This window comes from Sphingomonas sp. BL-S-05 (genome assembly GCF_055521695.1).
Genome location: NZ_CM145499.1, coordinates 2152733 through 2205799, shown reverse-complemented (window position 1 = coordinate 2205799; position 53067 = coordinate 2152733). Strand labels below are relative to the sequence as shown.

The window sequence follows — 53067 nt, the reverse complement described above, 5'->3', positions numbered from 1 at the left end:
GGCGGACGTCTGGGCGACAATTTCCTGAAGGGCATCGCCGACACCCCCAAGCCGGGCAAGGCGGAGGCGCCGCGTGGCACGGCGGTATCGACGCAACAGGTCGCCGGCCTAGGTGCCGCGATTCGGCGGCAGGTACAGCCTTGCGCAAATCGGGTACCGAGCCCCGGTCCGGGCGCCAACCAGATCACCTCGAAGGTTGTGCTCAATATGCGCCCCGATGGTACGTTGGCCGCCAAGCCGACTATTCGGGGGCAGACGGGCGTCGATAGTGAAAACGAACGGTACGCGCAGCGTGTCGGCGAGATGGCAATCGCAGCGTTTATTCAGTGCGCTCCCTATGAGCTTCCAGACGAACTGTATGAGGGCGGCTGGAAAACGATCATCATCAACTACAAACTGCCCGGCTGACCGGAGGGGATTTATGCGGAAACTGACCCTGGCTCTTGGTGCGGCGCTCGCAAGCGTGCTGGCCGCGCCCGCCGCGTTCGCGCAGGTCGAGGTGGATATCGAGGGCGGCATCTCCGAACCGCTGCCGATCGCGGTGCCGGTGATGCCGACCCCGCAGGTTGCCTCGACCCCCGCTGGATCGACCGACGCGCTCGGCCGGCAACTGGCGGAGATCGTCGCGGGCGATCTGCGCAATTCGGGCCTGTTCAAGCCCGCCGGTCCGGCAGGGCTGCCCGCCGTCGCCATGGCGCAGGTCCAGTCCCCCGATTATGCCGTGTGGAGCGGCGCGCAGGCGCTGGTGCAGGGCTATGTCCGCGCGGAGGCGAACGGGACGCTGACCATTGGTTGCTATCTGTATGACACGTTCGGCCGTACCGAGCTGACGCGGCAGGGATTCAACGTGCCGCCCGCCGAATGGCGCCGTGCCGCCCACAAATGCGCCGATGCGGTCTATACCCGGCTGTCGGGCGAAGGGCCGTATTTCGACAGCCGCATCGTCTATGTCAGCGAGACCGGGCCGAAGGGCAAGCGGATCAAGCGGCTGGCGATCATGGATCAGGACGGGGCCAACCACCGCTTCCTGACCAACGGCCAGTCGATCGTACTGACGCCGCGTTTCGCGCCGAACCAGCAGTCGATCGTGTATATGAGCTACGTCAACGAACGGCCGGCGATCTACGTCCTCGACCTCGGCACCGGGCGGCAGCGGTTGCTGGTGCAGAATGCGTCGCTGACCTTCGCACCGCGCTTTTCGCCCGATGGCCGCTATGTGCTGTTCTCGATGGCACAGGCTGGCAACACCGATATCTACCGCGTGCCGGCAGGGGGCGGCAGCCCGCAGCGGCTGACCAACGCGCCCGGCATCGATACCGGCGGCAGCTATTCACCCGACGGGTCGAAGATCGTGTTCGAAAGCGACCGGTCGGGCACGCAGCAGCTCTATGTCATGAACGCCGACGGTTCGAACCAGCAGCGGATCAGCTTCGGCGGCGGACGCTATGCGACGCCGGTGTGGAGCCCGCGCGGCGACCTGATCGCCTTCACCCGGCAGGGCGGGGGATCGTTCCGCATCGGCATCATGTCGCCCTCGGGCGGCGGCGAGAAGTTGTTGAGCGATGCTTGGGGGGATGAGGGGCCGAGCTGGTCGCCTAATGGCCGCGTGCTGACCTTCTTCCGCAGTGCGCAGGGTTCGGGCAAGACGCAGATCTGGTCGGTCGACCTGACCGGATCGAATATTCGCCGCATTCCGACCGCGCTCGACGGGTCGGACCCGAGCTGGGGCCCGATCCGGCCCTGACGGTTTCACCAACGGGGGCAAATCCGTTACAGGGGCATTGTAGCGGGTGCGACACGACCAAGGGAGGTTTTGATGACCAAGTTTTCGACCACGCTGATCGTCGGCGCGGCATTGCTGGCGACCGCCGGCTGCGCCAAGAAGCGCCCCGAGGTGTTGCCGCCGGCACCGGGCCAGACGGTGGATCCGAACGCCGGCACCGGCGGGACCGGGACGGGCACCGGCACCACCGGCGTCGTGCCGGGATCGCGCGCCGATTTCCAGCAATCGGTGGCCAGCGACACGATCAATTTCGGGCTCGACCAATATGATATCGACGCATCGGCCCGCGCGGTGCTCGACAGCCAGGCACAGTGGTTGGCACGCTATCCCAATGTCCGCGTGACGATCGAGGGGCATTGCGACGAGCGCGGCACCCGCGAATACAACCTCGCGCTGGGCGACCGCCGCGCCAATGCGGCGGCCAGCTATCTGGCAACGCGTGGCATTTCGCCGTCGCGGATCACCACGATCAGCTATGGCAAGGAACGTCCGCTGGCGCTCGGCTCCGACGAAGGCGCCTGGGCGCAGAACCGGCGCGCGGTGACGGTCGTCCTGCAATAGGACGGACGGGCGGCGGTGCCGGCACCGCCGCCCCTCAGTCGAGTGGCCGGGCCGCCGACCATTTGCGCCGCTTCTTGACGAAGCGCGTCTCGTAACGGCGAATGACCGGATCGTCGGCCAGCATCGCATCGGCGAAGCGATTATATTCGGCCATGTCCGCGACCACGACCATCAGGGTCAGGTCGAAGGTCCCGGTGACCTCCAGGATCGCCTGTACCTGCGGCGTTGCGTCCAGCCGCCGCAGCAACGCATCGATATGCGGCAAGGCGTGGCGGTCGAGCTGGATGTCGACCAGCGCCGACAGAAAAGGTCCGACCCGATCGGACACGATCGAGACATCGGCGACGATCGTCCCGTCCTCCCGCATCCGCCGCACCCGGCGGGTGATCGCGGACGGTGAAAGGGCGACGTCGCGCGCCAGATCCTCGGCAGTGCGCAGTGCGTCGCGTTGCAGCCAATGCAGCAGTTCGCGATCATAGCGATCCAGATCGCGCATTCCCGTCCATATCCCCTGCGGCATTGCCGGTTTTCGGCGGTGGCCGCACGATGTTTGCCGAAATCGGGCAGGGGCGCCAAGCGATAACGCCGCTCGTCACCGGGAGGGAATATGCATCGCTGGATCGTCGCTCTGTCATTGTCGCTCACCATGCCGGGCATTGTCGTCGCGCAGGCGCCGGCCGACGACCCCGCCGCGGTCGTTGCCGCCACCCGCACGGCGATCGCCGAACGCTATGTCCTGCCCGATACGGCTGCGAAGCTGAGCGCGGCGCTCGCCGCGCCGGAGCGGTATCGCGGCCTGTCGGGAGACGCGCTGGCAGAGCGGATCAATGCCGATCTGCGTACGGTCACCGCCGACAAGCATCTGGGCATACGCTACGACCCGAAAATGGCGGCGATGCTGGGCAGTCAGCCGCTGCCCGACGACGACGCCGCCATGCCCCCGGCCCTGGCGCGGATGATCGCGCGGCAGAATGGCGGGGTGCGGGCGATGGAGGTGCTGCCGGGCAATGTCCGCATGATCGCCTATGACGGGTTCGCCTGGGGCACGCCGGAGGCCGAGGCGGCGATCGTCGGCGCGATGCAGTTTTTGCGGGGTGGCGACGCGTACATCATCGATCTCCGCCGCAACGGCGGCGGATCGCCGGGCGCGGTCGCGGCACTGGCCAGCTATTTCGTGGCCGAGGGCACGCCGCTGATGCGCTTCGAGATGCGCGGTCGGCCGGGCGAGGCGACCACTGCGCCCCGGGCGCCGTTCAGCCTGGCGGGCAAACCGCTCTATGTCCTGACCAGCGGCAATACCGCATCGGCGGCGGAAGAATTCGCGACCCATGTATCGGCGCTGGGCTTCGGCACGCTGGTCGGCGAACGCACCGCCGGGGCGGGGTTTCGCAACGACCTGCTGCCGGTCGGCAAGAACTATGTGCTCAGCGTGTCGAGCGGCCGGGCGATCAGCCTGAAGACCGGCAGGGACTGGGAAGCGGTCGGCGTTACCCCGGCGATTGCGGTGTCGTCCGACCGTGCGCTGCCGGCCGCGCAGGCGGCGGCGATGGCCCGGATCGCAACGACGGCCACGGCCGATGAAAAGCGCGAGGCGGAGCGGCTGGCCGTCTTCTACCGCGCACTGGCGACCGGGGTGAAATCGGGGCGGGCGTTGGGGGAGTATGCGGGAGTCTATGGCGACCGGAAACTTGTTGTCGCTGGCGAACACCTGATGTCCAGCCGGGGATCGCGGCCGGCATCCGTACTGGTTCCGGTCGGGGGGAACGTCATGGCGCCCGAAGGCGATCCGCTGTCGCGCTTCCGTTTCGTCGAACAGGGCGGGCGGATCGTCGCGCTGGAAGTGGAGCGGGTCGACGGATCGATCGAGCGCGCCGCGCGCAACGACAGGCAATAAGCGCGGTCCGCCGCCGCACAAACGAAAACCGCCCCGCAGATCGTTCTGCGGGGCGGTGTCGTCTTCAGGCTTCCGCCGTGGTCTTGCCGCGCTTGCGCGGCTTCTTCGGCGCCGCCGGGGTCATCTCGAAGGACAGGCTATTGTCCTTGAGCTTCACATTGACCTCGCCGCCATGGACCAGCTTGCCGAACAACAGTTCCTCGGCCAGCGGCTGCTTGATCTTGTCCTGGATCAGGCGGCCCATCGGACGCGCGCCGTACAGCTTGTCATAGCCCTTTTCGGTCAGCCACGTCTTTGCCGGCTCGTCGAGGCGGATATGGACGCCGCGATCGGCCAGCTGCAGTTCGAGCTGGAGGATGAACTTGTCCACCACCCGCGCGACGACTTCCGGCGGAAGATAGCCGAACGGGACGATCGCATCGAGGCGGTTGCGGAATTCAGGGGTGAAGAGCTTCTTCACCGCTTCCTCCTGCACGTCCTCGCGGTCGATCTGGCCGAAGCCGATCAATTCCTTGGCCATGTCCGACGCGCCCGCATTGGTCGTCATGATGAGAATGACGTTGCGGAAATCGACGGTCTTGCCGTGGTGGTCGGTCAGCTTGCCGTTATCCATCACCTGCAACAGGATGTTGAACAGGTCCGGATGCGCCTTCTCGATCTCGTCGAGCAGCAGGACGCAGTGCGGCTGCTGGTCGATCGCATCGGTCAGCAATCCGCCCTGATCATAACCGACATAGCCCGGCGGGGCACCGATCAGCCGGCTGACCGAATGGCGCTCCATATATTCGGACATGTCGAAGCGCTGGAGCGGAATGCCCATGATCTCCGACAACTGCCGCGCGACCTCGGTCTTGCCGACGCCGGTCGGGCCGGTGAACAGATAGTTGCCGATCGGCTTGTCGGGATCGCGCAGGCCCGCGCGCGACAGCTTGATCGCCGAGGACAGCGCCTTGATCGCGTCGTCCTGCCCGAACACCACCCGCTTCAGATCGAGTTCGAGATTGGCGAGCACACGCGTATCGTCGGTCGACACCGTCTTCGGCGGGATGCGTGCCATCGTCGCGATGACCTGTTCGATCTCCTTGGCGGTGATCGTCTTCTTCCGCTTGGGCGCAGGCACCAGCATCTGCATCGCACCGACTTCGTCGATCACGTCGATCGCCTTGTCCGGCAGCTTGCGGTCGTTGATGTAGCGCGCCGACAATTCCACCGCCGACTTGATCGAATCGGGGGTGTATTTGACCTTGTGATGCTCCTCGAACGCGCTGCGCAGGCCGGTGAGGATCTTGATCGTATCCTCGACGGTCGGCTCGTTCACGTCGATCTTCTGGAACCGGCGCAGCAGCGCGCGATCCTTTTCGAAGTGATTGCGGAACTCCTTGTAGGTCGTCGAGCCGATGCAGCGGATCTGCCCGCCCGACAGCGCGGGCTTGAGCAGGTTCGACGCGTCCATCGCCCCGCCGCTGGTCGCGCCGGCGCCGATGACGGTATGGATTTCGTCGATGAACAGCACCGCGTGCGGCAGCTTTTCCAGCTCGGTCACGACCTGCTTCAGCCGTTCCTCGAAATCGCCGCGATAGCGGGTGCCGGCAAGCAGCGCGCCCATGTCGAGCGAATAGATGACCGCGGGCAGCAGCACCTCGGGCACGTCGCCCTCGACGATCTTGCGCGCCAGCCCTTCGGCGATCGCGGTCTTGCCGACGCCCGGATCACCGACATAGAGCGGGTTGTTCTTCGAGCGGCGGCACAGGATCTGCACCGTGCGGTCGACCTCGGCCGACCGTCCGATCAGCGGATCGACCTTGCCGGTCTTCGCCTTCTCGTTGAGATCGACGCAGAACTGCTTGAGCGCGCTTTCGCCCTTGCCCTTTTCGGCGGGCTTCGGCGTTTCCTTTTCCTCGGCACCCTTGGGCGTCGGGGTTTCGGTGGCGGTCGATCCGCCCTTGCCGACGCCGTGGCTGATGAAGCTGACGGCGTCGAGCCGGCTCATATCCTGCTGCTGCAGGAAATAGACGGCATAGGTCTCGCGCTCGCTGAACATCGCGACCAGGACATTGGCGCCGGTCACCTCGTCGCGGCCCGACGACTGGACGTGCAGGATCGCGCGCTGCACGACGCGCTGGAAGCTGCTGGTCGGCGACGGATCGGTCGCGGCGTCCAGTTTGAAGGTGTCGAGTTCGGTGTCGAGATAATGGGCGACGGTCGTCCGCAGTTCGTCGAGTTCGACGCCGCAGCCGGTCATCACCTTCGCCGCGTCCGGATCGTCGGTCAGCGCGAAGAGGAGATGTTCGAGCGTGGCATATTCATGCCGGCGCGAGGATGCGGCCTCGAGCGCCTTGTGCAGCGTGGATTCCAATGCGGATGCGAAGGATGGCATTCAATTCACTCCGGTCGGCCGGCGAGAACGCGCCGGCCCTGCGTCCCGGTTGCCCGGGTCTTCCACCATGTCGGTATGCCGCCGCCCGGCATCAAGCGGGGGGCGGAACATCTCATGACCGGAACAGCGCATCGGCGCTGGCCCGGTGGCTGCGCGCGGCATCGATTCGCGCACGGCATCGCGCGATTTCGCCTTCCAGCGCGGCGATTCGCGCGGTCAGCTCCTCTTGTGACAACGGGTCGAGATCCTCGCGCAACAGCATGGCGAGCAGGTTGCCACGAACATGGTTAACATTTTCGTCGGGTTCCATTGCATGCAGCGTTGACCCTGTGGCCGACGATGTCAATAACGCCGCCGTGCAGGGGAAATACTATATGGACGTACCAGCGGCGATGCGTGCGATCGATCCGGCCGAACCCGGCGGCCCGGAGGTCCTGACGATCGTCGAGCGTCCGACGCCGCAACCGGCGCCGGGCGAGGTGCTGATCCGTGTCGCCGCCGCCGGGGTCAACCGGCCCGACGTCCTGCAACGTACCGGCGGCTATCCGCCACCGCCCGGTGCATCCTCGATCCCCGGACTGGAGATTGCCGGCGAGGTCGTGGCGCTGGGCGAGGGGGTCGAGCCGCATTGGCTGGGCCAGCCGGTCTGCGCGCTGCTGGCGGGTGGCGGCTATGCCGAATATGCCGCGGTTCCGGCCGGCCAGTGCCTGCCCGTCCCCGAAACGCTGTCCATGGTCGAGGCGGCGGCGCTGCCCGAGACGCTGTTCACCGTGTGGACAAATTTGTTCGAACGCGGCTATGCGGCGGAGGGGGACATTGTGCTGATCCATGGCGGCACCAGCGGCATCGGTACGATGGCGATCCTTCTGGGCCGCGTCTTCGGCCTCGACGTGATCGTCACCGTCGGCAGCGATGCGAAGGCGCGCGCGGCGCTCGATCTGGGCGCGGCACATGCGATCAACTACCGCACCGAGGATTTCGTCGAACGGGTCGCCGAGATCACCGGCGGCAAGGGCGTCAGCGTGGTGCTCGACATGGTCGGCGGCGACTACGTCCCCCGCAACATCAAATGTCTGGCCGAAGATGGCCGTCATGTGTCGATCGCGGTGCAGGGCGGGGCGAGCGCCACCGTGCCGCTCTGGGATATCATGCGCCGCCGCCTGACGCTGACCGGATCGACGCTGCGTGCGCGCGATGCGGCGTTCAAGGAAATGGTCGCCGACGAATTGTCGCGCACCGTATGGCCGCATGTCGAGGCGGGGCGGTTGCGCCCGGTGATCGACAAGACCTTTCCGCTCGACCGCGCCGACGAGGCGCATCGCCGGATGGAGGCGGGCGACCATGTCGGCAAGATCGTGCTGACCATCGCCGACGCGGCCTGAACCGCCGCAAACCGCCAAATCCCGCGACCGCTTGCCCTTTGCGGCGAGCGGTACTAAGTCCGTACCCAACGTGGCCGCCCGGTTTGGGCGGCCCTTTCTATTTCGGAGACCCGTCGTGGCCCAGCCGCTGATGCCGCACGCGACCGCTTCCTGGCTGGTCGACAACACCGCCTTGTCCTTTCCGCAGATCGCCGATTTCTGCGGCCTGCATGTTCTCGAGGTGCAGGCGATCGCCGACGATACCGCCGCGACCAAGCTGACCGGCCGCGATCCGGTGCGTGCGCACGAACTGACGATGGAAGAGATCGAGAAGGGGCAGAAGAACCCCGATTACCGCCTGGTCATGATGAAGGGCCCGGAACAGGTCCGCCGGACCAAGGGGCCGCGCTATACCCCGGTCAGCAAGCGGCAGGACAAGCCGGACGGCATCGCGTGGATCATCCGCAACCATCCGGAAATCAGCGACGGCGCGATCGGCAAGCTGATCGGCACCACCCGCACGACCATAGCCGCGATCCGCGACCGTACCCATTGGAACATCGGCAACATCGTGCCGAAGGACCCGGTCACGCTGGGTCTCTGCTCGCAGCGCGAACTCGACGCGCTGGTCGGCAAGGCGGCGAAGGCCGCCGGAATCGAGGCGCCGACCGATACCCGGCTGGAGGGCGATCGCGAGGCGCTGATCGAACAGTTGCGCAACGAACGGACCCAGGCGGCGCGCGACGCCGAACTGGCCGAGCGCGGCGAACTGCCGGAATCGTCGACCTCGTTCTTCGATCCGTTCAAGCGCTGAGCCGCACCCGAACGGTCCGTACGGTCCGGTCGCTCGCATCGAGCGGTCGGGCCGTTTGCGTATCGGGGTCAATCGGTTAGGCTGCTACCGTCCACCGGGAGTGAGCAGCCATGTCCGACCTTCGTGCCCGCGCGATCGCGCTCTACGACGCCTTTACCCACGACCATCGCGACCGGCGCGCCTTCATGGCGGAGATGGTGGCGCTGGCCGGATCGGCCGCCGCTGCCGAAGCGCTGATCGCGGGGATCGCCGCCTCGCCGGCCGCCGCGCAACAGATCGCACCCGCCGACCCCCGGCTCGACACCGCCAAACGCAGCGGCACCGAAGCGGGCAAGCCGGCTACCGCCTATTTCGCTGCGCCCAAGGGCATGCAGCAGCCATTGCCGGTCGTGCTGGTCATCCACGAAAATCGCGGGCTGAACGCGCATATCGAGGATGTCGCGCGCCGTGTGGCACTGGCGGGCTTCCGCGCGATCGCACCCGATTTCCTTGCGCCGCAGGGCGGTACGCCTGCCGATGAGGATCGTGCCCGCGAACTGATCGGCACGATCGACTATGACCTCGCGCTGGCGCAGGCGAAGTCGTTCCTCGCTAAGGCACGGGGCGAGCGCGGCGGTGCGCATAGCGGCGCGGTGGGGTTCTGCTGGGGCGGCGCGTTCGTCAACCGGCTGGCGGTGGCCGATCCGGCGCTGACCGCCGGGGTCAGCTATTATGGTCCGGCGCCTGATCCGGCCGAGGCGACCAAGGTCCGTGCCGCGCTGCTGCTGCAACTCGCCGAGAAGGATGCGCGGGTGAATGCGACCGCGCTGCCATGGGGGGAGGCGCTGCGCAAGGCGGGCAAGGACGCGACGACTTACGTCTATCCGGGTGTCGATCACGCCTTCAACAACGATACCTCGGCCATGCGGTACGATGCCGCCGCGGCGAAGCTGGCATGGGAGCGGACGACCGCCTTCCTCCATCGCGAACTTGACGCGAAGCGCGGCTAGGTTCCATCTTTGTTCCCGGCGAATCGTAGGGGAGATGCACCATGGCCGGACTGACGCTGTACACCAACCCGATGTCGCGCGGACGGATTGCGCGCTGGATGCTGGAGGAAGTCGGCGCCGATTATGACGTCGGAATGCTCGGCTATGGCGGGACGATGAAGGCCGACGCCTATCTGGCGATCAATCCGATGGGGAAGGTGCCGGCGATCGTCCATGACGGTCGCATCGTCACCGAATGCGCCGCGATCTGCGCCTATCTCGCCGACGCCTTTCCCGACGCCGGCCTCGCGCCGGCGGCCGACGAGCGCGCCGATTATCATCGCTGGATGTTCTTCGCCGCCGGGCCGCTCGAACAGGCGATCACCAACCGCTCGCTGGGCGTGACGCCGACCGACGATCAGCAGCGCATGGTCGGCTATGGCGATTACGACCGCGTCGTGTCGGTGCTCGAAGCCGCGGTCTCGGCGCATCCCTATATCGCGGGCGATCGCTTCACGGCGGCCGATGTCTATGTCGGATCGCATGTGATGTGGGGCACGCAGTTCGGAACGCTGCCGAAGCTCGACGGCTTCATGGCCTATATCGGACGGCTGGCCGATCGACCGGCGCATGTGCGGGCGAGCGAACTGGACGATGCGGCGATGGCGGAGATGCAGGCGGCCTGAACCGTCCTGCCGGGTCGGACCACCGCTACCGCTTGATGTCGATCAGCCACGGCTTCGGTCCGCCGGTCGGTTTCGGCGTCCCGTCCAGCCGCCTTGCGCGCACGATGCGGACCGGGTCGAGGATCATCTGCCCCTTCATCGCGTCCGACCCGCCGCCGGTCGGCTTGGCGAGGATGCGCTTGACCGTCGCCATGCCGCCGACCACCCGGCCGAACGCGGCATAGCCGGGAAAGTCGCCCTTGGCGTCCATGCTCGGCATCGCGCCGACCAGCAGCACGAAATTGCCGCCCGCCGAATTGGGCTCGGGCCGCCGCGCCATCGAGATCGCGCCGTCGACATGGCGGACGCCGGTCTTGTCGGTGCGCTCGTGCGGGAAGGGGGGCAGGATGCGCCGCGCATCAGTGCGGATGCCGCCCTGCACGAAGCCGAGCGACGGTTCGGCCTTGCGTCGCGCCGACCGGTAGAAGACCGTACCGTCGAACCGCCCGTCATCGACATAGGCGAGGAAGTTCTTCGAAGTCGCGGGCGCACGCTTCACGTCGAGCGCGACGATGATCGGTCCGGCCGAGGTGTCGAACCGGACCCGGACATAGCCGGGCGTGGCACGGGTGGCGGACTGGGCGGATGCCGGCGCGGCAAAGGCCAGCAGCAACAGGGCAAGCAGGATACGCATCGCCGCTTCCTATCGTCCGACGCCGTGCGGCGAAAGCGCCTCAGCCGGCGTGGAGCGCTGCATATTCGGCAAGCAGTGGCCCGAACGCCTCGTTCGGCGGAAAGCCAGGATAGCGGTGCGGCGCGGGCGTGCTGGCCCAGGGTAGCGCCTGGTCGGTGCAGGTTTCGACGAACGGCACGAAGGGTGCTGGATCGTCGAGCGCGCCGACGCGGGCATTGGTAAAACCCGGATCGGGATCGAACCGCGTGAACAGCCAGCTTTTGCAATGGTCGCAATGATGATGGCGGATCTGCTCGCCATGCAGGCTGCCGATCACCGTCTCTCCCGCCGTCAGCGTCAGTGCCCCGCTCGGCACCGCGACATTGGAGGAGAAGGCGCTGCCACTCATCTGCTGGCACCCGCGGCAATGGCACGCCATCGTCATCATCGGCTGCGCATCGATGCGGAAGCGGACCTGTCCGCAGCGGCAGCCGCCTTCGATCGGCAGGGCAGGGGGGGGCATCGTCTTGCTTCGGGTTGGATGGCTCCGCCCGCTGTACGCCGCGCGCCCGCTCGGGTAAATCGATCGCGCAGCATTGGGGGTGGCGATGATGATGACGCGGGCGATCCTGTGGCCGACCTTTGCGCTGGTCGCGCTGATCTTCGTCGTCAGTATCGCCCTGCTCCGTGCCCGGATCGGGCATATGCGCCGCCAGCCACCGACCGCGCGCGACTTTGCCGATGCGGAGGCGAGCCGTGCCTATTTTCGCTCGGTCGAACGGCCCGCGGCAAATCTGGCCAATCTGTTCGAACTGCCGGTCCTGTATTTCGCACTGGTGCCCCTGCTGCTGATGACCGGGCTGGCGGGGTTGGCGCAGGTCGTGCTGGCGTGGAGCTATGTCGCGCTGCGGGCCGGGCACAGTATCGCGCACATCGCCGGGCGGGTGCGGTTGCGATTCGCGTTGTTCCTCGGTTCTACCGGCATTCTGGCGGCGATGTGGATCGGCTTTGCGATCGATATCGGCTTCTCCGCGCGCTGACGGACCCAGGCGGAACGGGCGGGGGACTGTGACGTTGACCGGAAAATCTTTCCCGGAGACTGCCATGATGCGCTTCGCCGCCGCTGCCGCTCTTCCCGTCCTCGCGCTGCTCGGCGCCTGCGGGGGACAGGAGATCACGACGACCAACGACGCGAACGTCGTGTCGAACGACGTCTATGCCAATGCCGCCTTCCGCAACGATGGCGAGGCGGGCAACGAGATGATCGCGATCAACCCGATGGAGACCGAGGCCAATTCGGTGACGACCGCCGGGGACGCGATGATGGGCAATACCCCCGACGCGATGAACGCGACGATGGGCAACACCGCCAACTGATTCCCCGGCACCGGCCGGACCGGCGGGCGGCGCGGGGCATTTCCCGCGCCGCCCGTTTGCATGTCGGTCCCATTGACCGGACCCGGCAGCATCTGTATAGGCCGCGCGTCCCGCTGGGTCGGCGTCGTAGCCGTCACTGGCCTGCATGTGGGTTCAAAGAGCTGAACATTGCTGGAGACATCGGCCCCGAGGGTTTCTCGCCCGCGTGGCCTTTGCGCATTTCTGACAGGAACGGCTCCGGCAAAGTAACCGCAAGATAAGGTGAAGGGCTTCATGCCGACGATCAACCAGCTGGTCCGCAAGGGCCGCGAACCGCAGAAGGCCAAGTCGAAGGTCCCTGCGATGGACCAGAACCCGCAGAAGCGCGGTGTCTGCACCCGCGTCTACACGACGACCCCGAAGAAGCCGAACTCGGCGCTGCGCAAGGTGGCCAAGGTCCGCCTGACCAACAGCCGCGAAGTCATCAGCTACATTCCGGGTGAAGGCCACAACCTCCAGGAGCACTCGGTCGTGCTCATCCGCGGCGGTCGTGTGCGCGATCTTCCCGGCGTTCGCTACCACGTCCTGCGCGGCGTGCTCGATACGCAGGGTGTCAAGGATCGCCGCCAGTCGCGTTCGAAGTACGGCGCCAAGCGTCCGAAGTGATTTCGCGCCGCGCATGACCTGCGCGGCCTGAAGTCCACCTACCCCCAGTAAGCCCCGGACGGGTTCCGGAACCGGCTGAAGATTGAAGGAATATCTGATGGCTCGTCGTCGTCGTCCCGAAAAGCGGGAAATCCTGCCTGATCCCGTATACGGGGATGAGGTTCTGACCAAGTTCATGAATTCGGTGATGCTGGACGGCAAGAAGTCCGTCGCCGAAGGCATCGTCTATTCGGCATTCGAAACCGTCGAGAGCCGCGCGAAGCGCGATCCGCTGGGCGTGTTCCACGATGCGCTGAACAATGTGAAGCCGAACATCGAAGTGCGTTCGCGCCGCGTCGGCGGTGCGACCTACCAGGTCCCGGTCGAAGTCCGCTTCGAACGTGCCCAGGCGCTGGCGATCCGCTGGCTGATCGCTTCGGCCCGCAACCGCAGCGAGAACACCATGTCGGCCCGCCTGTCGGGCGAGCTGATGGACGCTGCCAACAACCGCGGCAACGCGGTGAAGAAGCGCGAAGACACGCACCGCATGGCGGAAGCGAACCGCGCCTTCTCGCACTACCGCTGGTAACGTCAGGCGGTGGCTTTTCACCGCTGACGCAACCGACTATATCGTGGGGAGCGGGCGTCATGCCTCGCTCCCCACATTGCTAAGGAAGCACGATCATGGCCCGCAGCCATCCGCTCGAACGGTATCGCAACATCGGCATCATGGCGCACATCGACGCCGGCAAGACGACCACCACCGAGCGTATTCTTTACTACACCGGCAAGTCCTACAAGATCGGCGAAGTGCACGAAGGCACCGCCACCATGGACTGGATGGAGCAGGAGCAGGAACGCGGCATCACCATCACCTCGGCGGCAACCACCTGCAAGTGGCGCGCCGAAGAGGGCAAGGGTGAAGAGCATCTGATCAACATCATCGACACGCCGGGCCACGTCGACTTCACCATCGAAGTCGAGCGTTCGCTGCGCGTGCTCGACGGTGCGGTCGCCTGTTTCGACGGCGTCGCCGGCGTGGAGCCGCAGTCGGAAACCGTGTGGCGTCAGGCCGACAAGTACGGCGTGCCGCGCATGTGCTTCGTCAACAAGCTCGACCGCACCGGCGCCGATTTCTATTTCTGCGTCGACTCGATCATCGAACGCCTCGGCGCGCGTCCGGCGGTCCTGTATCTCCCGATCGGTATCGAAGGCGGCTTCAAGGGCCTGGTCGACCTGGTCGAGAACCGCGCGATCATCTGGCTCGAAGAGTCGCTGGGCGCGAAGTTCGAATATCAGGACATTCCGGAAGACCTGAAGGAAAAGGCCGCGAAGTATCGCAGCGACCTGATCGAAATGGCCGTCGAGCAGGACGACGACCTGATGGAAGCCTATCTCGAAGGCAATGAACCGTCGGTCGCCGATCTGAAGAAGCTGATCCGCAAGGGGACGCTGGCGATGAACTTCGTGCCGATCGTCTGCGGTTCGGCGTTCAAGAACAAGGGCGTGCAGCCGCTGCTCGACGCGGTCGTCGACTATCTGCCTTCGCCGCTGGACATTCCGGACGTGCAGGGCGTGAAGCTCGACGGCGAGACCCCGGATTCGCGTCCGGCGTCGGACACCGCGCCGCTGTCGCTGCTGGCGTTCAAGATCATGAACGACCCGTTCGTCGGCTCGCTGACCTTCGCCCGCATCTATTCGGGGACGCTGACCAAGGGCAGCTACCTGAACTCGGTGAAGGACAAGAAGGAAAAGATCGGCCGTATGCTCCTCATGCACGCGAACTCGCGTGAGGACATCGACGAAGCGCGTGCGGGCGACATCGTCGCCATCGCGGGTCTGAAGGAAACGACGACCGGCGACACGCTGTGCGATCCGGCGAACCCGATCATCCTCGAGCGGATGGAGTTCCCGGAACCCGTCATCGAGCTGTCGGTGGAACCGAAGACCAAGGCCGACCAGGAAAAGATGGGCATCGCGCTCAACCGCCTGGCTGCCGAGGATCCCTCGTTCCGCGTGTCGACCGACCATGAATCGGGCCAGACGATCATCAAGGGCATGGGTGAACTTCACCTTGAAATCCTCGTCGATCGCATGAAGCGCGAGTTCAAGGTGGAAGCGAATGTCGGTGCGCCGCAGGTGGCGTATCGCGAATATCTCGCCAAGCCGGTCGAGCTGACCTACACCCACAAGAAGCAGTCGGGTGGTTCGGGCCAGTTCGGTGAAGTCAAGGTCAAGGTCGTCCCCGGCGAGCGTGGCTCGGGCTACCAGTTCTTCGACGAGATCAAGGGCGGCAACATCCCGCGCGAATATATCCCGTCGGTGGAAAAGGGCATGCGCGAGACGGCGCAGACCGGTTCGCTGATCGGCTTCCCGATCATCGACTTCGAAGTGCACCTGATCGACGGCAAGTACCATGACGTCGACTCGTCGGCGCTGGCGTTCGAAATCTGCGCCCGTGGCGCGATGCGCGAAGCGGCCCAGAAGGCCGGCATCAAGCTGCTCGAGCCGATCATGAAGGTCGAGGTCGTGACCCCGGAAGACTATCTGGGCGACGTCATCGGCGACATGAACAGCCGTCGTGGCCAGATCCAGGGCACCGACAGCCGCGGCAACGCGCAGACCGTCGAAGCGATGGTCCCGCTCGCCAACATGTTCGGCTATGTGAACCAGCTCCGCTCGTTCACCCAGGGCCGCGCGCAATACTCGATGCAGTTCTCGCACTATGACGAAGTGCCGCAGAACGTTGCGGATGAGGTCAAGGCGAAGATGGCCTGAGGCGCACGGAGCTAGGGCGACTTAGCTCCGAGACGCCGAAAGGCCGGCCGGCGGGGCGGTCGCAGGACCGCCCCATCCGACGACGAATTTACTTCGTCGTCCGCTCCCCGGTTCGGGGGCTGGCATTACGAAACAACACCCGCTAAAGGGCCGCGTTCGCGTGGCCCCGGCGGCACCGAATTCGAATCAGAAGGTAGGAAAATGGCTAAGGCAAAATTCGAGCGGAACAAGCCGCACCTCAACATCGGCACCATCGGTCACGTCGACCACGGCAAGACCTCGCTGACCGCCGCGATCACGAAGGTGCTGGCGGACACGATGGGCGGCGTCGCCGTCGATTTCGCCAACATCGACAAGGCCCCGGAAGAGCGCGAGCGCGGCATCACCATCTCGACCGCGCACGTCGAGTATGAGACCGCCAACCGCCACTATGCGCACGTCGATTGCCCCGGCCACGCCGACTATGTGAAGAACATGATCACCGGCGCGGCGCAGATGGACGGCGCGATCCTGGTCGTGTCGGCCACCGACGGCCCGATGCCGCAGACCAAGGAGCACATCCTGCTCGCCAAGCAGGTCGGCGTTCCCACCATGGTCGTCTTCCTGAACAAGGTCGACCTGGTCGACGACGAGGAAATCCTCGAACTCGTCGAAATGGAAATCCGCGAAGAACTGTCGAAGCGTGAATTCGACGGCGACAACATTCCGATCATCCGTGGTTCGGCCACCTGCGCCCTGTCGGGTTCGGACGCCAAGCTGGGCCAGGAAGCGATCCTGGAACTGATGAAGGCGGTCGACGAGTCGATCCCGCAGCCGGAGCGTCCGCTGGACAAGCCGTTCATGATGCCGATCGAAGACGTGTTCTCGATCTCGGGTCGCGGTACCGTGGTCACCGGTCGCGTCGAAACCGGCGTCGTGAAGGTCGGCGAAGAAGTCGAAATCGTCGGCATCCACGAATCGGTCCGCAAGACCGTCGTCACCGGCGTCGAAATGTTCCGCAAGCTGCTCGACCAGGGCCAGGCCGGCGACAACATCGGCGCGCTGATCCGCGGCGTTGCCCGTGACGAAGTGGAGCGTGGTCAGGTTCTGGCGAAGCCGGGTTCGATCACGCCGCACACCGACTTCCAGTCGTCGGTGTACGTGCTGTCGAAGGACGAAGGTGGCCGTCACACGCCGTTCTTCGCCAACTATCGTCCGCAGTTCTACTTCCGCACGACCGACGTGACCGGCACCATCGAACTGCCGGAAGGCACCGAAATGGTCATGCCGGGCGACGAAGTCGCGCTGGGCGTGAAGCTGATCGCACCGATCGCCATGGACGTCGGCCAGCGCTTCACCATCCGTGAAGGCGGTCGTACCGTCGGCGCAGGGGTTGTCAGCGGCATCGACAAGTAATATAGCGACTCGAACAGGCGGCCGCCCCGGCAACGGGGGCGGCCGTTTGCTATTTAATGAGGGCACCTCGCTTGTAGCTGGGGTATCCACTAAGCCATTCGTTGTTAATCAAGAGCCGTCCCAACGGCCCGCTCTTTCGCATCGGTAGGACCATGGACAACAATATCCGTATTCGCCTGAAGGCGTTCGACCATCGCGTGCTCGACCAGGCGGCCGGCGACATCGCCGACACCGCGCGTCGCACCGGCGCCCTGATCCGTGGACCCATTCCGCTGCCCACGCACATCGACAAGTTCACGGTCAACCGCGGCCCGCACATCGACAAGAAGTCGCGCGAGCAGTTCGAGACCCGCACCTACAAGCGTCTGCTCGACATCGTGCAGCCGACCCCCCAGACCGTCGACGCGCTCATGAAGCTCGACCTCGCGGCAGGGGTGGACGTAGAGATCAAGCTGGCGTAATAGCCGGCTTCCGCGACGTAGGGTGATTCCGCCCTGCGTCGCGCTTTCGCTTCCCGCCGGTCCGTTCTGGACAGCGGCGGTAGAGGCCGGGAAAGCAACCACAGGGATACCGAACGGCACCACGCTCTTGGGCAAGGTGCCGTTGTCCGCGTCCCCGCTATCGTCGATGCAGCCCTTCGGTGGGGGAATATCGGCGATGTCTGGCCCTGGCGGGGGCGTGCAGATCGCAAGGGCTGGGGCTTCGGAGGCGGGTGACCGCGCACCGGGGCCTTTTTCGTTAGGCAAGCTCGTCGTCAAGACGAGCCTCTGTTGGAGGAGTGGGTCATGCGCACTGGCGTGATCGCGAAGAAAATGGGAATGACCCGGTTGTTCCAGGACGATGGGCGCCACGTGCCCGTCACGGTCCTGCAACTGGAAGACGTGCAGGTCGTCGCCCGTCGTGAGAAGGATCGTGACGGTTACGTCGCGGTGCAGCTCGGCGCCGGCACCGCCAAGGCGAAGAACGTCGCCAAGCCGCAGCGTGGCCATTTCGGCAAGGCCGAAGTGGCCCCGAAGGCGCGCGTGGTCGAGTTCCGCGTAGCGGAAGACGCGCTGCTCGATGTCGGTGCCACCATCGGTGCCGATCACTATGTCGCCGGCCAGCTGGTCGACGTTTCGGGCCGTACGCAGGGCAAGGGCTTTGCGGGCGCCATGAAGCGTTGGGGCTTCGGTGGTCTGCGCGCCACGCACGGCGTGTCGGTGTCGCACCGTTCGCACGGTTCGACCGGTCAGCGTCAGGATCCGGGCAAGGTCTTCAAGAACAAGAAGATGGCCGGCCACATGGGCGACCGTAACCGCACGCAGCAGAATCTGCAGGTCGTGTCGACCGACGTCGAGCGCGGGCTGATCTTCATCAAGGGTTCGGTTCCCGGTCACAAGGGCACCTGGCTGACGGTCAAGGACGCGGTGAAGGTCGCGCGCCATGCCGACGCGCCGTATCCCGCTGGTCTGAAGAGCGCCAACAGCAACGACGCGGCCGCACCGGCAGCGACCGACGGCCAGGAGGGCTGATCATGAAGGTCAAGGTACAGACCCTCGACGCCGTCGAAAACGGCGATATCGAGCTGAACGATGAGGTGTTCGGCCTCGATCCGCGTGCGGACATTCTGCACCGGGTCGTGACCTGGCAGCTCGAAAAGCGTCGCGGCACCGCTCGCGGCACCCGCGAGCGCGCCGATGTCGCGCGTTCGGGCAAGAAGCTGGGTCGCCAGAAGGGCGGCGGTGTCGCCCGTCACGGCGATCGTCGCGCACCGGTGTTCATCGGCGGCGGTAAGGCGCACGGCGCCCGCGTCCGCGACTTCAACCCGGGCCTGAACAAGAAAGTTCGCGCGCTCGGTCTGAAGATGGCGCTGTCGAGCCATGCCAAGGCGGGTTCGCTGGTCGTCCTGGACGGTCTGGCCGTCGAGAACGGCAAGACCCAGGTCCTGCTCGGCAACCTGTCGAAGCTCGGCTTCGGCAAGACGTCGCTGGTGATCGATGGCGACGCCGTCGAGAACAGCTTCGCGCTGGCCGCCCGCAACCTGCGTCAGGTCAATGTCCTGCCCGCCGGTGGCGCGAACGTCTATGACATCCTGAAGCACGACACGCTGGTGCTGACCCGCGCCGCCGTCGAAAAGCTGGAGGCCCGCTTCAATGGCTAAGCAGCAGCAGGCGATCGACATCCGTCACTATGACGTGGTGCTCGCGCCGCACATCACCGAAAAGTCGACGATGCTCTCCGAGCATAACGCCGTCGTCTTCAAGGTCGCGAATAAGGCGTCGAAGCCGGAGATCAAGGCAGCGGTCGAAGCGCTGTTCAACGTCACCGTCACCGGCGTGAACACGATCGTGACCAAGGGCAAGACCAAGAAGTGGAAGGGCGCGCCCTACACTCGCTCGGACTTCAAGAAGGCGATCGTGACGCTGGCCGAAGGCCAGTCGATCGACATTACCGAGGGGGCCAAGTAACATGGCACTCAAGCAATATAATCCGACCACGCCGTCGCAGCGTGGCCTGGTCCTGATCGACCGTTCGGCGCTGTACAAGGGCCGTCCGGTCAAGGCGCTGACCGAAGGCAAGACCAAGACCGGCGGTCGCAACAACAAGGGCCATGTGACCTCGCGCGGTATCGCCGGCGGTCACAAGCAGCGCTACCGCATCATCGACTTCAAGCGTCGGCTGTGGGACGTCGAAGGCACCGTGGAGCGGATCGAATATGATCCCAACCGCACCGCCTTCATCGCGCTCGTCAACTATGGCGAGACCGAGGGCAAGGCCAACGTCGCCTACATCATCGCGCCGCAGCGTCTGAATGTCGGCGACAAGGTGATCGCCGGCAAGAAGACCGACGTGAAGCCGGGCAACGCGATGGAACTGGGCCAGGTGCCGGTTGGCACGATCGTCCACAATGTCGAGATGAAGCCGGGCAAGGGCGGTCAGATCGCACGTTCGGCCGGCACCTATGTGCAGGTCGTCGGTCGTGACAAGGGCATGGTCATCGTCCGTCTGAACTCGGGTGAGCAGCGCTACATCCACGCCGCCTGCATGGCGACCGTGGGTGCGGTGTCGAACCCCGACAACCAGAACCAGAATTTGGGCAAGGCCGGCCGTAACCGCTGGCTGGGCAAGCGTCCGCTGACCCGCGGCGTCGCCAAGAACCCGGTCGACCACCCGCACGGCGGCGGTGAAGGCCGGACCTCGGGCGGCCGTCATCCGGTCACCCCGTGGGGCAAGCCGACCAAGGGCGCGCGCACGCGGCACAACAAGGCGACGGACAAGATGATCATCCGTAGCCGTCACGCGAAGAAGAAGGGCTAAGCGATGGCTCGTTCCGTATGGAAGGGTCCGTTCGTGGACCTCAATCTGCTGAAGAAGGCGGAAGCGGCGCAGGACGCCGGCACCCGTGCCGGCCCGATCAAGACCTGGTCGCGCCGCTCGACGATTCTCCCGCAGTTCGTCGGCCTGACGTTCAACGTCTATAACGGCCGCAAGTTCGTGCCGGTTTCGGTCAACGAGGAAATGGTCGGCATGAAGCTCGGCGAATTCGCGCCGACGCGCTTCTTCCCCGGCCACGCCGCCGACAAGAAGGGCAAGCGCTGATGAGCAAGCAGGCAGCACCGCGCCGCGTCGGCGAGAAGGAAGCACTGGCGGTCGCGACCCAGGTCCGCGGCTCGGCCCAGAAGCTGAACCTCGTCGCAGCGTTGATCCGTAACAAGAATGCCGGCGATGCGATGAACATCCTGGCGTTCTCGAAGAAGGCGATGGCGGTCGATGTCCGCAAGTGCCTCGCTTCGGCGATCGCGAATGCGGAAAACAATCACAACCTCGACGTCGATGCGCTCGTCGTCAAGGAAGCCTCGGTCGGCAAGTCGATCACGATGAAGCGTTTCGCGACCCGCGGTCGCGGCAAGTCGACGCGCATCCTGAAGCCGTTCAGCCGCGTGCGCATCGTCGTGTCCGAGGTGGAGGAAGCGTAATGGGTCACAAGTCCAATCCCATCGGTCTGCGTCTGCAGATCAACCGCACCTGGGACAGCCGTTGGTACGCCGAAGGCGCCGACTATGGCCGTCTGCTGCTGGAGGATCTCAAGATCCGCCAGTACATCCTCAAGACGCTGCCGCAGGCCGCGATCTCGAAGGTGGTGATCGAACGTCCGGCCAAGCTGTGCCGCATCTCGATCTTCGCTGCCCGTCCGGGTGTGATCATCGGCAAGAAGGGCACCGACATCGAAAAGCTTCGCAAGAAGCTGGGTTCGATGACGTCGTCCGACGTGTCGCTGAACATCGTCGAAATCCGCAAGCCGGAAATCGACGCGAAGCTCGTCGCGCAGGGCATTGCCGACCAGCTAGAGCGTCGTATCGCCTTCCGCCGCGCCATGAAGCGTGCGGTGCAGTCGGCGATGCGCCTGGGTGCCGACGGTATCCGCGTCGCTTGCGGCGGTCGTCTGGGCGGTGCGGAAATCGCCCGTTCGGAAGGCTATCGTGAAGGTCGCGTGCCGCTGCACACGCTGCGTGCGAACCTCGACTATGCAGAGGCCGAAGCGCACACCGCGTACGGCGTCTGCGGCGTCAAGGTCTGGATCTTCAAGGGTGAGATCCTCGGCCATGACCCGATGGCGCAGGACCGGCTGATGATGGAGGCTCAGACCTCCGGCGTGCGCCCCGCGCGCGACGATCACCGCCGCTAAGGATAATTTGAGATGCTGCAACCAAAGCGCACCAAGTTCCGCAAGGCCTTCAAGGGCCGCATCCATGGCGATGCCAAGGGCGGTACGTCGCTGAACTTCGGGTCGTACGGCCTGAAGGCGATGGAGCCGGAGCGGATCACCGCCCGCCAGATCGAAGCGGCTCGCCGCGCGATCACGCGTCACATCAAGCGCCAGGGCCGCCTCTGGATCCGGATTTTCCCGGATCTGCCGGTGTCGTCGAAGCCTGCCGAAGTCCGCATGGGCTCGGGCAAGGGTTCGCCCGAATTCTGGGTCGCCCGCGTCAAGCCGGGTCGCATCCTGTTCGAACTGGACGGCGTGCCCGGTCCGCTCGCCGCGGAAGCGTTCTCGCGCGCCGCGATGAAGCTGCCGATCGCGGTCAAGGTCGTTGCCCGTCTGGGCGACACCTCGCACCTGGAGGGTTGAAAATGACGAAGGCAACCGATCTTCGCGCCAAGAGCGACGACCAGCTGGTCGAGGAACTGTCGAGCCTGAAGCGTGAGGCGTTCAACCTCCGCTTCCAGGCGGCGACCAGCCAGCTGGAAAAGCCGACCCGCGTGAAGGAAGTCCGTCGCGACATCGCGCGGATCAAGACGCTGCAGGGCGAGCGTTCGCGCTCGGCCGACAAGTAAGGACGAGAGACATGCCGAAGCGCGTGCTGACCGGGATGATCGTCTCGGACAAGACCGACAAGACGGTGGTGGTCAAGGTGGAGCGGAAGGTCAAGCACCCGCTCTATGGCAAGATCATCCGCCGTTCGAAGAAGTATCATGCCCATGACGAGGGCAATGAGTATCGCGAAGGCGAGACCGTGCGCATCGAAGAGACCGCGCCGATCTCGAAGCTGAAGACCTGGAAGGTGATCGAGCGGGTGAATACCCACGCGACGCCGGCGGAAGTCGCAGCCGAGGCGTAAGCCTTGGGGGTGGGGCAGTTGAACGCCCCATTCCCGTAGACGTCATCCCAGCGTAGGCTGGGATCTCCTTCCACGGGAGCGCGCTCTCGTGGATCGATGCCCCAGCCTACGCTGGGGCGACGGCATACGGGAATGGCAGGGACGATCACTGTCCCATCCCACCCAATTCCGGGGTCGGACCCGGATGTGACGAACATTCGCGGAGAGGCGCTTGCCTTTTCGCCATGGGGCGGTTAATGGGCCGCTCCCCCCGGCGCGGTATGCCCGCAGCCGGGGGTTCATTTTTAGCAGGCGGGGTCCGGTCGGAATCGGCCCCATAGGGTAAGGAATCGCATCCATGATTCAGATGCAATCCAATCTCGACGTCGCGGACAATAGCGGCGCGAAGCGGGTGCAGTGCATCAAGGTGCTGGGCGGCTCGAAGCGCCGCACGGCCGGCGTCGGCGATGTCATCGTCGTCAGCATCAAGGAAGCCGCTCCGCGCGGCCGCGTGAAGAAGGGTGACGTGCATCGCGCCGTCATCGTTCGCACCGCCAAGGACATCCGTCGCACCGACGGTTCGGTGATCCGCTTCGACGGCAATGCCGCGGTGCTGGTCAACAAGAACGAGGAGCCGATCGGCACCCGTATCTTTGGCCCGGTGGTCCGCGAGCTGCGCTCGAAAGGCTTCATGAAGATCATCTCGCTCGCCCCTGAGGTGCTGTAATGGCTGCTGCCAAGATCAAGAAGGGCGACACCGTGATCGTCCTGTCGGGCAAGGACAAGGGCAAGACCGGCCAGGTCACCCAGTCGATGCCGAAGGACGGCAAGGTCGTCGTTGCCGGCGTGAACATCGCCGTGCGCCACAAGAAGCCGAACCAGGCCGACCCGCAGGGCGGGCTGGTGCGCTCGGAAGCGCCGCTGCACGTCAGCAAGGTCGCGCATGTCGTCGACGGCAAGCCGAGCCGCGTGCGCTTCGAAGTGCGTGACGGCAAGAAGGTCCGGGTCGCCGTGAAGGGCGGGGAGGTCATCAATGGCTGATAAGTACACGCCGCGCATGAAGTCGATCTATGACGATCGCATCGTGAAGGCGATGACCGAGAAGTTCGGTTACAAGAACGCGCTCGAAGTGCCCCGGATCGAAAAGATCGTCCTGAACATGGGCGTGGGCGAAGCGACGCAGGACAAGAAGAAGGTCGAGCAGGCCAGTTCCGAAATGGAACTGATCGCGGGCCAGAAGCCTGTCGTCACCAAGGCGAAGAAGTCGATCGCGCAGTTCAAGCTGCGTGAAGGCATGGCGATCGGCTGCAAGGTCACGCTGCGCCGCGAGCGGATGTACGAATTCCTCGATCGCTTCATCACCATCGCGCTCCCCCGCGTCCGCGACTTCCGTGGCCTGAACCCGAAGTCGTTCGACGGCCGTGGCAACTATGCCTGCGGCATCAAGGAACAGATCGTGTTCCCCGAAATCAACTATGACCGCATCGACAAGGTGCGCGGCATGGATGTGATCGTGACCACCACCGCCAAGACCGACGACGAAGCTCGCGAGCTTCTGCGTCTGTTCGGCTTCCCCTTCCCGCAGGAAGCGGAAGTCGAAGAAAAGAAGGCGGCCTAATCCGGTCCGCCCCCGGTCACGGGGGCGGCCGTTCGCTTTAACGAAGAGAGCTTAAGTCCATGGCGAAACTGAGTTCCGTGAACAAGAACGAGCGCCGTCGCGCGCTCGTCAAGAAGTTCGCACCCAAATATGCGAAGCTGAAGGCGATCGCAGCCGACCAGTCGCTCGACGAAACCGAGCGTCTGATCGCGCGGCTGAAGATGGCCGAGATTCCCCGCAACGGGAATCCGACCCGCATCCGCAACCGTTGCGAGCTGACGGGTCGTCCCCGCGGCTATTATCGCAAGTTCCGTCTCGCCCGCGTCATGCTGCGTGAACTGGCCAATAAGGGCCTGATCCCCGGCGTCACGAAGTCGAGCTGGTAAGGAACACAGCAATGGCATTGACCGATCCCCTGGGTGACATGCTCACCCGCATCCGCAACGGCCAGCGCGCGCGCAAGGACTCGGTCCTGACGCCTGCCAGCAAGTTGCGGGCCCGTGTCCTCGACGTGCTGCAGCGCGAGGGCTATATCCGTGGCTACAGCGAAGAGCAGATGGGCCCCGCGGCCGGCATCCGCATCGAGCTGAAGTATTTCGAAGGCCAGCCGGCGATCAAGCACGTCGCGCGCGTCTCGAAGCCCGGCCGCCGCGTCTATTCGGGTTCGCAGGAACTGCCGAAGGTCCGCAACGGCCTTGGCATCACCATCGTCTCGACGCCGCGTGGCGTTCTGTCCGACGCCGAAGCGCGCGAACAGAATGTCGGTGGCGAAGTGCTCGCGGAGGTCTTCTGATGAGCCGCATCGGTAAGAAGGCAGTCCCGGTTCCGGCCGGCGTGACCGCCAACATCGCAGGGCGCGAACTGAGCGTTAAGGGCCCGAAGGGCACGTTGACGCTGCCGCTGGCCGACGACATCGCCTATGCCGTCGAAGGCGATACCATCTCGGTGCAGCCGGCCAACGACACCAAGCGTGCTCGCGCGTTCTGGGGCATGCAGCGTACGCTCGTGCAGAACCTGATCACCGGCGTGACCACCGGCTTCACCAAGAAGCTGCTGATCACCGGCGTCGGCTATCGCGCCGCGGCCCAGGGCAAGAACCTGAAGCTGCAGCTCGGCTACAGCCACGACGTCAACATCGACGTGCCGGAAGGCATCGAGATCAAGACGCCCGATCAGACCACGATCGAAATCAGCGGGATCGACAAGCAGAAGGTCGGTCAGATCGCTGCCGAGATCCGTCGTTGGCGTAAGCCCGAGCCGTACAAGGGCAAGGGCATCAAGTACGACGGCGAGTTCATCTTCCGCAAGGAAGGGAAGAAGAAGTAATGACCAAGGGTCTCTCCCTCTTCGAGAAGCGCCGTCGGCGCAATCGCACCGCGCTGAAGGCGCGTTCGGGCGGCCGTGCGCGGCTGTCGATCCATCGTTCGGGCAAGCACATCTATGCCCAGGTCATCGACGACGCGGCGGGTCACACCGTTGCGGCCGCATCGACCCTGGAAAAGGACGTGCGGGGCACCTCGGGCGCGAACATCGATGCCGCCAAGGGCGTCGGTACCCGCGTTGCGGAAGCGGCGAAGGCCGCCGGCGTGACGCAGGTCGTGTTCGACCGTGGCGGCTTCCTGTTCCACGGCCGCGTCAAGGCGCTGGCCGAGGCCGCCCGCGAAGCCGGATTGGAGTTCTAAGACATGGCTGACGAAAACAATCAGGCCGAAGCGCCCGCCGTCGAAGCGACGGGTGGCGAGCAGCCGCAGGGCCGCGGGCCCCGTGGTGGCCGTGGTCGTGGCGGCCCCGGCGGCGACAACCGTGGCCGTGGCGGCCGTGACGGCAACCGTGGCCGTCGTGACGATCGTCGCGGCGCCGAGGATGGTGGCGAAGAGCTGATCGAAAAGCTCGTGCACATCAACCGCGTGTCGAAGACCGTGAAGGGCGGCAAGCGCTTCGGTTTCGCGGCGCTGGTCGTCGTCGGCGACGGCAAGGGTCGCGTCGGTTTCGGACATGGCAAGGCGCGCGAAGTGCCGGAAGCCATTTCGAAGGCGACGGCCGCTGCCAAGAAGGCGATGGTCCGCGTTCCGCTGCGCGACGGTCGCACGCTGCACCATGACGGCAACGGCCACTTCGGTGCTGGCCGCGTGACGCTGCGTTCGGCTCCGGCCGGTACCGGCATCATCGCCGGCGGTCCGATGCGCGCCATCTTCGAATCGCTCGGCGTTGCCGATGTCGTGACGAAGTCGGTCGGCACGTCGAACCCGTACAACATGATCCGCGCGACCTTCGAGGCGCTGAACGACCAGTCGTCGCCGAAGGCGGTGGCACAGCGTCGCGGCAAGAAGATCGCCGACCTGCTGGGTCGCGGTGGATCGCAGACCGCCGAGGCTGATGCCGCGGCGATCGTGGAGTAACGAGCGATGGCAACCGTCAAGATCACCCAGACCGGGTCGCCGATCCGCCGGACCAAGGATCAGCGCGCGACGCTGATCGGTCTCGGCCTCAACAAGATGCACAAGACCGTGGAACTGACCGACACCCCCGAGGTGCGCGGCATGATCCGCAAGGTGCAGCACATGGTTTCGGTCGAAGGCTGAGGCCTTCCACCTTTACCGGTGACAAAGATGGGGAAGGGGGCTAAGCGGCCCCCTTCCTCTTTTCTCAAGCGCGAACATAGCGAAAGCGAGTGCAACACATGAAACTCAACGAAATCCGCGACAATGAAGGCGCCCGCAAGAGCAAGATGCGCGTCGGACGCGGCATCGGCTCGGGGAAGGGCAAGACCGCCGGTCGCGGCCAGAAGGGCCAGAAGAGCCGTGAAGGCGTGTCGATCGCCGGGTTCGAGGGCGGCCAGATGCCGCTCCACATGCGGATCCCGAAGCGCGGCTTCAACAACATCTTCGCCAAGGATTATGCCGAAGTGAATCTCGGCGCGATCCAGAAGGCGGTCGACGCCGGCAAGATCGAGGCCGGTGCCACGCTGGACCATGCTGCGCTGAAGGCCGCGAACCTTGCCCGTGGTGGCAAGGACGGGGTGCGTCTGCTCGGCAAGGGCGAGCTGACGGCCAAGCTGACCTTCACCGTCGCCGGTGCGTCGAAGTCGGCGATCGAAGCGGTCGAAAAGGCCGGTGGTTCGGTGTCGGTGATCGAAGTCGTGCCCGCGCACGAAAAGGCCGCTGCGAAGAAGGGCAAGACGCTCGCCGCCAAGAAGGCTGCGCACGCGTAAACCCGCTTCCGTTTGGTTCGAGTAGCGGTGGAGCCTGTCGAGAGCGCGAGTCGAGAACGCGGTTCCGCTGGGCGGGAGTTCTCGACGGACTCTTCTCGACCGCGCTCGAAGCTGCTCGAACCGAACGGTTTCCTAGGGGGTGAGCATGCTCCCCCTTAGACATCCCGGCAGCAACCCCTATATGGTCGCCCGGGGGGTGGGCTGACGGCCCGCCAGCATCATTCGGGACATATCCATGGCAGCCGCCTCAGACGGTCTTGCGACCAATCTCAATCTGTCGAAATTCGGCCAGGCGACCGAACTCAAAAAGCGCCTGTGGTTTACGCTCGGTGCGCTCATCGTGTTCCGCATGCTGAGCTATGTGCCGCTGCCGGGCATCGACCCGACCCAGCTCGGCCTGCTCGCCAACCAGACGCAGGGCGGCGTCCTCGACTTCTTCAACACCTTTTCGGGCGGTGCGCTGACGCGTATGTCGGTCGTCGCGCTGGGCGTCATGCCCTATATCACCGCGTCGATCGTCGTGCAGCTCGCCACCTCGCTCAGCCCGCAGCTCGCCGCCATCAAGAAGGAAGGCGAATCGGGCCGCAAGAAGCTGAACCAATATACCCGCTACGGCACGGTCGCACTGACCGCGATTCAGGGCTATACCATCGCCGTCGGGCTGGAGGCGTTCGGCGCTTCGGCCGGCGCGCAGGCGGTGATCGAACCGGGCATGACCTTCCGCATCGCGGCGGTCATCTCGCTGATCGGCGGCACCATGTTCCTGATGTGGCTGGGCGAACAGATCACCAGCCGCGGTATCGGCAACGGCATCTCGCTCATCATCATGGCCGGTATCGTCGCGCATCTGCCGACGACGTTGCTGCAGCTGTTCGAAGGCAGCCGTTCGGGCACGATGAATCCGCTGACGCTGATCGGCATCATCGCCGCCGTCGCTGGCCTCGTCCTGTTCATCTGCTTCATGGAGCGCGCGCAGCGCCGCATCCTGATCCAGTATCCCAAGCGTCAGACCGCGCGCGGGGTACAGGCCGATCGCAGCCACCTGCCGCTCAAGATCAACACCGCGGGCGTCATCCCGCCGATCTTCGCCTCCTCGCTGCTGCTGATGCCGGTGACGATCACCCAGTTCGCCGGGCAGGCGACGGCGGGCGAGAGCCGCTGGGGCGATTTCATCATCACGCTGAACCAGTATCTGGCGCATGGCCAGCCGCTCTACATGCTGCTGTACGGCGCGGGCATCGTGTTCTTCTCGTTCTTCTACACCGCGATCGTCTTCAATCCCGAGGAGACCGCGGACAATCTGAAGCGCTATGGCGGGTTCATTCCCGGCATTCGCCCGGGCAAGAATACCGAGAACTATTTCGACTATGTCCTGACCCGGATCACGGTGATCGGCGCGGCCTATCTGGTCATCATCTGCCTGTTGCCCGAATATCTGGTTTCGGCACTGTCGATTCCCTTCTATCTCGGCGGGACGAGCCTGCTCATCGTGGTCAACGTCACGATGGACACGGTAACGCAGATTCAGTCGCACTTGCTGGCCCACCAGTATGGCGATCTCATCAAGAAGGCGAAGCTCAAGGGCGGACGCCTGCGCGGCTGAGCGCAACAGGACTAAAGGGGCAGCAATGGACATCATCCTTCTCGGACCGCCGGGGGCAGGCAAGGGCACGCAGGCAGCGCGCCTCGAGTTGACCCGCGGCATGGTCCAGCTGTCGACCGGCGATATGCTGCGCGCGGCGGTAAAGGCCGGCAGCCCGGTCGGTCTTCAGGCGAAGGCGGTGATGGACGCCGGTGAACTGGTATCCGACGCGATCGTATCGGCGCTGATCGGCGAACGGCTCGACCAGCTGGGCGACCAGGGTGCGATTTTTGACGGCTATCCGCGTACCGCCGCGCAGGCCGACGCGCTCGACCTCCTGCTCGAACATCGCGGTCGCCAACTCACCCATGTGATCGAACTGGTCGTCGACGAGGACGCGCTGGTCGAACGCATCGTCGGACGCTTCACCTGCGCGAATTGCGGGGCGGGCTATCACGACCGGTTCAAGCAGCCGCTCGTTGCCGGGGTCTGCGACGCTTGCGGCTCGACCGAGTTCAAGCGCCGGCCCGACGACAACGAAGCCACGGTGCGGACCCGTATGGTTGAATATCGGGCCAAGACCGCGCCGATCCTGCCCCTCTACGAATCGCGCGGGATCGTCCACCGCGTCGACGGCATGGCCGATATGGACGACGTGACCGCGCAGATCGGCGCTATTCTCGGGAAATAGGGGAATGTCGGGGCTTCGGTCCCCCCGACACATTACTATCGTCACCCCCAGCGCAGGCTGGGGTCTCTCGGTTGGCAGGCGTGTCAACTGCCCCATTGAGACCCCAGCCTGCGCTGGGGTGACGCATAATGGAGCGGGTGCCCTAGTACCCCGGTCCACGCCGCAATCGGAATTTGGTTCCCGGCGCCGGTTGACACTGCCCGAATCGGTCCTTATCAGCACAACACCCCGACATACCGGTTTACGGCGGCGCTTCCGCGCGTTCGCCGCGATCGTGCGTTATGGGGCGCAACGCTACGAGATGAGGGGCCGCTGCCATGCGGTGCCTCGTGGAGCTGGGAGAATTTAGTTCATGGCACGTATCGCGGGTGTTAATATCCCGACCAACAAGCGCGTCGTCATCGCGCTGCAGTATATTCACGGCATCGGCCCGGCCAAGGCCAAGGAACTTACCGATCAGCTCGGCATCACCGCCGAACGTCGCGTGCAGGACCTGAGCGACCAGGAAGTGCTGCAGATCCGCGAAGCGATCGACGCGAACCACACCGTGGAAGGCGATCTGCGTCGCCAGACCGCGATGAACATCAAGCGTCTGATGGACCTCGCCTGCTATCGCGGCCTGCGTCACCGCAAAGGCCTGCCGGTCCGCGGCCAGCGCACGCACACCAACGCGCGCACCCGCAAGGGCAAGGCGAAGCCGATCGCGGGTAAGAAGAAGTAAAAAACAGTCCGGGGGACTGTTTTTAACTTCTTCTCCGTCGGAGACAGGTAAGAGGCAGACTGCCTCCCGATCTCCGTACCACGCACGATACTCAGGTCAGGATTACCAACAATGGCACGTGAACCGCAGCGCCTTCGCCGTCGCGAGCGCAAGAACATCACCGCCGGCGTCGCGCATGTGAACGCCAGCTTCAACAACACCATGATCACCATCACCGACGCGCAGGGCAACGCGATCTCGTGGTCGTCGGCCGGCATGATGGGCTTCAAGGGCTCGCGCAAGTCGACGCCCTATGCCGCGCAGGTCGCTGCCGAGGATGCCGGCCGCAAGGCTGCCGATCACGGCGTGCGTACGCTCGAAGTCGAAGTGAAGGGCCCGGGTTCGGGTCGTGAATCGGCGCTGCGCGCGCTGCAGGCGGTCGGTTTCCAGATCACGTCGATCCGCGACGTGACCTCGATCCCGCACAACGGCGTGCGTCCGTCGAAGCGTCGCCGCGTCTGATCCGTGCCTGCCGCCTCGCCGGGTTCGTCCGGCGGGGCCGTTCTTTCATGGCGCGGACCCGTCCTTTCCGCGCCGCCAAGCTAGGGGAAGCCCGTGTCCGTCAACGCTAAGAACTGGCAGGAACTCAAGAAGCCGAGCGGCCTCGAGAAGAAGCCGGGCGGCGATCCCAAGCGCCGTTCGACCTTCGTCGCGGAACCGCTCGAGCGTGGGTTCGGCCTGACTCTCGGCAACGCGCTGCGCCGCGTGCTGCTGTCGTCGCTGCAGGGCGCCGCCGTTACCTCGATCAAGATCGAGAATGTCCTTCACGAATTCTCCAGCCTTGCCGGCGTCCGCGAGGACGTGACCGACATGGTGCTGAACGTGAAGCAGATCGCACTGAAGATGCAGGGCGAAGGCCCGAAGCGTCTGCAGCTGTCCGTCACCGGCCCGGCCGAAGTGAAGGCCGGCGACATTGCCGTCACCGGTGATATCGAGGTGATGAACCCGGATCTGGTCCTGTGCCACCTGGACGACGGCGCGACGCTCAACATGGAACTGACCGCCGATGTCGGTAAGGGCTATGTGCCCGCCGCCGGCAACCGTCCGGCCGATGCGCCGATCGGTCTGATCCCGGTCGACGCGCTGTATTCGCCGGTCCGTCAGGTTAGCTACAAGGTCGAGAACACCCGCGTCGGGCAGGAACTCGATTACGACAAGCTGACGCTGACCGTCGAAACCGATGGCACTGTGACCCCGGAAGACGCGCTCGCCTATGCCGGTCGCATCCTTCAGGATCAGCTTGCGCTGTTCGTCCACTTCGACGATTCGGCTTTGCCGCGCGCGGCCGTCGTCGGCACGCAGGTGGCAGCGCCGCAGAGCGAAGGTCAGGGCGATACCGCGCAGATCAATCGCTATCTGCTCAAGAAGGTCGACGAGCTCGAACTGTCGGTCCGCTCGGCCAACTGCCTTAAGAACGACAACATCATCTATATCGGCGATCTGGTCCAGAAGACCGAGGCCGAGATGCTGCGCACCCCGAATTTCGGTCGCAAGTCGCTGAACGAAATCAAGGAAGTGCTGTCGTCGATGGGCCTTCGCCTCGGCATGGACATCCCCGGATGGCCGCCCGAGAACATCGAAGAGATGGCGAAGAAGCTTGAACAGGAAATAATGGGGTGAGGCCGAGCCGCACCGGAGTAGCGCAAGCTAGTCCGGAGGCGGCGACAGCCCGGCCGGCGAGCTTTCAGCTCGTCCGACGACATGGGCTTTGCCCATGTCGGGCCACCCAAACGAACACGCGGCAAGTGTGAACTTAGTGAACTTTGCCGCGAACAGGCGAACCGGTGGCGGCCTCTAACAGCCACCTGCTCTGGGGTACCGTGACACGGCCCCTTAACGAACGAAGGAACTACCCATGCGTCATCGCGTCGGCGGCCGTAAGCTGCAGCGTACCTCGGCCCATCGTGCGGCCCTGTTCCGCAACATGTCGGCCGCGCTCATCAAGCATGAGCAGATCACCACCACCGTCGCCAAGGCGAAGGAACTGCGTCCCTACGTCGAAAAGCTGATCACGCTGGCGAAGAAGGGCGGTCTCTCGAACCGTCGTCTGGCCCATGCCCGTCTGCTCGACGATGCGCAGCTGACCAAGCTGTTCGACGTGCTGGCGACCCGCTATGCCGATCGGAACGGCGGCTATACCCGCATCATCAAGGCCGGTATCCGCGCGTCGGATGCCTCGCCGATGGCGATCATCGAATTCGTCGACCGCGACGTATCGGCGAAGGGCCAGGATTCGGGTCCGGTGCTGAGCGAAGAGGATTTCGACGAAGCCGCCTGATCGGTGTTTCGGTCGAGTGACAGGGAGGGGCGGTCGTACTGCGGTACGGCCGCCCTTTTTCGTTTGCTCGCGTAACATTGTATCGCGGGGTTGCGCGGGACGAAGCAGGGCCTATCGTAGTCGGTAACACCGGATACCGGTCCGGCCGCCTGCCCATGGAGCAACGATGTACCGCCATGCCCTTGTCGCGATTGCCTGCCTGATGACCAGCACGACCGCCCTTGCCCAGAGCATCGCCTATCCGCAGACCCGCACCGTCGATCAGGTCGACGAACAATTCGGGGTGAAGGTCGCCGATCCCTATCGCTGGCTCGAAAACGACGTCCGCAACGATCCGGAGGTGGCGGCATGGGTCGCGGCGCAGAACAAGGTGACCGACGCCTATCTGGCGACGCTGCCGGGCCGCGATATCTTCAAGCAGCGGCTGACAAAGCTGTTCGACTATGAGCGGTTCGGCGTGCCGGCGCGCGAGGGCGGTCGCTATTTCTACAGCCGCAACTCGGGACTCCAGAACCAGTCGGTGCTCTACGTCCGCGACAGCCTGAACGGGCAGGGGCGGGTGTTGATCGATCCCAATGGCTGGTCGAAGGACGGCGCGACCGCGCTTGCCGAATGGGCGCCGTCGAAGGACGGCAAGCGGCTGCTCTATTCGATCCAGGATGGCGGCAGCGACTGGCGCAAGCTGCGCGTGTTGGACGTCGATACCGGCAAGACGCTCGACGATCAGATCGACTGGGTCAAATACGGCCTGACCGCGTCATGGGTGAAGGACGGATCGGGCTTCTACTATGCCCGCTTCCCGACCCCGGAAAAGGGGCAGGAATTCCAGAGCCAGAACCTGAATGCGCAGGTCTATTTCCATAAGCTCGGCACGCCGCAAAGCGCCGATCGGTTGATCTACGAACGGCCCGACCAGCCGCGCTATACCTTCTACCCGGGCATCACCGACGATGGCCGCTGGCTGGTCATCTCGACCAGCGGCCCCGGCGATCATACCGAGATCGCGGTCCTCGACCTCACCAAGCCGAACGACAAGCCGCGGACGATCGTCAATACCGACAATGTCGACTGGTCGACGATCGGATCGAAGGACAGTACGCTGTACCTGACGACCACGCAGGGCGCACCGCGGCTGCGCATCGTCACGCTCGACATGGCGGCTGCGAACCCGACGCCGAAGGAAGTGGTGGCCGAAGACAAGGCGGTGCTGAACGGTGCCTCGCTGGTCGGCGGGCGGATCATGGCCGCCTATTTGGTCGATGCGAAGACCGAGGTGAAGCGCTTCACGCTCGACGGCAAGCCCGATGGCAGCATCGCGCTCCCCGGCATCGGCACGGTCGGCGGCGTCGGTGGCGAACTCGACAACAACGAAGGCTTCTTCGCCTTTTCGAGCTTCGCCACCCCGACCACCATCTATCGCTACGACGTCGCGACCCGCGCGGTCACGCCTTGGGCCAGCCCGAAGGTCGCCTTCGATCCGGCGCAGTATGACGTCCGCCAGCGCTTCTATGCGTCGAAGGACGGGACCCGGGTCCCGATGTTCATCGTCAAGCGCAAGGACGTGAAGGGGCCGGCGCCGACGCTGCTCTATGCCTATGGCGGGTTCAACGTGCCGATCCTGCCGGGCTTCTCGGCCGGCCGCATCGCGTGGCTGGAACAGGGCGGGGTGCTCGCCGTCGCCAACATCCGTGGCGGCAGTGAATATGGCAAGGAATGGCATGACGGCGGCAAGCTGCTGAACAAGCAGAATGTGTTCGACGACTTCATCGCCGCCGGCGAAGACCTGATCGCGCAAGGGATCACGTCGAAGGGACAGTTGGCAATTCAGGGCGGTTCGAATGGCGGCTTGCTGGTCGGCGCGGTCGTCAACCAGCGGCCCGACCTCTTCGCCGCCGCCCTGCCGGCGGTCGGCGTGATGGACATGCTGCGCTTCGACCGCTTCACCGCCGGGCGCTACTGGGTCGACGATTACGGCGTGCCCGCCAAGGAAGCCGATTTCCGCAATCTGCTCAGCTACTCGCCCTATCACAACGTCAAGGCGGGCGTGACCTATCCGGCGATCCTCGCCACCACCGCCGACACCGACGACCGCGTCGTGCCGGGCCATACCTTCAAATATACCGCGATGATCCAGTCGAAGGATTTGGGACCGAAGCCGCATCTGGTGCGCATCGAAACGCGCGCCGGCCACGGATCGGGCAAGCCGACCGACAAGGTGATCGAGGAAACCGCCGATCTGTGGGCGTTCATCGCCAAATGGACCGGCATGCAAGTGAAGCCGATCGGGTAAGGTTCACGCGAAGGCGCGAAGACGCAAAGGGAAGAAGGATTGGTTCGCGCAGAGGCGCAGAGGCGCGGAGGGGTTTCGCTGGCGAAACGCTTCCGCCGCGCCAGCGGCCTTGAACGCCGGGGCAGGGGATGAAGTCGTCTCCCGATCGCGGAACGATTGCCAAGATCGCAACGCCTCTGCGCCTCCGCGCCTCTGCGCGAAAACTACCTCCTCCTTCCCTTCGCGCCTTCGCGTGAACCCGAAAGCACTACCCCCAAAGGGCTGGCACACCCCGGAACCTCTGCTATCGGGTGCGGATGAACGAGACCCCCGACTCCATCCTGATCGTCGACTTCGGCAGCCAGGTGACGCAGCTCATCGCGCGTCGCGTGCGCGAGGCCGGCGTCTATTCTGAAATCGCGCCATTCCAGAAGGCCGAGGAAGCGTTCGCGCGGATGCAGCCCAAGGGCGTGATCCTGTCGGGCGGACCCGCATCGGTGTGCGACGAAGGATCGCCCCGCGCGCCGCAGGCGATCTTCGATTCGGGCGTGCCGGTGTTCGGCATCTGCTACGGCCAGCAGGTCATGACCCAGCAATTGGGTGGCAATGTCGAGAAGGGGCATTCGGGCGAGTTCGGCGAAGCCTATATCGAAGTCGGCGACGACTGCGCGATGTTCGACGGGCTTTGGGCGAAGACCGACCGGCATCAGGTGTGGATGAGCCATGGCGACAAGGTCACCGCGCTCGCTCCCGGTTTCCGCACCGTCGCGACCAGCCCCGGCGCGCCCTATGCCGTCGTCGCCGATGACGATCGCCGCTATTATGGCGTGCAATTCCACCCGGAGGTGGTCCACACCCCCGATGGCGGAAAGCTCATTGCCAATTTCGCGCGCCATGTCTGCGGTCTGGCCGGTGACTGGACAATGGCCGAGTTCCGTCAGGCGAAGATCGCCGAGATCCGGGAACAGGTCGGCGACGGCAAGGTCATCTGCGGCCTGTCGGGCGGGGTAGACTCCTCGGTCGCGGCGCTGCTGATCCACGAAGCGATCGGCGAGCAGCTGACCTGCGTATTCGTCGATGGTGGCATTTTGCGCGCGGGCGAGGCCGAACAGGTCGTCAGCCTGTTCCGCGGCCACTACAATATCCCGCTGGTCCATGTGGATGCGCAGGACCTGTTCATGGACGGTCTGGCCGGCGTCACCGACCCGGAGGCCAAGCGCAAGTTCATCGGCAAGACCTTCATCGACGTGTTCGAGGCGGAGGCGAACAAGCTGGGCGGTGCGCAGTTCCTCGCACAGGGCACGCTCTACCCCGACGTGATCGAAAGCGTCAGCTTCACCGGCGGTCCGTCGGTGACGATCAAGAGCCACCACAATGTCGGCGGCCTTCCCGAGCGGATGAACATGGCGCTGGTCGAACCCTTGCGCGAACTGTTCAAGGACGAGGTTCGCGCGCTGGGCCGCGAACTGGGCCTGCCCGATGTGTTTGTCGGTCGCCACCCGTTCCCCGGACCCGGCCTTGCCATCCGTATTCCGGGGGAAGTTACCCGCGAGCGCTGCGACATCCTGCGCAAGGCCGACGCCATCTATCTCGAGGAAATCCGCAACGCCGGTCTGTACGACACGATCTGGCAGGCATTCGCGGTACTGTTGCCGGTACGCAGCGTTGGCGTGATGGGCGACGGCCGCACCTACGACAACGTCCTCGCGCTGCGAGCGGTCACCTCGACCGACGGCATGACCGCGCAGGCATTCCAGTTCCCCGGCGACTTCCTGCCGCGCGTCGCGACCCGCATCATCAACGAGGTGAAGGGCATCAACCGCGTCACCTACGACTATACGAGCAAGCCGCCCGGCACGATCGAATGGGAATGACACGGACTCAAATCGTCCGGGGGACGATTTGTGCCGTGTCATTCGGCCGGCGATAGCCGGTCGCTGCACAGAGAGACGATCGTCCGGGGGACGATCGGCCCCGGATCATTCGCCCCGCGCAAGCGGGGTGCTGAGGCGATGCGATAGACGCCCGGACGCTATCCGACCGCCACCGCCTCCGGCTGCATGAGCACGCTGTTCGCCGGTACGTCCTGCAACAGCCAGACATTGCCGCCGATGACCGCCCGGTCGCCGATCGTCACCCGGCCGAGGATCGTCGCCCCGGCATAGATGACGACATCGTCGCCGACGATCGGATGCCGGGCGATCCGCTCGGCGAACGGGCCGCTTCGGGTGCGCGGTTGCGAACGATGCGGCGTCCGCGCGCCCAGCGTGACATGCTGATACAACCGCACCCGCGCGCCGATGACGGCGGTCTCGCCGATCACAACGCCGGTGCCGTGATCGATGAAGAAACCCGGACCGATCGTAGCGCCCGGATGGATGTCGATCCCGGTGCGCTCGTTCGCAATCTCCGACACGATCCGCGCGACGATCGGCACGCCGAGCGAATCGAGTTCATGTGCCAGTCGGTGGTGCAGGATCGCGATCGCGCCGGGATAGCAGATCAGGATTTCATCGACGCTGCGCGCCGCCGGATCGCCGCGAAAGATCGCCGCGACATCGGTATCGATCAACGCCCGCACCCGCGACAGCGTACCTGCGAACAGCCGCAGGATCTCCGCCGGACGATCGGGTGCGAAATCGATCGCCGACACGTCCTGCCAATAGGCGAACTCCGCACGGATCGCTTCGTCCAGCAAAGCGAAGGCTGCCCTCAGCCGGTCGGCGACGAACCCGTCCTCCGCTGCCGCCCCGCCGGCAAACCCGCCGATCCGTCCCGGGAAGAGGGCATGCGACAATAGCTCCACCGCCTGCTGCAGCGTCGTCCGCGACGGAAAGATCGCCGGCTGCTGCCGGCTTGGCTGCGCCTGTCGCCAGGCCATGCGCGCGCTGGACAGGGCGCGGGTCGCGTGATCGATGATATGGCGGCGGTCGTCGTCTGCTTGGGCCACGCGGATCGCTTCGAAACAAAAAGGGCCGGGCGACATGAAGACGCCCGGCCGGAGGTTACGCTTAGGGAGCTACCAAAGCGTCACGGGCACCGCGCCGGAGCGCGGCGAAACTCAGAAGCTGTTGCCGGTGGTGTTCAGCGTCGGATCGACGGTCGATGCGTTCAGCGTCGGATCGGTCGCGAGCGTGGTATCGTTCGACAACAGGGCTTCGTTGCCAAATGCGGCATCGTTCGCCAGCGGCTCGTCCACCGAGGTCAGATTGCTTTCGAACGATGCGTTGGCGTCGCTGGTCGGCTCGTTACCCGAACATCCGGCCAGCCCGACCAGCGCGAAAGCCGCCAGCGGTGCGATGAATTTGGTCAAACCCGATCTCCCTGTTCGCCGCCCGGAAGCGACCGTTGCAACGCCTGTTGTACGCAGCGGAACCGGGGAGACTATAATCCTATTACTTTAGTAGGGTAATGTTCGACTATCATTGCGGCGCGCGCATGCGCACCGGATACTGGCCGGTACGGTGCGATCGATGTGCGGGTAATGGTGCCGGGAAATCAGCGGCCACTGGCACCACCTTATTATGACATTGGGTGGCCGCAGCGGTATTTTGCGATGGCCGAAAACATGGAAAAACTCAAGTCGAATGACAGTCCGGGGCATAATCTCGCACGCTTGTCGCCGCAGCGGAGGGAACGCGACTGTCCGTCATTCTTGATGCCGACAAGGTCGGTCGGGGAAGAATGGCCTCCGCGATCAGCGTATTACGACACCAGCCCGTCCCGAGACGCTCAATACCGCGGGCCGTCAGTTCGGCCTCCACCTTGCCGAACCGAACGCCGAGATGCCACGAGATCTCCATGTCCCAAGCGACCGCAGCGGCGATGTGCTCGACGGTGTTGCGATCGGCAGCCAGCATGCGCCCGCTGAGGGTGAATGGCAATCCGAGGCCGGGCGCGAGGTTGCTCACAACGGCCGATTTGATGTTAAGCATTTCGGCAGCGTCCGCCTGACTGATCGTGGGACTGATCCAGGGAGCGATCGCGTAATCGTCGATCCGATCGAAGGCCGCCAGATCAGCCGGTCGCACCCTGATCGTCATTGTGGTTGGCCCGTCGCCATCGAGCCAGAAGGGCGTTTCACCGCTCAGCAGAGCACCGAAGATCGACGCCCAGGGCTTCGCCCGGCCCCCGATCCTTCTGGACGCCAGCATCTCGTAGAGGAGTTCGCGGCGCACCGGCTCCACGCCGAGCTCGGCGACCTTCGCCTCGATCTCGTCGTGGCGGTGGGTCTGCCAGGCGAACCAGTCCCAGAAGCGGTCGCGCTCCCATTCGGCGCCGAAATGCAGCTTCAGGAACGGGGCGGAGAGCGGGCCGCGCCGCATCTCGACCACGGGCTTCTTCTTGTCGCCGGTGAAGTAGACGCCGATCTTGCGGTCGCGGGCGGCTTTGGCCTCCGCCTTCGCCGCCTTCTCGGCCGCCTTGATGCGCGCCGTCTCCCTGGCCTTGACGGCATTCGCGACGTGCTGGTCGACGACAGCATCGACGTTACCGGGATCGAGGACGAGAGCCGCCTCGGCGAGGAAGACGAGATCGTCACCAACGATCATCAGCCCTTCGAATGCATCCGTGGCCGCGACCTCATCCCCGGTCGAGCGCGACCATACCGGCCCGCCGGCGACGACGACCTCGCCGCAGCGCAGTTCGCGCAGGATCCAGACGCGATGCGTGCCGCCGGTCCTGACCAGTTCGGCACGCACGACCGTGATCGGGACCGTGTCGGGCGGACAGGCAGCCCACTGGCCGGGTGCGGATGCTGCGGTCGGAGGGTCGTTGCGGGCCACGGCGATGCTCCTTCTTGCGGGAGCAGTGACATGGTGCCGGATGGGGGGCGGACGCCAATGGTTCAGCGGGGCAATTGGTCTCGATTGCGGGGCAACGCCACGAACGGTTACGATCTATGGCTCGCCGGCGATTGGGAGTGGTGATCGTCCCTAGTTTGCAGAGGGTTTCGGCGCTCCTGATTTCCGGCGTCGCGGTGTGGTGCCTACCGCCGTGCGTCCATCGCCATTCGACGGCCGAGGCCGTGACCGCCTCGGCTCACGGGGTCCATCGTTGGCCTTTGCGGTCGAGAGGTCGTCCTGGCCGCGGACTTCAAGCTGTTGATCCTCGATGTGCTCGAAACTGTGTTTCAGGCCGGCGAGTTCATTCAGAAACGTCGGGTAGCGATCGATGCTCGAGGTCTCAAGGTCATCAAGGCCGAAGTCGCGGCGTAGCTGCAGCAAGCGAGTCCTGACGGCATCCGCCTCACGCGAATCGTCCAACACGTCGACTACGTCCTCAAGCATGTGGAGGGCCTGTTCGGCGGTGGCGGCATCCGGATGGTCGCGACGGAAGTTGCCTTGAATGCGATCGACAAGGGAGGAGATGCGCGCCCTGGATGCATCGCGTTCTGCAGCCCGCTGGATTTCGGTCAGCCTGCGGAACAGGGGTCGCATGCGGGCCAGGAAGGCAGCGACGTCCGGCTCGCCGGTCCCATCGTTCTCGCAGATGGTGATGACTGCCCGTGCAAAGCCGATCTTGTCGATGTGACGGCCACGATTTTCCGCCAAGGCGTTCAGCGCGTCAAAGATCGATTGATCTGCGGGGATTGGCATCGGCAGCTCTTCGACCTTGAACGGTTCGGGTCTCTCGCCGCGAAACTCCTCGATCTCCCGAAAGTATTCGTTGGCGGCCCGAACGGCGAGGGACGTTGGAACGAGATCTTCTATCTCCACAGGCGTGCGCCCGGACCCATCGGCCTCGACCGCGGTGCCTACGTCGAGGACGTATTCTGGTTTGATCAAGCGACCGATGCGCTTCTCACCGCCCCGCAGCGCCTTGGCAGCGCTCTTTCCCGCAGCATCGGAGTCGAGCAGCGCGATGACTGGCGGCTTCTCGGTGTCGCGCCCACGGACGAGGTAGACCGTGTAGGGCATCTGCCCGGCCGAACCGCACGGCACGATGACGATGCGGTTGAGGTCGAGACTGTCGCCGCGGCCCGGACCAGCCCCCGCGCGGATCAGCCGCGACGCGCCGGCGAGCAGCACCTGATCGGCGGCACCCTCGACAAGCAGGTTGCAGGAACCGATGAACGCGGTTTCGCCGACGAATGCGCCGAAAGCGGAGCGCAGGGGTTCGTAATGGTTGCGCGAAGCGTTGCGGATGACGCGAGTGCCTTCGCTAGCCCGACCCTTCTGCAGAACGCGGATACGCTCCGCCCGGTTCTTGTCGAGGAGGAAGGGCGAATGCGTGACATAGACCACTTGGACCGGCCGGGCTCCGCCCTCAGGCTGGGCGAAGCCATCAAAAATCTTGAGCAGATCTTGCTGCGCCTCGGCGGAAAGGAAGGCGTCCGGTTCGTCCATCAGGAGTATCTCGGCCCGATCGGCCGATGGCTCCCTCGTCTGTGCCTGAATGAGGTAGGATAGGAAATACTTCAGTCCGTGGCTGCGCTCCTTGAAGGTGTATTCCGTTCCGGTCCGATCCTGAATGGTGAAAACAAGGTCCACGTCGCGGGGCGACACCCTGATAGAGAAGTCCCGGTCCTGCACCCAGAATTTCGGGAAGTTCAGATGCCGGGCAAGCTGATGGTTTATTCTGGCAACCAAAGCGTTGGCGTGGCCGTCATCGCCTTCATCGATGGCCTTGGCGAGATCGGCGAGACGTTCCGGATCGACCAGCGCCAGTCTGACCAGAAGATCGCGTGCGAGCGCGAGAGCTTTGGGATCCTCGTCGGAAGTCGCTGCACGGCGTGCGCCGCGGTAACCGTTGATCTGCGTGAAAAGGCCAGACGCGATGCTGGTGAACTGTTGTGCGTCGGCGGGAAGGTTGTCCAATATGTATGCCCCCGCCTCCAGCACGGCCGCCCGTCCGCGTCTGGACGCAAGAGCTGATGTGGGCGCGATCTCGTCACGCAGCCAAGCGAGAGGCACCGCGCTCGGCAAACCCACGCCCGCCTTGATTTCGAATGGACGAGGTAGGAAGTTGCGACCGAAATTTCTTGCTTCCTCGCCAGTATATCTGATCTCGATCGGTTCACCTTTTCCGTTCGGAAAGAACAGGCGCAACACGTCTCGTCCTTCCCTAAACATATGAAAACTGGTAGTCCTCGCAGGAGCGTCCGGCACCGCTGCCCGAAGCGCCTCTACTTCCCTCTCATCCAAGGAGGACCAGCGCAGACCCAAATGCGGCCAAGAAGTTTTGCCGCGCTCGACGCTAAAGAAAGGGGAGTATCGACAAAGGTCGCGCTGCTCGATGTCCTCGGCCGTAATCGCACTCTTTATGGCTCCGAGAAGGTGGCTTTTTCCGGACTCGTTTGCGCCCACGACAGCCGTGATCCGGGGGTCGATGCTGATGACGACGTAAGGGTAGAAGTCGCCATCGATCAGATCCCATGCATCCGGCTTTGCGCCGGAGTGAGACTTGCGGACACCGTCGAAGTTGAACGACTTGTAAAATCGGGCGTAGACGGCTTCCAGGCGCATGCATGACCTCGCGGTTCGAGCGAGAAGCCAACCTATCGGGGTTCCACACGGAAAGCGAACGCAGCTGTATCGCGCCTTAGCTGAACTCGGCTCGAGCACCACGACGTGACCAGTGTTCGCCTTTCGAAGATGAAGGGATGCTAATGGCTGCCGACGACAACGACCTCGGACCACGCGCCGCGGCACGGTGGGTTCTCACCGACGCGCACGTCGTCGCGCGGAGCGAAGACGGCGAAGTGGAGGCGATCCACTGCATCGATATCGAGATCGAGGAGGGACGCGAGGAACTGATCCCCAATGCGGATGACGAGCGCTTCGCCTCATCCATGCGCTACTATTGCGCTGTTCGACCGCGCGGGGTCGCAGAGGCTGACGCATGGGTAGGGTCTGACGCCCTCGTCACGATCATCGGGCAGGCGCGGGACGGAAGCACCGTCACCCTGTCAGGTCACGGCATCTTCAGCAGAACGGGTGCCGCGACCTTCGAGGCCGAGTATGCTGCGCCGCCGGGCATGACGACGTGGCGTCCCGTCGAGGTAAAATCCGAAGATTAGGGTTTGAGTGGCAAATGGACGTCCGGATGTCGGCCCAAGCCAGTCGCGTTAATCGTTCTGGCGGAAGATCACTGATTGCTGGCCCTGTTCCTTGCATCCTCGCGTTCGGCCTTGAAAGGTAGGTTGCGCGAGCAAAGGTGGCCTTTTGGTCCGCTCGCTCAGCCTTTGGACGGCACCATCAAACCGGCCTCAGCCTCGGCCTTTGCCCGGAAGCAGTTCAAAGCCATGTTCATGGGCATCGGCGATGGCGGTGAGGCGCGCGACCGGAGAGACGTCGTCGCTCCTGATGCGAATGACAGGCGGCGGACCGAAGGTGAAAGTCGGTATCGGATCGGTCACGGTCTTGATAGAAATAAGGTGTCGCGGGGGCGTTTCGGATTGCAGCGCCAAGCGAAGTGCGGCCGACAAGGTGCCATCGCAGGGCGCCTCGTCCAAGACGCAGTATCGCGCGAGGCGGCGGTCGTCGGGATAGCCGAGCGTTATGCAAGGCGCCGACCCCCGCGTGCCCATCGCCGCCGACGCGCTCGACCAGCCGTCGTCTAGGCGGCACGCCGCCGCCAGCAGTGCCTCCGCGGCAAGGCGCCTCCGGACTTGGAAGTCCTCCATCAATCCGACTTCGTCGGGTTCCTCGACATTGGCTAGCCACTGCTGGACGCGGATGCACGCATCCTCCCGCGTTTCGCCACGCGAGGGACGGATGCCGTCGCAAGTTTCGACGATGATGCAATTCCGATGCTTTCCACCGGCCATGAACCGATGACGAAGCACGGTCCGCTCGGAGTCGATCGTGAGGCGGATGTCCTGCATCTCGGGAGGGAACCAGCGCAGATGCTCGAAATAGATGTGGCCGCGTCCGCGATCACCCCATCCGGCGTTCGACGATGCGCTGGCCGACAGCTTGCCAAGGATGAATTTCAGGGTGTCGACCATTCGAGCGCGGTCATAGGCGTCGAGATGGTTCAGGATGCTGCTTTTCATATCACCGCCTTCGCTCACTCCCGTTAGCTTGGACGGCCTGAGCTTCGGTTATCAAGTTCGCTAACAGCATGGACGTCTTACGCATCGACTATTGCTCCGCCTGCCAAGCTGACAAGGTTGGCGACTGCTCTGGAGCGCGAGCTAGGGCACGAACCTGAGAAGGGCATCGGCGCGAGATTGTGCGAACGTCTGGCTATGAAGCGTTGGCAGCCTGCTCTTCGCTCATCCGAATTCGACGGCTTATGCGCGTCTTTTCAGGGTATCGGCCGGCTCACCTGCCGACCTGTGCCGGCGGCAATGCCACCATAGAGTGGGCTAATGCCAATGCCAGGTGGTGCCAGTGGCGGCGGTTCGGGGTGGTGGAGCTGAGGGGAATCGAACCCCTGACCTCTGCAGTGCGATTGCAGCGCTCTCCCATCTGAGCTACAGCCCCGCCCCTCATCCGGCTAAGCCGGGGCCGCTCCCTTAGCTGGCCGTTTCGACCGATGCAACGGGTCTCGCGCATCGCCCCTACAAAATCTCCAACGGCGACCGATCGTGTCGAGGGCGCTCTTCGTCGTGGCGTATAATTTGAGCCGGAACCAACCGCAGGGTCGGCGCTTGTTCGCGTACGACATGGCAGCCCGCGCTGCTGCGCCGCGATAACATGAACCATCTGCAGGAGATTTTCATGGGCTATGATCGCTATTCGGGACGTGACGATTCGTCGTCGAACGACCGGTCGGGATACGAGGGACGCTGGCGGGACCGTGATGATCGGTCGCGGAGCAGCTATGGCGGATCGCAGGGCTATGGCGCGCGCGGCTACGGCTCGGGCCGGTCGCAGGCCTATGGCGAGCAGAGTTACGGCGGATCGTCGTGGCAGCGCGACGATCGCGACGACAGCCGCAACCGCGACTATTATGGCGGTTCGTCGAGCGGCAACCGGTCCTATGGCTCGACCTATGGTGCCGATCGCAATCGTGGCTATGGCAGCCGCGACTTCGATCAGAACGATCGCGGCTCGAGCGCCTACGGGTCGCAGGGCGGTCGCTACCAGGGCAGCTATGCCAGCGACGGCCATCGCTTCGCCGACTATCGCGACAATGACGATGATCGCTTCGGCGGCAACGACCGGTATCGCGAACGCAATCGCGGTGACGATCGTTATCGGGCCGACCGCAACCAGAATCATGACAATCGCGATTATGACGCCGAGGATCGCGGCTTCCTGGCACGCGCAGGCGATGAGGTTCGTTCGTGGTTCGGCGACGAGGAAGCCGAACGCCGTCGCGAGCGCGACCAGCGGTATGACGAACGCATGGCCCGCTACGACGACCGGCATAGCGACCATGCATATCGTTCGTGGCGCGACACGCAGGTCAGTGCCTTCGACCGCGATTACGACGAATATCGGCAGGAAAACGCGACCCGTTTCCAGAACGAGTTCACCGCATTCCGCACCGAGCGTCAGACGCAACGCGATAGTCTGACCAAGGTAACCGAACATATGGAAGTACTCGGCTCCGATGGCGAACATGTCGGCACGGTCGACAAGGTCCGTGGCGATCGGATCATCCTGACCAAGAATGACGTCGACGCCGGTGGCCATCATCATTCGATCCCGTCGCGTTGGGTCGAATCGGTCGAAGACAAGGTGAAGCTGCGCAAGAGCGCCAGCGAAGCCAAGAAGGCGTGGCGCGACGAAGAAGAACAGCAGGCGATGTTCGGCAACCAGTCGTCGCAGCGCAACTATGGCAGCGACCGGTTCGGCAGCGACCGGAACAGCGAAACCGGCCGCACGCAGACCGGCAGCGCATCGACCGCGACGACCGGTCAGGCACTGGGGGCGGGGACGTCTACCAGCGCGGGCACCGGCATTGGCGGGGCTAGCGCCAATGCGTCGAGCGACAGCGAGACGAACCTCAATCGCAGCTTCCCCGGAACCTATTGATCGGTTCGCAGTGGCGACAGGCGGAGGGGGTCGGGAAACCGGCCCCCTTTGCTTTGTCCGGTCTCGGCCGTAAGTTGCCCAGCGAAACCGATTTGGAGATTTGAGCATGGCAAAGGCGTGGCATCTGGTGCGGCGGCCGAACGGAATGCCGGTGGCCGAGGATTTCGCGCTGCGCGACCTGCCGGCACGCGAACTGGCCGATGGCGAGGTTCGCATCGCCAATCGCTGGCTGTCGGTCGACCCGTATATGCGGGGGCGGATGAACGATGTGAAAAGCTATGTACCGCCCTTCGCGCTGGACGCGCCGATGGACGGCGGTGCCGTAGGCGAGGTGATCGAAAGCCGGGCAGCCGAACTGCCGGTGGGCACGCGCGTCCAGCATATGGCGGGATGGCGTGACGAGGCGATCGTCCCGGCCAAAGGCGTGCAGAAGCTGCCCGACCTGGGCATTCCGGATCAGGCTTTCCTCGGCGCGCTCGGCATGCCGGGCATGACGGCGTGGTTCGGACTGCTGGCCGTTGCCGAGGCGAAGGCCGGCGACACGGTGTTCGTCTCGGCGGCGGCGGGTGCGGTCGGCTCCACGGTAGTGCAGATTGCCAAGGCGAAGGGCATGACGGTCATCGGTTCGGCCGGCGGCAGCGACAAGACAGCGTGGGTCCGCTCGCTCGGCGCCGATCACGTCATCGATTACAAGGGCGAGGTGCCGCTGGTGAAGGCACTGGGTGCCGCCGCGCCGGACGGTATCGATGTATATTTCGACAATGTCGGCGGCGACCATCTCGATGCGGCCTTGGCCCATGCCAGACAGGGCGCGCGCTTCGCGATCTGCGGGATGATCGACGGCTATAACGCGTCGGAACCGACCAGCCTGCGCTATCTGATGCGCGTCATCGCGGCGCGGATCCGCGTACAGGGCTTCATCGTCAGCGACTTTATGGGCCGGATCGGCGAGTTCCATCAGGGCATGGGCGAGATCGTCGCCAGCGGTACCTTCCAGCGCGAGGAAACGGTGGTAGAGGGGCTGGAGGCGACGCCCGACGCGTTCCTTGGTTTGTTCAGCGGCAGGAACAAGGGCAAGATGCTGGTCCGCCTCTAAAATCCTCCCCGAAACGGGGAGGGGGACCATGCGTAGCATGGTGGAGGGGGGTGGCCGGAATCACCATGGTTCCGAAACTCGGATATCCCCCTCCACCGTCCTGTGGACGGTCCCCCTCCCCGTGCCGGGGAGGATTTGTGGTTAGTGCAGCTTGGCGATCTTAAGCCCGTCTTCCTTCGCCCGCTGCTTGATCGATTCCTCGCTGCGCGTCAGCGCCTTGGCGAGCGCCTTCAACGCCATGCCCTTGCCGGCGAGTTGATGGAGCTTCTGGATTTCATCGGGCCGCCACGGTTGGCGGTGACGTTCGAATTTTTCGGCCATGCCGTCTCTCCTATCGCCCCCGTGCCAACCGGACCAGTGCAGTGTCGAGCGATTGCAGGAAGCGCGAGCGATCGGTCTTCGCAAATGGCGCCGGTCCGCCCAGTTGCTCGCCGCCCGCGCGCAGATCGGCCATGATCGCCCGCGTCGCGATCGCGCCGCCGATCGATGCGCTAGTGAAGGGCTTGCCGTTCGGCGCAATGACTGTTGTCCCGGCTTTCAGGCAGCGATCGGCGAGCAGGATATCGGCGGCCACCACCACGCAGTCCTTGTCGGCAGCCTCGGCAATCCAGTCGTCGGCGGCATCGAACCCGTCCGACACCACGACCCGTTCGACCCATGGCACCAGCGGTACGCGCATATGGCTGTTGCTGACGATCGCCACGCCGGCACCGTGCCGTTCGGCAACACGGTACACTTCGTCCTTTACCGGGCAGGCATCGGCATCGACGAGGATGCGGATCATGGCTCGATCGGGCCGGTCTCGACCACTTCGATCGCATCGGCCCGCCCGCCGAAACCGGCCGTCTCGCCCGCCATCAATCCGGTGAGCGCCACGGCGAGCGGCGCGGTGAACGGGATGCGGCCCGCCGCCGGATCGGCTTCGTCGCTGCCGACCAGTTCGATCGTCTTCACCTGCCCGTTCAGCCGATAGGTCACCCGCGATCCGAATGCGACCTCGTCCTCGGGAACCGGCGCGATCTCGGCGGTCGAATGCCGCGTCCGCCAGTAGCGCAGGTCGCGCTTGATCGCGGTCGTCCGCTCGGCATCGCCCTCGGCCGCGGTCAGTTCAGCCTCCAGCCGCGCGACTTGCCCAGCCATCGCCTCCAGCCCCCGCCGCGTAACCAGATTGGGGCCGGGCGGCAGCGGCAGTTCGAACCGCGGTTCCTTATGTTCGTCATCGTCTTCCCGGCGGAACGCAACGCTCATCAGATCGCGCCCGAGAAGGTATCGCACTGCGCCGGATCGCCGCTGTCATAGCCGCGCTTCAGCCAATAGGCGCGCTGCGCAGAAGTCCCATGGGTGAAGGTCTCCGGCGAGGCTGCGCTCCCCTGCAACGTGTCGTCGCCGATTGCTTCGGCGGCGGTCAGCCCTTCCTGAAGATCGCCCGGCTCCATCCGGCCGCTCCGCTTGCCCCATACCCCGGCATAGCAGTCCGCCTGCAACTCCAACCGGACCGACTGCGCGTTGCCTTGCGCCTTGGGCAGCGTCTGCTGCGCGCGGCTGACCGCTTCGGCCTGTCCGGTCAGATTCTGGATATGATGGCCGACCTCGTGCGCCACGACATAGGCCTGGGCGAAGTCACCGCGCGCGCCGAATTTCTGCGACAATTCGCGGAAGAAGCTGGTGTCGAGATATACTCCGCGATCGGGCGGGCAATAGAAGGGGCCCATTGCCGACTGCGCCGCACCGCAGCCCGACTGCGCGCCACGCTGATAGAAGTTCAGCGTCGGGGCGGGGTAACGCTGCCCCTGCTGCTGAAAGATCTGGCCCCAGACCTGTTCGGTCGATGCCAGCACGCGACAGGCGAAGAGTTCCTCGGCCGTGTCGCACGGGACATTGCCCTGCGCCGATCCCTGTTGCGCTGTCGGTGCCTGACTGCCGCCCGTCAGCAATCCGCCGCCGCCGGAAAACATCATGAAGGCGATGGCGATGACGGCGATGATACCGATCGTGCCGCAACCCAGGCCGCGTCCGAGCAACAGCGGCAGGAACCCCAACAGGTTCAGCCCACCACCGCCGCCGCCGCCCTGGCCGAGGTCCCGCACGTTGCTGGATGGATCGAGATCGTCGAGGCGCATGGGCGGCGGTCCGTTCGTTGAAGCTGCGTACTGAAATGCGCGAAACGCCGCCTGCGTTGCAACCGGTCTGCATGAATTCGGTTGTACGGGCGTTGAACCCGGTTCGTATAGCGCGCAAAGTGTCCAGAATGGCCGAAGCCGATCCCCGCCTGCGCCGAGTATCCCCGCCCGGCCTGCCGCTCCCCGACTGCGTCGCGCTGGTGTTGCAGGGGGGCGGTGCGCTCGGCAGCTATCAGGCCGGGGTGATCGAACGGCTCGACGAAACCGGCATTGAGGTCGATTGGGTCGCGGGCATTTCGATCGGCGCGATCAACGCGGCGATCTTTGCCGGAAACCCGCCCGAATGTCGCGTCGCGCGGCTGCGTGCCTTCTGGCAACAGGCGGCAAGTGTGCTGCCATGGTTTCCGATCCTCCCCGACGACCGCGTGCGCGAATGGGTGCATGAATGGTCGGCCGGCGTGGTGCTCGCGACCGGCGTGCCCGGCTTCTTCCGTCCGCGCGGCATGGCGCCGCAATTCGCAGCACCGGGCACCGCCGCTGCACTCAGCTATTACGATACGACGCCGCTGCGCGAGACGCTCGACCGGCTGGTCGACTGGGACCGGGTCAATGACGGACCGGTCCGGCTGTCGGTCGGCGCGGTCGATATCGAAAGCGGCAATTTCGTCTATTTCGACAGCGCGCGCGAACGGTTGGACGCGCGGCACGTCATGGCCTCGGGCGCGTTGCCGCCGGGCCTGCCGCCGGTCGAGATCGACGGGCGCTGGTATTGGGACGGCGGATTGGTGTCGAACACCCCGCTGACCCATATCCTCGACCATCAGCGCGATCCGATGCTGGTGTTCCAGGTCGATCTGTTCTCCGCCGAAGCGACCCTGCCGCGCACGATCGGCGACGTGGTGGCGCGCGAAAAGGAAATCCGCTTCTCCAGCCGTACGCGACAGGTGACCGCCGAGCGGCTGCGCCTGCGACAGGAACGCGAGTTGATCCGGCGGCTGGTCGCCAAGCTGCCGGTCGAACTGCGCGACGATGCCGATGTCCGTGCGCTGGAGGCTATGGCCGACGAACATCCCTTGAGCCTCGTCCACCTGATCTACCGCGCCAATCGCTGGGAGGGCGGGGCGCGCGACTATGAATTTTCGGCGCGTGCGATGGAGGAGCATTGGGCGGCGGGCCGCGCGGCGATCGCCGACACCCTCGCCAATGCCCGTGTCGTCGCCGAAAACATCCTCGATGGTCGGACCGCCGCGTTCGACCTGACCCCGCATCTCCATCAACGCCAAGGATAGCCATGTTCCTCAAAGGCAAGACTGCGATCGTCACCGGTTCCACCTCCGGCATCGGCCTCGCCTATGCCAAGGCATTTGCCGCCGAGGGTGCGACCGTCGTCATCAACGGCTTCGGCGACGAAGCGAAGATCGAGGCCGAACGCGCCGCGCTTGCCGAGGCGAGCGGTGCCGATGCCCGCTACGACCCGGCCGACATGACCAAGCCCGACCAGATCGCGGCAATGGTCGACAAGGCGGCGGCGGAGTTCGGATCGGTCGACATCATCGTCAACAATGCCGGTATCCAGCATGTGGCGAAGATCGAGGATTTCCCGATCGACAAATGGGATGCGATCCTCGCCATTAACCTGTCGTCGGCCTTCCACATGATCCGCGCGGCGGTCCCGCATATGAAGAAGGGCGGCTGGGGCCGGATCATCAACACCGCCTCGGCGCACAGCCTGGTCGCCAGTCCCAACAAATCGGCCTATGTCACCGCCAAGCACGGTCTGGCGGGGCTGACCAAGACGGTCGCGCTCGAAGTCGCGACCTTCGGCATCACCGCCAACTGCATCTCACCCGGCTATGTCTGGACGCCGCTGGTCGAACAGCAGATCCCCGACACCATGGCGTCGCGCGGGCTGACGCGCGAGCAGGTGATGAACGACGTGCTGCTGGCGGCACAACCGACCAAGGAGTTCGTGACGTCCGAACAGGTCGCCAGCCTCGCGCTGTACCTGTGCCGCGACGAGGCCAAGGCGATTACCGGTGCGAACCTGTCGATCGACGGCGGCTGGACCGCGGCATGATCGCGGTATGAAGCGCAGCGCGTGCATCGCCGGCCTGATGCTTGGCCTGTCGACCGGCGGCTGTGGTGGGGGGGCAGGGGTGGCGTCCGCCGGTTCTGCTCTGCCGCAAGCACCGGCCGCCGCCGATGATTGGCGGCGCGTGGCGACGCCGGCCGATCGCGACCGGTTGCGGCGTTGGCGCGAGGCGTGGCTGACTGCCTTGCCCCGTGCCCGCGCCGCCGATCCGGCGGCGGTGGCGGAGCAGGGGGCGCTGTTCCAGCCCGACCTTGCGCTCGCCGGCGCGGCTCCCGCGGGACGCTATCGCTGCCGCGTGTTCAAGCTCGGCGCGGTCGGTAGCGCGATGCGCGACTTTACCGCCTACCCGGCCTTCGACTGCCGCATCGTCGATGAAGGGCGGGTGCGCAGCTTCTATAAGGAGACGGGGTCGCAGCGGCCGGTCGGCCTGTTGTTCACCGATGGCGACCGGACGGTCTTTCGCGGCACGTTGCTGCTCGGCGACGAACGCGCGCCGCTGCAATATGGGCAGGACCGCGACCGCGACATGGCGGGGGTGCTCGAACGGGTCGGCGAACGCCGCTGGCGGCTGGTGCTACCCTATCCGCGGTTCGAATCGCTGCTGGATGTGATCGAATTGGTGCCGGTGGATTAAACGCTTCGACCTGTCGAGACGGGACAAGGTCTCGACCGTTCGTCCTGAGAGTCTGACTCGTTATTGAGATCTGGCGATTTGTCTGGTGAGGGTTTTGACGGAAGCGAGGTTGCACCAGGCTTCCTGCGACTGTTCGGAGGCTTCATAGTCCCTGGCGAGACGCCGGTTTCGACCGAGCCATGCGAACGTCCTCTCGACGACCCATCGTCGCGGTTCCTGGACGAAGTGTCCGACGCGTTGCGAGCGGGTGATGATCTCGATGGTCCATGGCCGCGGATCGGCGACCGCGTCGAGCAGCTTGTTGCCGCGATAGGCGCGGTCGGCATAGGCATGGCGCAGGCCGGGAAACCGGGCGGCCAGCGCCTTGAGCAACGGCACGGCGCCATGGCTGTCCTGCACGTTTGCCGGAGTGATCCGCGCCTCGATCAATCGGCCTGACGTATCGGTCGCGATGTGGCGCTTGCGACCCTTGACCTTCTTGGCAGCATCGAACCCGCGCGGACCGCCGCTCTCGGTGGTACGCGCGCTCTGGCTGTCGATCACCACGGCCGATGGTTCGGGATCGCGCCCCTCGAGCATCCGCGAACGTGCCACCAGCAACGCATTGATCCGGGGCCACCAGCCCTGATCGCGCCAGCGGTAGAAATGATACTGTACGGTCGTGAACGGCGGAAAATCACGCGGCAGACCACGCCACGGACATCCCGACCATAGCAGATACAGCAACGCGTTCACGATCCGCCGCAGCGGCGTCCGCCGCCGTCGGCCACGAACCGACGGCGGCGGCAGAAGCGGACCCAATACCCGCCACTCCGCCGCACTCAAGTCGCTTGCATACCGACCCTCGGCCCGGCGATACCGCTCCCGGGTGGCCTCATTCCAAACCATCGTCGATCCTTTCGTAGCTTCGCAACCACGATCGAATCATACATGGCGAGGTCATCCAACCTTTTCCCG

64 protein-coding genes and 1 tRNA gene (1 of these 65 running past the window's edge) are annotated in these 53067 nt (G+C 64.8%); 49 read left to right on the top strand and 16 right to left on the bottom strand.

The genetic code is table 11. The features are described 5' to 3' along the window. The 3 genes from ACZ1JS_RS10385 to pal form a co-directional block, all read left to right on the top strand. Positions 1-408, top strand: partial view of a cell envelope biogenesis protein TolA gene (locus ACZ1JS_RS10385; RefSeq protein ID WP_465165994.1) — the 3' portion only. Its footprint begins 573 nt before the window's first position; 408 of the gene's 981 nt are visible here — the last part of the coding sequence; its start codon lies off the left edge, out of view; it ends in the stop codon at positions 406-408. 13 nt (positions 409-421) lie between these two features. Further along, positions 422-1744 (top strand): Tol-Pal system beta propeller repeat protein TolB, encoded by a 1323-nt coding sequence (tolB, locus tag ACZ1JS_RS10380; protein ID WP_465165993.1) that lies wholly within the window; start codon positions 422-424, stop codon positions 1742-1744. 72 nt (positions 1745-1816) lie between these two features. After that, positions 1817-2344, top strand: coding sequence for a peptidoglycan-associated lipoprotein Pal (gene pal, locus ACZ1JS_RS10375; RefSeq protein ID WP_056456290.1), 528 nt, complete (start codon positions 1817-1819; stop codon positions 2342-2344). Positions 2345-2378: 34 nt separating this feature from the next. On the opposite strand, the gene ACZ1JS_RS10370 is transcribed toward pal, so the two are convergent. Beyond that, positions 2379-2840: an Lrp/AsnC family transcriptional regulator gene (locus ACZ1JS_RS10370; protein WP_465165992.1), complete on the bottom strand. Its 462-nt coding sequence runs from the start codon at positions 2838-2840 to the stop codon at positions 2379-2381. Positions 2841-2951: 111 nt separating this feature from the next. Between ACZ1JS_RS10370 and ACZ1JS_RS10365 the strand changes: the two genes are divergently transcribed. Next, positions 2952-4238, top strand: a complete 1287-nt coding sequence (locus ACZ1JS_RS10365; protein ID WP_465165991.1) for a S41 family peptidase — start codon at positions 2952-2954, stop codon at positions 4236-4238. Positions 4239-4302: 64 nt separating this feature from the next. On the opposite strand, the gene clpA is transcribed toward ACZ1JS_RS10365, so the two are convergent. Continuing rightward, positions 4303-6615 (bottom strand): ATP-dependent Clp protease ATP-binding subunit ClpA, encoded by a 2313-nt coding sequence (gene clpA, locus ACZ1JS_RS10360; RefSeq protein ID WP_465165990.1) that lies wholly within the window; start codon positions 6613-6615, stop codon positions 4303-4305. A 112-nt stretch (positions 6616-6727) separates the two neighbouring features. Then, a complete protein-coding gene (locus ACZ1JS_RS10355) occupies positions 6728-6925 on the bottom strand; it encodes a DUF1192 domain-containing protein (RefSeq protein WP_242116009.1) in 198 nt (65 codons plus the stop codon). An 82-nt stretch (positions 6926-7007) separates the two neighbouring features. On the opposite strand from ACZ1JS_RS10355, the gene ACZ1JS_RS10350 reads away from it, so the two are divergent. From ACZ1JS_RS10350 to ACZ1JS_RS10335, 4 genes are all read left to right on the top strand, one after another. Further along, the gene (locus ACZ1JS_RS10350) at positions 7008-7997 is read left to right on the top strand and encodes an NAD(P)H-quinone oxidoreductase (protein WP_465168673.1); all 990 of its coding nucleotides are present in this window, start codon (positions 7008-7010) and stop codon (positions 7995-7997) included. A gap of 130 nt (positions 7998-8127) precedes the next feature. Further along, positions 8128-8790 carry a DUF1013 domain-containing protein gene (locus tag ACZ1JS_RS10345; RefSeq protein WP_242116443.1) on the top strand — a complete coding sequence of 221 codons (663 nt, stop codon included), beginning with the start codon at positions 8128-8130 and terminating at the stop codon, positions 8788-8790. Between the two features lie 110 nt (positions 8791-8900). Further along, positions 8901-9779, top strand: coding sequence for a dienelactone hydrolase family protein (locus tag ACZ1JS_RS10340; RefSeq protein WP_465165989.1), 879 nt, complete (start codon positions 8901-8903; stop codon positions 9777-9779). A gap of 41 nt (positions 9780-9820) precedes the next feature. Next, positions 9821-10444: a glutathione S-transferase family protein gene (locus ACZ1JS_RS10335; protein ID WP_465165988.1), complete on the top strand. Its 624-nt coding sequence runs from the start codon at positions 9821-9823 to the stop codon at positions 10442-10444. A 25-nt stretch (positions 10445-10469) separates the two neighbouring features. Here the strand turns inward: ACZ1JS_RS10335 and ACZ1JS_RS10330 are convergent, their stop codons facing one another. Both ACZ1JS_RS10330 and ACZ1JS_RS10325 read right to left on the bottom strand, forming a co-directional pair. Continuing rightward, complete coding sequence (locus ACZ1JS_RS10330; RefSeq protein WP_465165987.1) at positions 10470-11117, bottom strand: peptidylprolyl isomerase; 648 nt, start codon at positions 11115-11117, stop codon at positions 10470-10472. 40 nt (positions 11118-11157) lie between these two features. Then, on the bottom strand, positions 11158-11619 hold the full coding sequence (locus ACZ1JS_RS10325; protein ID WP_465165986.1) for a GFA family protein: 462 nt from the start codon (positions 11617-11619) through the stop codon (positions 11158-11160). A gap of 79 nt (positions 11620-11698) precedes the next feature. On the opposite strand from ACZ1JS_RS10325, the gene ACZ1JS_RS10320 reads away from it, so the two are divergent. From ACZ1JS_RS10320 to guaA, 35 genes are all read left to right on the top strand, one after another. Continuing rightward, a complete protein-coding gene (locus tag ACZ1JS_RS10320) occupies positions 11699-12136 on the top strand; it encodes an MAPEG family protein (protein WP_465168672.1) in 438 nt (145 codons plus the stop codon). 64 nt (positions 12137-12200) lie between these two features. Then, entirely contained in the window at positions 12201-12473 is a 273-nt protein-coding gene (locus tag ACZ1JS_RS10315) for a hypothetical protein (protein WP_465165985.1), read from the top strand. Between the two features lie 273 nt (positions 12474-12746). Further along, positions 12747-13118, top strand: a complete 372-nt coding sequence (gene rpsL / locus ACZ1JS_RS10310) for a 30S ribosomal protein S12 (protein WP_066689749.1) — start codon at positions 12747-12749, stop codon at positions 13116-13118. Positions 13119-13215: 97 nt separating this feature from the next. After that, positions 13216-13686: a 30S ribosomal protein S7 gene (rpsG, locus tag ACZ1JS_RS10305; protein ID WP_055763657.1), complete on the top strand. Its 471-nt coding sequence runs from the start codon at positions 13216-13218 to the stop codon at positions 13684-13686. Positions 13687-13781: 95 nt separating this feature from the next. Beyond that, entirely contained in the window at positions 13782-15875 is a 2094-nt protein-coding gene (gene fusA, locus ACZ1JS_RS10300; protein WP_465165984.1) for an elongation factor G, read from the top strand. A gap of 201 nt (positions 15876-16076) precedes the next feature. Further along, complete coding sequence (gene tuf / locus ACZ1JS_RS10295; protein WP_242116017.1) at positions 16077-17270, top strand: elongation factor Tu; 1194 nt, start codon at positions 16077-16079, stop codon at positions 17268-17270. A gap of 152 nt (positions 17271-17422) precedes the next feature. Further along, positions 17423-17731 (top strand): 30S ribosomal protein S10, encoded by a 309-nt coding sequence (gene rpsJ / locus ACZ1JS_RS10290; protein ID WP_033921125.1) that lies wholly within the window; start codon positions 17423-17425, stop codon positions 17729-17731. A gap of 324 nt (positions 17732-18055) precedes the next feature. After that, entirely contained in the window at positions 18056-18781 is a 726-nt protein-coding gene (gene rplC, locus ACZ1JS_RS10285) for a 50S ribosomal protein L3 (RefSeq protein WP_465165983.1), read from the top strand. A gap of 2 nt (positions 18782-18783) precedes the next feature. Continuing rightward, positions 18784-19410 carry a 50S ribosomal protein L4 gene (gene rplD / locus ACZ1JS_RS10280; RefSeq protein ID WP_465165982.1) on the top strand — a complete coding sequence of 209 codons (627 nt, stop codon included), beginning with the start codon at positions 18784-18786 and terminating at the stop codon, positions 19408-19410. Next, positions 19403-19717: a 50S ribosomal protein L23 gene (locus ACZ1JS_RS10275; RefSeq protein WP_242116020.1), complete on the top strand. Its 315-nt coding sequence runs from the start codon at positions 19403-19405 to the stop codon at positions 19715-19717. Before rplD ends, ACZ1JS_RS10275 begins: the two co-directional genes overlap by 8 nt. Before the next feature lies 1 nt (position 19718). After that, positions 19719-20567, top strand: a complete 849-nt coding sequence (rplB, locus tag ACZ1JS_RS10270; RefSeq protein ID WP_465165981.1) for a 50S ribosomal protein L2 — start codon at positions 19719-19721, stop codon at positions 20565-20567. 3 nt (positions 20568-20570) lie between these two features. Further along, a complete protein-coding gene (rpsS, locus tag ACZ1JS_RS10265) occupies positions 20571-20849 on the top strand; it encodes a 30S ribosomal protein S19 (protein WP_440488006.1) in 279 nt (92 codons plus the stop codon). Beyond that, positions 20849-21226 (top strand): 50S ribosomal protein L22, encoded by a 378-nt coding sequence (rplV, locus tag ACZ1JS_RS10260; RefSeq protein WP_110152895.1) that lies wholly within the window; start codon positions 20849-20851, stop codon positions 21224-21226. Before rpsS ends, rplV begins: the two co-directional genes overlap by 1 nt. Next, positions 21226-21936 carry a 30S ribosomal protein S3 gene (gene rpsC, locus ACZ1JS_RS10255; RefSeq protein ID WP_465165980.1) on the top strand — a complete coding sequence of 237 codons (711 nt, stop codon included), beginning with the start codon at positions 21226-21228 and terminating at the stop codon, positions 21934-21936. The genes rplV and rpsC overlap by 1 nt, the downstream gene beginning before the upstream one ends. Before the next feature lie 12 nt (positions 21937-21948). Further along, a complete protein-coding gene (gene rplP / locus ACZ1JS_RS10250; protein ID WP_055790394.1) occupies positions 21949-22380 on the top strand; it encodes a 50S ribosomal protein L16 in 432 nt (143 codons plus the stop codon). A 2-nt stretch (positions 22381-22382) separates the two neighbouring features. Next, positions 22383-22586 (top strand): 50S ribosomal protein L29, encoded by a 204-nt coding sequence (gene rpmC / locus ACZ1JS_RS10245; RefSeq protein WP_056456258.1) that lies wholly within the window; start codon positions 22383-22385, stop codon positions 22584-22586. 11 nt (positions 22587-22597) lie between these two features. After that, positions 22598-22870: a 30S ribosomal protein S17 gene (gene rpsQ, locus ACZ1JS_RS10240; protein ID WP_055763313.1), complete on the top strand. Its 273-nt coding sequence runs from the start codon at positions 22598-22600 to the stop codon at positions 22868-22870. Positions 22871-23207: 337 nt separating this feature from the next. Continuing rightward, on the top strand, positions 23208-23576 hold the full coding sequence (rplN, locus tag ACZ1JS_RS10235) for a 50S ribosomal protein L14 (protein ID WP_055996097.1): 369 nt from the start codon (positions 23208-23210) through the stop codon (positions 23574-23576). After that, positions 23576-23890 (top strand): 50S ribosomal protein L24, encoded by a 315-nt coding sequence (gene rplX, locus ACZ1JS_RS10230; protein ID WP_345876539.1) that lies wholly within the window; start codon positions 23576-23578, stop codon positions 23888-23890. The genes rplN and rplX overlap by 1 nt, the downstream gene beginning before the upstream one ends. Next, a complete protein-coding gene (gene rplE, locus ACZ1JS_RS10225; RefSeq protein ID WP_465165979.1) occupies positions 23883-24467 on the top strand; it encodes a 50S ribosomal protein L5 in 585 nt (194 codons plus the stop codon). The genes rplX and rplE overlap by 8 nt, the downstream gene beginning before the upstream one ends. A 59-nt stretch (positions 24468-24526) precedes the next feature. Further along, entirely contained in the window at positions 24527-24832 is a 306-nt protein-coding gene (gene rpsN / locus ACZ1JS_RS10220; RefSeq protein ID WP_055756896.1) for a 30S ribosomal protein S14, read from the top strand. A gap of 11 nt (positions 24833-24843) precedes the next feature. Next, entirely contained in the window at positions 24844-25239 is a 396-nt protein-coding gene (rpsH, locus tag ACZ1JS_RS10215) for a 30S ribosomal protein S8 (protein ID WP_033921102.1), read from the top strand. Beyond that, the gene (gene rplF / locus ACZ1JS_RS10210) at positions 25239-25772 is read left to right on the top strand and encodes a 50S ribosomal protein L6 (RefSeq protein ID WP_055763327.1); all 534 of its coding nucleotides are present in this window, start codon (positions 25239-25241) and stop codon (positions 25770-25772) included. The genes rpsH and rplF overlap by 1 nt, the downstream gene beginning before the upstream one ends. Further along, on the top strand, positions 25772-26128 hold the full coding sequence (gene rplR, locus ACZ1JS_RS10205) for a 50S ribosomal protein L18 (RefSeq protein ID WP_056456253.1): 357 nt from the start codon (positions 25772-25774) through the stop codon (positions 26126-26128). Before rplF ends, rplR begins: the two co-directional genes overlap by 1 nt. 3 nt (positions 26129-26131) lie before the next feature. Continuing rightward, the gene (rpsE, locus tag ACZ1JS_RS10200; protein WP_242116026.1) at positions 26132-26845 is read left to right on the top strand and encodes a 30S ribosomal protein S5; all 714 of its coding nucleotides are present in this window, start codon (positions 26132-26134) and stop codon (positions 26843-26845) included. A 6-nt stretch (positions 26846-26851) separates the two neighbouring features. Further along, complete coding sequence (rpmD, locus tag ACZ1JS_RS10195; RefSeq protein WP_055790366.1) at positions 26852-27028, top strand: 50S ribosomal protein L30; 177 nt, start codon at positions 26852-26854, stop codon at positions 27026-27028. Between the two features lie 98 nt (positions 27029-27126). After that, positions 27127-27657 carry a 50S ribosomal protein L15 gene (rplO, locus tag ACZ1JS_RS10190; protein WP_345876542.1) on the top strand — a complete coding sequence of 177 codons (531 nt, stop codon included), beginning with the start codon at positions 27127-27129 and terminating at the stop codon, positions 27655-27657. Positions 27658-27892: 235 nt separating this feature from the next. Continuing rightward, positions 27893-29260, top strand: a complete 1368-nt coding sequence (gene secY, locus ACZ1JS_RS10185; RefSeq protein ID WP_242116028.1) for a preprotein translocase subunit SecY — start codon at positions 27893-27895, stop codon at positions 29258-29260. Between the two features lie 25 nt (positions 29261-29285). Continuing rightward, the gene (locus ACZ1JS_RS10180) at positions 29286-29930 is read left to right on the top strand and encodes an adenylate kinase (RefSeq protein WP_465165978.1); all 645 of its coding nucleotides are present in this window, start codon (positions 29286-29288) and stop codon (positions 29928-29930) included. 352 nt (positions 29931-30282) lie between these two features. After that, a complete protein-coding gene (rpsM, locus tag ACZ1JS_RS10175) occupies positions 30283-30651 on the top strand; it encodes a 30S ribosomal protein S13 (protein WP_242116030.1) in 369 nt (122 codons plus the stop codon). A gap of 111 nt (positions 30652-30762) precedes the next feature. Continuing rightward, positions 30763-31152, top strand: a complete 390-nt coding sequence (gene rpsK / locus ACZ1JS_RS10170; RefSeq protein WP_055763349.1) for a 30S ribosomal protein S11 — start codon at positions 30763-30765, stop codon at positions 31150-31152. A 93-nt stretch (positions 31153-31245) separates the two neighbouring features. Beyond that, positions 31246-32310: a DNA-directed RNA polymerase subunit alpha gene (locus ACZ1JS_RS10165; RefSeq protein WP_242116031.1), complete on the top strand. Its 1065-nt coding sequence runs from the start codon at positions 31246-31248 to the stop codon at positions 32308-32310. A gap of 235 nt (positions 32311-32545) precedes the next feature. Continuing rightward, complete coding sequence (gene rplQ / locus ACZ1JS_RS10160; RefSeq protein WP_242116032.1) at positions 32546-32968, top strand: 50S ribosomal protein L17; 423 nt, start codon at positions 32546-32548, stop codon at positions 32966-32968. 202 nt (positions 32969-33170) lie between these two features. After that, positions 33171-35258 carry a prolyl oligopeptidase family serine peptidase gene (locus ACZ1JS_RS10155; RefSeq protein WP_465165977.1) on the top strand — a complete coding sequence of 696 codons (2088 nt, stop codon included), beginning with the start codon at positions 33171-33173 and terminating at the stop codon, positions 35256-35258. 296 nt (positions 35259-35554) lie between these two features. Further along, the gene (gene guaA / locus ACZ1JS_RS10150) at positions 35555-37111 is read left to right on the top strand and encodes a glutamine-hydrolyzing GMP synthase (protein WP_465165976.1); all 1557 of its coding nucleotides are present in this window, start codon (positions 35555-35557) and stop codon (positions 37109-37111) included. Positions 37112-37269: 158 nt separating this feature from the next. Here guaA and epsC read toward each other — a convergent pair whose 3' ends face one another. The 4 genes from epsC to ACZ1JS_RS10130 all read right to left on the bottom strand — a co-directional run bounded on the left by epsC (position 37270) and on the right by ACZ1JS_RS10130 (position 42703). Next, complete coding sequence (gene epsC / locus ACZ1JS_RS10145) at positions 37270-38118, bottom strand: serine O-acetyltransferase EpsC (protein ID WP_465168671.1); 849 nt, start codon at positions 38116-38118, stop codon at positions 37270-37272. Between the two features lie 180 nt (positions 38119-38298). Further along, positions 38299-38550 (bottom strand): hypothetical protein, encoded by a 252-nt coding sequence (locus ACZ1JS_RS10140; RefSeq protein WP_465165975.1) that lies wholly within the window; start codon positions 38548-38550, stop codon positions 38299-38301. A gap of 265 nt (positions 38551-38815) precedes the next feature. After that, positions 38816-40021: a hypothetical protein gene (locus ACZ1JS_RS10135; RefSeq protein ID WP_465165974.1), complete on the bottom strand. Its 1206-nt coding sequence runs from the start codon at positions 40019-40021 to the stop codon at positions 38816-38818. A gap of 150 nt (positions 40022-40171) precedes the next feature. Then, the gene (locus tag ACZ1JS_RS10130; RefSeq protein ID WP_465165973.1) at positions 40172-42703 is read right to left on the bottom strand and encodes an AAA family ATPase; all 2532 of its coding nucleotides are present in this window, start codon (positions 42701-42703) and stop codon (positions 40172-40174) included. Between the two features lie 143 nt (positions 42704-42846). Between ACZ1JS_RS10130 and ACZ1JS_RS10125 the strand changes: the two genes are divergently transcribed. Beyond that, positions 42847-43257 carry a hypothetical protein gene (locus ACZ1JS_RS10125; protein WP_465165972.1) on the top strand — a complete coding sequence of 137 codons (411 nt, stop codon included), beginning with the start codon at positions 42847-42849 and terminating at the stop codon, positions 43255-43257. Between the two features lie 189 nt (positions 43258-43446). Here the strand turns inward: ACZ1JS_RS10125 and ACZ1JS_RS10120 are convergent, their stop codons facing one another. Together ACZ1JS_RS10120 and ACZ1JS_RS10115 are read right to left on the bottom strand one after the other, a co-directional pair. Further along, a complete protein-coding gene (locus tag ACZ1JS_RS10120; protein WP_465165971.1) occupies positions 43447-44187 on the bottom strand; it encodes a hypothetical protein in 741 nt (246 codons plus the stop codon). 405 nt (positions 44188-44592) lie between these two features. Then, positions 44593-44668, bottom strand: a tRNA-Ala gene (locus tag ACZ1JS_RS10115). A 213-nt stretch (positions 44669-44881) separates the two neighbouring features. Here ACZ1JS_RS10115 and ACZ1JS_RS10110 point away from each other — a divergent pair. Then, positions 44882-46168 carry a DUF2171 domain-containing protein gene (locus ACZ1JS_RS10110; RefSeq protein ID WP_465165970.1) on the top strand — a complete coding sequence of 429 codons (1287 nt, stop codon included), beginning with the start codon at positions 44882-44884 and terminating at the stop codon, positions 46166-46168. Between the two features lie 106 nt (positions 46169-46274). Continuing rightward, positions 46275-47264, top strand: a complete 990-nt coding sequence (locus ACZ1JS_RS10105) for an NADP-dependent oxidoreductase (protein ID WP_465165969.1) — start codon at positions 46275-46277, stop codon at positions 47262-47264. A gap of 141 nt (positions 47265-47405) precedes the next feature. Here ACZ1JS_RS10105 and ACZ1JS_RS10100 read toward each other — a convergent pair whose 3' ends face one another. The 4 genes from ACZ1JS_RS10100 to ypfJ are packed head-to-tail and all read right to left on the bottom strand — an operon-like array spanning position 47406 to position 49384. Further along, complete coding sequence (locus tag ACZ1JS_RS10100) at positions 47406-47585, bottom strand: hypothetical protein (RefSeq protein ID WP_242116039.1); 180 nt, start codon at positions 47583-47585, stop codon at positions 47406-47408. Positions 47586-47595: 10 nt separating this feature from the next. After that, on the bottom strand, positions 47596-48048 hold the full coding sequence (locus ACZ1JS_RS10095; RefSeq protein ID WP_465165968.1) for a YaiI/YqxD family protein: 453 nt from the start codon (positions 48046-48048) through the stop codon (positions 47596-47598). After that, positions 48045-48512 (bottom strand): GreA/GreB family elongation factor, encoded by a 468-nt coding sequence (locus tag ACZ1JS_RS10090; protein WP_465165967.1) that lies wholly within the window; start codon positions 48510-48512, stop codon positions 48045-48047. The genes ACZ1JS_RS10095 and ACZ1JS_RS10090 overlap by 4 nt, the downstream gene beginning before the upstream one ends. After that, complete coding sequence (ypfJ, locus tag ACZ1JS_RS10085; RefSeq protein ID WP_465165966.1) at positions 48512-49384, bottom strand: KPN_02809 family neutral zinc metallopeptidase; 873 nt, start codon at positions 49382-49384, stop codon at positions 48512-48514. Before ypfJ ends, ACZ1JS_RS10090 begins: the two co-directional genes overlap by 1 nt. A gap of 128 nt (positions 49385-49512) precedes the next feature. On the opposite strand from ypfJ, the gene ACZ1JS_RS10080 reads away from it, so the two are divergent. Genes ACZ1JS_RS10080 through ACZ1JS_RS10070 form a run of 3 tightly spaced genes read left to right on the top strand, consistent with a single transcriptional unit; the run spans position 49513 to position 52110 of the window. Further along, the gene (locus ACZ1JS_RS10080) at positions 49513-50673 is read left to right on the top strand and encodes a patatin-like phospholipase family protein (RefSeq protein ID WP_465165965.1); all 1161 of its coding nucleotides are present in this window, start codon (positions 49513-49515) and stop codon (positions 50671-50673) included. Positions 50674-50675: 2 nt separating this feature from the next. Next, positions 50676-51461 carry a 3-hydroxybutyrate dehydrogenase gene (locus ACZ1JS_RS10075; protein WP_465165964.1) on the top strand — a complete coding sequence of 262 codons (786 nt, stop codon included), beginning with the start codon at positions 50676-50678 and terminating at the stop codon, positions 51459-51461. Between the two features lie 7 nt (positions 51462-51468). Beyond that, positions 51469-52110 (top strand): DUF4893 domain-containing protein, encoded by a 642-nt coding sequence (locus tag ACZ1JS_RS10070; RefSeq protein ID WP_465165963.1) that lies wholly within the window; start codon positions 51469-51471, stop codon positions 52108-52110. A gap of 60 nt (positions 52111-52170) precedes the next feature. On the opposite strand, the gene ACZ1JS_RS10065 is transcribed toward ACZ1JS_RS10070, so the two are convergent. Continuing rightward, positions 52171-52998 carry an IS5 family transposase gene (locus tag ACZ1JS_RS10065; protein WP_465165962.1) on the bottom strand — a complete coding sequence of 276 codons (828 nt, stop codon included), beginning with the start codon at positions 52996-52998 and terminating at the stop codon, positions 52171-52173. Positions 52999-53067: the final 69 nt, after the last annotated feature.

Excerpts from the sequence above, each read along its gene's own strand:
- rplV (WP_110152895.1), top strand. The coding sequence starts at position 20,849 with ATGAGCAAGCAGGCAGCACCGCGCCGCGTCGGCGAGAAGGAAGCACTG.
- rplX (WP_345876539.1), top strand. The coding sequence starts at position 23,576 with ATGGCTGCTGCCAAGATCAAGAAGGGCGACACCGTGATCGTCCTGTCG.
- rpsS (WP_440488006.1), top strand. The coding sequence starts at position 20,571 with ATGGCTCGTTCCGTATGGAAGGGTCCGTTCGTGGACCTCAATCTGCTG.
- tolB (WP_465165993.1), top strand. The coding sequence starts at position 422 with ATGCGGAAACTGACCCTGGCTCTTGGTGCGGCGCTCGCAAGCGTGCTG.
- ACZ1JS_RS10095 (WP_465165968.1), bottom strand. The coding sequence starts at position 48,048 with ATGATCCGCATCCTCGTCGATGCCGATGCCTGCCCGGTAAAGGACGAA.
- rplC (WP_465165983.1), top strand. The coding sequence starts at position 18,056 with ATGCGCACTGGCGTGATCGCGAAGAAAATGGGAATGACCCGGTTGTTC.
- ACZ1JS_RS10315 (WP_465165985.1), top strand. The coding sequence starts at position 12,201 with ATGATGCGCTTCGCCGCCGCTGCCGCTCTTCCCGTCCTCGCGCTGCTC.
- rpmC (WP_056456258.1), top strand. The coding sequence starts at position 22,383 with ATGACGAAGGCAACCGATCTTCGCGCCAAGAGCGACGACCAGCTGGTC.
- epsC (WP_465168671.1), bottom strand. The coding sequence starts at position 38,118 with ATGGCCTGGCGACAGGCGCAGCCAAGCCGGCAGCAGCCGGCGATCTTT.
- ACZ1JS_RS10070 (WP_465165963.1), top strand. The coding sequence starts at position 51,469 with ATGAAGCGCAGCGCGTGCATCGCCGGCCTGATGCTTGGCCTGTCGACC.
- ACZ1JS_RS10355 (WP_242116009.1), bottom strand. The coding sequence starts at position 6,925 with ATGGAACCCGACGAAAATGTTAACCATGTTCGTGGCAACCTGCTCGCC.
- rpsE (WP_242116026.1), top strand. The coding sequence starts at position 26,132 with ATGGCTGACGAAAACAATCAGGCCGAAGCGCCCGCCGTCGAAGCGACG.
- rplO (WP_345876542.1), top strand. The coding sequence starts at position 27,127 with ATGAAACTCAACGAAATCCGCGACAATGAAGGCGCCCGCAAGAGCAAG.
- pal (WP_056456290.1), top strand. The coding sequence starts at position 1,817 with ATGACCAAGTTTTCGACCACGCTGATCGTCGGCGCGGCATTGCTGGCG.
- rplP (WP_055790394.1), top strand. The coding sequence starts at position 21,949 with ATGCTGCAACCAAAGCGCACCAAGTTCCGCAAGGCCTTCAAGGGCCGC.
- ACZ1JS_RS10345 (WP_242116443.1), top strand. The coding sequence starts at position 8,128 with ATGCCGCACGCGACCGCTTCCTGGCTGGTCGACAACACCGCCTTGTCC.
- ypfJ (WP_465165966.1), bottom strand. The coding sequence starts at position 49,384 with ATGCGCCTCGACGATCTCGATCCATCCAGCAACGTGCGGGACCTCGGC.
- rpsK (WP_055763349.1), top strand. The coding sequence starts at position 30,763 with ATGGCACGTGAACCGCAGCGCCTTCGCCGTCGCGAGCGCAAGAACATC.
- rplE (WP_465165979.1), top strand. The coding sequence starts at position 23,883 with ATGGCTGATAAGTACACGCCGCGCATGAAGTCGATCTATGACGATCGC.
- rplB (WP_465165981.1), top strand. The coding sequence starts at position 19,719 with ATGGCACTCAAGCAATATAATCCGACCACGCCGTCGCAGCGTGGCCTG.
- ACZ1JS_RS10120 (WP_465165971.1), bottom strand. The coding sequence starts at position 44,187 with ATGGTCGACACCCTGAAATTCATCCTTGGCAAGCTGTCGGCCAGCGCA.
- ACZ1JS_RS10340 (WP_465165989.1), top strand. The coding sequence starts at position 8,901 with ATGTCCGACCTTCGTGCCCGCGCGATCGCGCTCTACGACGCCTTTACC.
- ACZ1JS_RS10180 (WP_465165978.1), top strand. The coding sequence starts at position 29,286 with ATGGACATCATCCTTCTCGGACCGCCGGGGGCAGGCAAGGGCACGCAG.
- ACZ1JS_RS10155 (WP_465165977.1), top strand. The coding sequence starts at position 33,171 with ATGACCAGCACGACCGCCCTTGCCCAGAGCATCGCCTATCCGCAGACC.
- rpsH (WP_033921102.1), top strand. The coding sequence starts at position 24,844 with ATGGCATTGACCGATCCCCTGGGTGACATGCTCACCCGCATCCGCAAC.
- ACZ1JS_RS10370 (WP_465165992.1), bottom strand. The coding sequence starts at position 2,840 with ATGCGCGATCTGGATCGCTATGATCGCGAACTGCTGCATTGGCTGCAA.
- secY (WP_242116028.1), top strand. The coding sequence starts at position 27,893 with ATGGCAGCCGCCTCAGACGGTCTTGCGACCAATCTCAATCTGTCGAAA.
- rpsQ (WP_055763313.1), top strand. The coding sequence starts at position 22,598 with ATGCCGAAGCGCGTGCTGACCGGGATGATCGTCTCGGACAAGACCGAC.
- ACZ1JS_RS10110 (WP_465165970.1), top strand. The coding sequence starts at position 44,882 with ATGAACCATCTGCAGGAGATTTTCATGGGCTATGATCGCTATTCGGGA.
- ACZ1JS_RS10330 (WP_465165987.1), bottom strand. The coding sequence starts at position 11,117 with ATGCGTATCCTGCTTGCCCTGTTGCTGCTGGCCTTTGCCGCGCCGGCA.
- rpsC (WP_465165980.1), top strand. The coding sequence starts at position 21,226 with ATGGGTCACAAGTCCAATCCCATCGGTCTGCGTCTGCAGATCAACCGC.
- rplF (WP_055763327.1), top strand. The coding sequence starts at position 25,239 with ATGAGCCGCATCGGTAAGAAGGCAGTCCCGGTTCCGGCCGGCGTGACC.
- ACZ1JS_RS10365 (WP_465165991.1), top strand. The coding sequence starts at position 2,952 with ATGCATCGCTGGATCGTCGCTCTGTCATTGTCGCTCACCATGCCGGGC.
- ACZ1JS_RS10075 (WP_465165964.1), top strand. The coding sequence starts at position 50,676 with ATGTTCCTCAAAGGCAAGACTGCGATCGTCACCGGTTCCACCTCCGGC.
- rplN (WP_055996097.1), top strand. The coding sequence starts at position 23,208 with ATGATTCAGATGCAATCCAATCTCGACGTCGCGGACAATAGCGGCGCG.
- ACZ1JS_RS10350 (WP_465168673.1), top strand. The coding sequence starts at position 7,008 with ATGCGTGCGATCGATCCGGCCGAACCCGGCGGCCCGGAGGTCCTGACG.
- rpsJ (WP_033921125.1), top strand. The coding sequence starts at position 17,423 with ATGGACAACAATATCCGTATTCGCCTGAAGGCGTTCGACCATCGCGTG.
- ACZ1JS_RS10125 (WP_465165972.1), top strand. The coding sequence starts at position 42,847 with ATGGCTGCCGACGACAACGACCTCGGACCACGCGCCGCGGCACGGTGG.
- rpsL (WP_066689749.1), top strand. The coding sequence starts at position 12,747 with ATGCCGACGATCAACCAGCTGGTCCGCAAGGGCCGCGAACCGCAGAAG.
- fusA (WP_465165984.1), top strand. The coding sequence starts at position 13,782 with ATGGCCCGCAGCCATCCGCTCGAACGGTATCGCAACATCGGCATCATG.
- tuf (WP_242116017.1), top strand. The coding sequence starts at position 16,077 with ATGGCTAAGGCAAAATTCGAGCGGAACAAGCCGCACCTCAACATCGGC.
- ACZ1JS_RS10130 (WP_465165973.1), bottom strand. The coding sequence starts at position 42,703 with ATGCGCCTGGAAGCCGTCTACGCCCGATTTTACAAGTCGTTCAACTTC.
- rpsN (WP_055756896.1), top strand. The coding sequence starts at position 24,527 with ATGGCGAAACTGAGTTCCGTGAACAAGAACGAGCGCCGTCGCGCGCTC.
- clpA (WP_465165990.1), bottom strand. The coding sequence starts at position 6,615 with ATGCCATCCTTCGCATCCGCATTGGAATCCACGCTGCACAAGGCGCTC.
- ACZ1JS_RS10100 (WP_242116039.1), bottom strand. The coding sequence starts at position 47,585 with ATGGCCGAAAAATTCGAACGTCACCGCCAACCGTGGCGGCCCGATGAA.
- rplR (WP_056456253.1), top strand. The coding sequence starts at position 25,772 with ATGACCAAGGGTCTCTCCCTCTTCGAGAAGCGCCGTCGGCGCAATCGC.
- rpmD (WP_055790366.1), top strand. The coding sequence starts at position 26,852 with ATGGCAACCGTCAAGATCACCCAGACCGGGTCGCCGATCCGCCGGACC.
- ACZ1JS_RS10080 (WP_465165965.1), top strand. The coding sequence starts at position 49,513 with ATGGCCGAAGCCGATCCCCGCCTGCGCCGAGTATCCCCGCCCGGCCTG.
- rpsM (WP_242116030.1), top strand. The coding sequence starts at position 30,283 with ATGGCACGTATCGCGGGTGTTAATATCCCGACCAACAAGCGCGTCGTC.
- ACZ1JS_RS10090 (WP_465165967.1), bottom strand. The coding sequence starts at position 48,512 with ATGAGCGTTGCGTTCCGCCGGGAAGACGATGACGAACATAAGGAACCG.
- ACZ1JS_RS10065 (WP_465165962.1), bottom strand. The coding sequence starts at position 52,998 with ATGGTTTGGAATGAGGCCACCCGGGAGCGGTATCGCCGGGCCGAGGGT.
- rplD (WP_465165982.1), top strand. The coding sequence starts at position 18,784 with ATGAAGGTCAAGGTACAGACCCTCGACGCCGTCGAAAACGGCGATATC.
- ACZ1JS_RS10105 (WP_465165969.1), top strand. The coding sequence starts at position 46,275 with ATGGCAAAGGCGTGGCATCTGGTGCGGCGGCCGAACGGAATGCCGGTG.
- rplQ (WP_242116032.1), top strand. The coding sequence starts at position 32,546 with ATGCGTCATCGCGTCGGCGGCCGTAAGCTGCAGCGTACCTCGGCCCAT.
- rpsG (WP_055763657.1), top strand. The coding sequence starts at position 13,216 with ATGGCTCGTCGTCGTCGTCCCGAAAAGCGGGAAATCCTGCCTGATCCC.
- ACZ1JS_RS10275 (WP_242116020.1), top strand. The coding sequence starts at position 19,403 with ATGGCTAAGCAGCAGCAGGCGATCGACATCCGTCACTATGACGTGGTG.
- ACZ1JS_RS10335 (WP_465165988.1), top strand. The coding sequence starts at position 9,821 with ATGGCCGGACTGACGCTGTACACCAACCCGATGTCGCGCGGACGGATT.
- ACZ1JS_RS10325 (WP_465165986.1), bottom strand. The coding sequence starts at position 11,619 with ATGCCCCCCCCTGCCCTGCCGATCGAAGGCGGCTGCCGCTGCGGACAG.
- guaA (WP_465165976.1), top strand. The coding sequence starts at position 35,555 with ATGAACGAGACCCCCGACTCCATCCTGATCGTCGACTTCGGCAGCCAG.